We start from the raw sequence: 57671 nt of genomic DNA on the forward strand, positions 1-57671 counted from the left end.
CGCTCAGAAGAAGATCCTCCTTTTTCGTAGAGACTTATTTCACAGCCCCTTTTTTTACCCCATAACAGACCTATTTGATAAGCGGTTCTTCAAGGTTATTATATTTTGAACTAAGAATAATAATATCAATACGTCTATTCATTGTTCTTCCCTCGGCTGTTGAATTATCAGCTATTGGTTTAAATTCGCCGTATCCTACTGCAATCAGCTTATTGGGAGGATAATTGCATTTACCGATAAAGAGCTTAACAACATTTACGGCTCTTGCCGTGGAAAGCTCCCAGTTAGATGGATAAGAGCTTCGGCTGATTGGCACATTATCAGTATGACCTTCAATACGTATGAAGTTATCAACCGTGTTCAAAAGACTGGCTACTTCAATTAAAGTGTCCTCACTCTGTTTTTTAATATTTGCACTGCCTGAGTCAAAAAGAATGGCATTATTCAGTCTGATAACCAGACCTCTCATATCAATCATGGTGGATACGGACTGATCCATGCCTTCGTCATGCAACCTGGTATCAATTTCCCCCTTCAGAGTTTCCAGTTTTTTTAGTTCATATTCACCCAAAAAGCTTTCTAACTCGCTTTCCGTCTCAATATTTAAAGGCCCGCCTTGTGGAGACGCATCCGATGGTGTACTGCTTTCAGGAGGGGCAGCCCCACCAGAACCAGAGCCGGAGCCTTTACCATTATAATCTTTGTTCATCATGGAAGAGGAAAATTCCTGAGAAATCTGCTGCGCTTTTTGGGCATCAATTTTGCTGACAGCAAAAAGAACGATGAAAACTGCCAACAGCAACGTCATCAAATCTGAATACGGCAAAAGCCATGCCTCTCCAGCTTCCTCTTCCTGATGTGCCTGCTCTCTCTTTTTTGACATATGTAATCACCCTATTCCTTTTTATTCTGCTGCGCTTCAATCTTTTTCTGCTTATATTTAGGAAGACAAGCAAGTAATTTCTCCCGGAGTACAAAGGGAGAGTCCCCATGCTGCATGGATATAATACCTTTTAGGATGATCTCTTTCGCCATAACTTCCTGCTGGCTTTTCACCTTCAGTTTTTTTGCAAATGGATTCCATAAAACATATCCGGTAAAAATACCAAGTATGGTCGCGATAAACGCAGCAGCGATCGCTTCCGCCATCCGTTCTGTATCATTGATTGAGGACATGGCAGCAATCAAACCAAAAACCGCACCCAAAACACCCAGGGTAGGCGCATAGGTACCGGCAGACGAAAAGATGCTGGCATTAATTTCATGGCGTTTTTCCATGGCACTGATTTCTGTCTCCAGAATATCCTCGATAACTTCTTCCCCTGTTCCATCAACAAGTAAACGGATTCCTTTTTTTAAAAATGGATCTTCCAGTTCTTCAGCCGTTGCCTCCAGGGATAATAATCCTTCTGAACGTGCTTTCTTTGCCAGTTCATACATCAGTTCTATCATCTCAGCTTCTGACTGGCCCTTTTTCTTAGTAAACAGGACCCTGAAAAGAGATCCGATAACTTTAACATTCTCGCCTGGAAATGAATTTAAAATTGTGGCAACCGTTCCAACAATAATAACAAAAAATGCCGCAGGATTTAAAAGTACAGCAAAATCAATGTGTTTGAATATCATTGCGCCGACAACAGCTATAATACCGCTTATAACGCCCAGTATGGTGGTAATTTCCATATGTTCTCCTTTGTGTAAAAATATTAAATGAATTCCGGATTCAGCAAATCCGATGTATATGACTTTTTATAGTATAATATATTTGCAGTCACTCTTGTGTTTCATAATTGTTAAGATCTCAATACGCCAAAAGGCTGTCATGAATTTACATGACAACCTTTCATTTTATTTCTCTAATGATTTCCATTTGAAATTAGGAACCACGTCGGACCATTTCTGTATTCCAATAATAGATTTAGCAAACTCCGTGGTCTCCAAAGTACTCTTTTTCTTATCAATATCGTGGAACACCTGCCAGATCTTGCGTCGTTTCGTTGCCACAATATCATCTCCCTTATTCATATCACAAGCCCAAAGTCCGAAGGCCAGACCGCTTCTTACTTCCAGCGGAGCATCAACCTGACGGCTTAGGATGTAAGCATCAATATAAGGGTTACTGTCAACCATGTAATAAGAGTAAGCATATGCCGCAGCCTGTACCTGGGATACGTCCTGTCCAGACTGGGTTCTTGCCGTAAATCCCTGTTCTGTCAGAATAATATGTCTTACCTGTCCAGTAGGCGATTTCAGACTGTCCTGAGCCATATAATCTGTAAGAGTGGTCAAATTCTTAAAATTAATTACTGGAGAATTGAAATCATTCTTAATCAATCCGGTTTTATCATCATCCCAGAACTCCGGCTCTGTCATAGGGCATGGATATGGGTGATAAGATAATCCCCAGTCCATCTGTCCCTGTTCGTTAGCAATGGAATTAAATGTATCAACGATCTGTCTGCCGCCGTATTTCAGCTTATTATCAATCTCATTATTCCAGTTATAATCCAGAGAATAATAAACTCTGTCGTTGGCACTGGTGCTTTTAATCGCAGTGTAGAATACACGGAACGCATTCTGGTATGCCTGGACATAACTGGTTAAATCCCTTGCCCCTACATAGTTCCACTGTTGATTGTTAATTTCGTTTCCAATAATCCAGTTGGATATCTTCCCGTACTTGGGATTGGAGCCGTTATAACGTTCTGCCAGAAATGACGCGATCGCTCTTGTCTGTTCAAAGCCTTCCGGTGTCGCTGTATTAAATAAGTAATAAAATGCATTAGAGCTTTTCTTAGTACCAGGATAAATCAGATCAGGTGCTGACGGATTCCAGCCGTTTAAAATAATAGCTGTTACGGTCATGCCTTTTCCTGAAAGAGCACTGATTGTCTCGTCATAGCTCTTAATGGCATTGGTATCAAAATGATAGGTCTTGCCATCATACTGATAATCAATTCCCTGACCCAGAATCTGATGGAATGAGATATTCGTTGCAACATGCTTCACTCCAAGTTCAAATGCGTCTCCCAGCATATTAAGTTCAATGTTCAGACCCTTTTTGGTAAGGGGATCATTAAATTTGCTCTTATTTGCTGCCACTGCCTCCGGATTTGTTATGTAATGAGGCTTGCTCACAGGTATGTACCTGTTTCCATCCCAGACTGCCACTACAAATCTGCTGTAGAGTCGATCCTGTAATGTGTTGCGGTTCAATGAAAAAGTGAATGCGGCTGAATCTCCCAAAGATGCTTTTGCTGCATAATCAGTTCTTCCTTCCAGGCTGTTTTGATAGGGCTGAAGCTCTACCAGATAAAGCACACCATCCGTTCCCTGAGCCGGTGCATGATTTGAAACCTTAACTGTTACGCTGGTTAAATCAGAATTAACGAGACAAGACTGAATCACAGCCTGATCATCGGAAATCACTTCATCCGCTAACGAAACAAAAGCAGAGGCACAGCATAAAAATCCAGCTGCCAAAAGTCCGGTAAAGACTCTGCCTAATTTTATTTTTTTCATCTTCGCATTCCCTCCATGCAGTCATTTTCAGATACCCTACCATGATACCTAATTTCCCTCATTTTTACAATAACGTTTTTATTACGTATTTGTAATAAAACCTTAAGGGGGAGTAAATGCGTACATCTTCATATGGTTATTAATAAGGGAAAAAAAAGCCGAAACCCTTATAAACAAAGGGCTCGGCTTTTAAATTTAATTATTCAATGATTGTAGCAACTCTGCCTGAACCTACAGTACGTCCGCCTTCACGAATAGCGAAACGAAGACCCTGCTCCATAGCGATTGGGTGGATCAGTTCAACAGACATTTCTACGTTATCACCAGGCATACACATCTCTGTGCCAGCTGGTAAATCGCAAACACCAGTAACGTCAGTTGTTCTGAAGTAGAACTGAGGTCTGTAGTTGTTGAAGAAAGGAGTATGACGTCCACCTTCATCTTTTGTCAGAACGTAAACCTGAGCTGTAAATTTCTTATGGCATTTTACAGAACCTGGTTTAACAAGACACTGTCCTCTTTCGATTTCAGTTCTCTGAACACCACGAAGTAATGCACCGATGTTATCACCAGCCTGAGCTTCGTCAAGTAACTTACGGAACATCTCGATACCAGTTACAACAACTTTACGTGTTTCTTCATGGATACCGATGATTTCAACTTCGTCAGATACATGTAATGTACCACGCTCTACTCTACCAGTAGCAACAGTACCACGACCTGTGATTGAGAAAACGTCCTCGATAGGCATTAAGAATGGCTTATCTGTTTCACGAACTGGATCTGGAACCCACTCGTCAACTGCCTTCATTAATTCAAGAACTTTATCGCCCCAAACGCCGGAAGGATCTTCAAGAGCCTTTAAAGCAGAACCCTGGATGATTGGTGTATCATCGCCTGGGAATTCATACTCGTTTAACAGCTCACGGATTTCCATGTCTACTAACTCAAGTAACTCAGCATCGTCAACCATATCGCACTTGTTCATGAATACAACGATGTAAGGAACGCCTACCTGACGAGAAAGCAGGATGTGCTCTCTTGTCTGAGCCATAACACCATCGGTAGCAGCTACAACTAAGATAGCGCCGTCCATCTGAGCAGCACCAGTGATCATGTTCTTAACGTAGTCAGCATGTCCTGGGCAGTCAACGTGTGCATAATGTCTTTTCTCTGTCTCATACTCAACGTGAGAAGTAGAGATAGTGATTCCACGCTCTCTCTCTTCTGGAGCCTTATCGATGTTCTCGAAAGCCACTGCCTGTCCAGTACCTAATCTCTCATGAAGTGTCTTTGTGATAGCAGCTGTTAAAGTTGTTTTACCGTGGTCAACGTGACCAATGGTACCGATGTTACAATGGATTTTGTTTCTTTCAAACTTAGCTTTAGCCATTTTATAACGTCCTCCTTAATTTATGCTCATTTCGAGCTATCATTTTATGTTAGGCTGTTTTTTATTATATGCTATTTGTGCACTATTTTCAAGCCTATTTAAGGGATTCCGGGCGGACTTCACAGCCCGGAATCCATTGGAACCTGTTAGGAATTATTTGTCCTTTTTCTCTGAAAGAACTTTTTCCTGAATACTCTTCGGTACCTGCTCATATTTCTCAAAGAACATAGAGAAGTTACCGCGGCCCTGAGTTCTGGACCGTAAATCTGTAGAATAACCAAACATCTCGGAAAGCGGAACGTATGCTTTGATCATCTTACCGCCGCCGATGTCTTCCATACCTTCAATACGACCACGACGGGAGTTGATATCACCGATAACGTCGCCCATGTAATCTTCCGGCATAGTTACTTCTACTTTCATGATCGGCTCAAGAAGAATGGAACCGCCCTTGTGCATCGCATCCTTAAACGCCATAGAACCGGCAATGTGGAATGCCATTTCACTGGAATCGACTTCATGGTAAGAACCATCGTATACAGTAGCTTTAACGCCTACTACAGGGAATCCACCAAGTATACCAGCCTTGGTTGCTTCCTCAATACCTTCCCCAACTGCAGGAATGTACTCTTTTGGAATAGAACCGCCGACAACAGCTGACTCGAACTTGAACAGTTCTTCGCCATTGGCATCCATCGGTTCAAAGCGAACCTTACAGTGTCCGTACTGACCACGTCCACCAGACTGTTTTGCATACTTACTGTCAACCTCAACGGTCTTAGTAAAGGATTCCTTGTAAGCAACCTGAGGTGCACCTACGTTTGCTTCTACGTTAAACTCACGAAGCAGACGGTCAACGATGATCTCAAGGTGAAGCTCACCCATACCGGAAATGATAACCTGACCAGTTTCCTGGTTGGTCTTTGCACGGAATGTAGGATCTTCTTCAGCAAGCTTAGCTAACGCTTCACCCATCTTGCCCTGACCAGCTTTGGTCTTTGGCTCGATAGCGATATCGATAACTGGCTCTGGGAATTCCATGGATTCAAGAATTACCGGATGCTGTTCATCACAGATGGTATCACCAGTTGTGGTAACTTTAAAACCAACAGCTGCTGCGATATCACCAGAATATACTTTGTCTAACTCACTTCTCTTGTTAGCATGCATCTGAAGGATACGTCCAACACGCTCTTTTTTGCCTTTTGTTGCATTCAGTACATAAGAACCGGAATTCATAATACCGGAATATACACGGAAGAACGCAAGCTTTCCAACAAACGGGTCAGTCATGATCTTAAATGCAAGTGCTGAGAACGGTTCTTCATCAGAAGAATGACGTTCAATTTCATTGCCATCCATATCAACACCCTTAATAGAAGGAATGTCTGTAGGAGCTGGCATAAATTCAAGAATTGCATCGAGAAGTCTCTGAACGCCTTTGTTTCTGTATGCGCTTCCGCAGCATACAGGAATGGCTGTACAGTTACAGGTTGCAGTTCTTAAACCTTTCTTTAATTCTTCAGTAGAAGGCTCTTCACCCTCTAAGAACTGCATCATCAGATCATCGTCTAATTCGCAGATCTTCTCTACTAACTCTGCATGGTAAAGTTCAGCATCGTCTTTCATATCCTCAGGGATATCAGTAACAGTGATATCATCACCCTTGTCATCGTTGTAGATATATGCTTTCATCTCAAACAGATCGATAATTCCCTTGAATTCATCTTCTGCTCCGATTGGAAGCTGGATGCAGATCGCATTCTTACCAAGACGAGTCTTGATCTGCTCTACTGCACCGAAAAAGTTTGCACCCATGATATCCATCTTGTTGATGAATGCCATACGGGGTACGTTGTAGGTATCAGCCTGACGCCATACGTTCTCGGACTGTGGTTCAACACCGCCCTTAGCGCAGAATACGCCAACTGCACCGTCAAGCACTCGAAGGGAGCGCTCTACTTCAACAGTAAAGTCAACGTGTCCTGGAGTATCAATGATATTGATACGATGCTCTAACGCACCTGGTTTAACCTTGGTGTTCTCGTGCATGGTCCAGTGGCATGTTGTAGCCGCTGAAGTAATTGTGATACCTCTTTCCTGTTCCTGCTCCATCCAGTCCATGGTTGCAGTACCTTCATGAGTATCACCGATTTTGTAGTTTACACCAGTATAATAGAGGATACGCTCGGTTAATGTAGTCTTACCTGCATCAATATGGGCCATAATACCAATATTTCTGGTTCTTTCCAATGGATATTCTCTTCCAGCCAAAGCTTTTTCCTCCTATTAGAATCTGTAGTGAGCAAATGCCTTGTTTGCTTCAGCCATCTTGTGCATATCTTCTTTCTTCTTTACAGCTGCACCGGTGTTGTTAGCAGCATCAAGGAGCTCATTTGCCAGTCTCTCTTCCTGAGTCTTCTCTCCTCTTTTACGAGAGTAAAGAGTAAGCCATCTCAGGGCCAATGCCTGTCTTCTTTCTGGTTTAACTTCGATCGGTACCTGATAAGTAGCTCCACCGATACGTTTTGCCTTTACTTCAAGTACAGGCATAATGTTGTTCATTGCTTCTTCGAAGACTTCTACGGCTGGTTTGCCAGCTTTTGTTTCGATACGGCCGAATGCGCCGTATACGATCTTCTGAGCAACGCCTCTTTTACCATCCAACATAATGTTGTTAATTAACTTAGTAACAACCTTGTTGTTGTAAAGCGGGTCTGCTAATACGTCTCTTTTTTGAGTATGTCCTTTACGTGGCACGTTACTTCCCTCCTTAATATCGCCGTCTTTTCATACGAATAAACAGCTATTCATTAGATCCTCGGTACTCACAAACATTGAAGTTGCGTTCGCGCTCGGTTTCTATCTATATAATCCTGCAACCTACAGGTTCAATATCTAAAGTCCGGCACTAGAAATTCAAATGTGTGGTATTAATTACTTTTTGTCTTTAGGTCTCTTAGCACCGTATTTGGAACGAGCCTGTCTTCTGTTCGCTACTCCTGCAGTATCCAGTGTACCTCTAACGATATGATATCTGGTACCTGGTAAATCTTTTACTCTACCGCCGCGAATTAAAACAACGCTATGCTCCTGAAGGTTGTGACCCTCACCTGGGATGTAGCTTGTTACTTCGATTCCGTTTGAAAGACGAACTCTGGCGATCTTTCTGAGAGCAGAGTTAGGTTTCTTAGGGGTTGCAGTTTTTACCGCTGTACAAACGCCTCTCTTCTGAGGAGCAGAAATGTCAGTCGCCTTCTTCTGTAAAGAGTTGTAACCCTTCTGCAGAGCTGGTGCTGTGGATTTCTTAACGCCTGTTTGTCTGCCTTTTCTTACTAACTGATTAAATGTTGGCATTCCATTCACCTCCTGTGATATTGTCTGTGGTTGCTGTCATCTTCAGCTTAATTTACGCACAAAAACGTGACGCGTTTATGCACGCCTAATTATTATATACATATTGTTTTTTTTTGTCAAGGTTTTCTTTTTTAGATATAATTGCAAAAAAATGGACCGCTGTTGTGATATTTTACAGCGGTCCGAATTTTTTTATATCGTTATTGTTTCAGTTCTTTCAGCTTTTCGTTAATCAGACCCTCCATTTCTTCCGTATACTGATCAACAGACAGTTTTCCCGCAAGAACCTCCACCAGCTTGTCCCGAAGATCACCCTGAACTGCTCCGGTCAAAGCCTGATACCCCCACTCTGATCCGGGACGTGATGAGGTTGCAGCCAGTTCCTTTGAAAATATATTAAAATATTCTTTTCCAAAGGCATAGTTTAAACTCTCATTTCCTTTTACCTGAGATAAGTAGCTGTTTTCTTCACAGTACTTTGCATTGTTCTCAGCTTTAGAGATCCATTCAATGAATTCTGCGGCTTCCTTTTCCACTCCGGTGTTCTGGAATGCAGCCAGATACTTTCCACCCGGTACGGAAGAACGCATTGCTTCTTTGGGAAGATAGGTCACACCCCAATCAAAGTCAGTGATCTGATCTTTGTAATTGGCAATCATCCAGCTTCCGGAAAAATGCATTGCCACCTGACCGGTACGGAATAAGTTGTTTGGATTTTCTGAACCAAGCCATACGGAGGAGGGAACGATTTCCTCGTCATGAAGATCTTTAAAAAATTGTATGGCACGTTTATTTTCTTCTGTATTGAAATCGGAAGCATTGAGATCCTTATTTAAAAGACCGCCTCCTGCCTGGTAAAGAAGGGTTGTGAACCGCTGGGGAGATTTATCATAGACCAGACCGTATTTGCAGCCGCCTTTTTCCATTACGGTTTTCATGGCTGTCTTCCACTCATCCCATGTCCAGACCTCATCCTCAGACTGGGGTACAGCAACACCGGCCTTCTCAAAAGCAGTTTTATTATAAATGAGTCCGTTCGCAGTTACATCCATAGGCGCTGCCAGCACCTTATCATCAAATACAAATTTTAAGCCTTCTCCAAAACTGTTTACAAATTCGTCTTTGTTTGATACGTATTGCCCCAGATCAACCAGCTGGTTCTGAAACGGTCCTAAATTGGTGAGTCTGGCAATCGCCGGAGATTCCTTTCCATTAATCATGTTCTTAATCTTGCTTTCCAAATCTGAGTAAGGAACCTCAATCAGCTCGATTTTGATGTCTGGATGCTCTTTCATATACGCATCTGCCAGCTTCATGAAAGATTCGCCTTCCTTGTTGTCGCTGAACCAGACTACTTCAAGCTTTTTCTCCTTGCTCTCCGCTTTTCCCCCACCAGAACAGCCTGTTAAGGTTCCAAGCGCCAATGCCCCCATAAGCAGCCACGATACCATTTTTTTCATAAAATACCTCTCCTTTGTGATTTAGTACATTCATTTTAACATTTGCAGCAATACAAAAACCTCATATTTCAGACATGAAATCATTCTTTTTTGCTCTCTTTTGACTGCGCGTACTTTTTCGGTGTAATTCCAGTCATTTTCTTAAATACAGAGATGAAATGGCTGTCACTGTTATAGGAAAGTGCCAGCGCAACATCGGTAACAGAGTGTCCTTCCTTTAGCAGAGCCTTTGCCGCAATAATCTTCTGGTTTGCCACATACTGAGTCAGGGAAAAGCCCGTCTCCTTTTTAAAATAGTGGCTCAAATAATAACGGTTCATATAAAACCGGCTGGAAATTTCATTTAAATCCAGTCGTTCTTCCACATGAGATGCAATATACTTCTTTAGCTGTTCAATTCTCTCCCGGTAAAGAACGGGATCTTTAAATTCCTCTTCCTGTTTTTCTACAAATTCCTGAGCCGGTTTATTTTTCTCTCTTTCCATAAAAAACTGGTACATCTCATTAATGGATGCAATCAGCTCCAGTATGGAAAGCTTGATTCTCACCGTTGATTCAGCCCTGTCTCTGTTCTGGGAATGAATGCTCTGCTCTATTTTTTCAAACAGTTTTTCTACTTTCTGAAGATTCTCCCCGCACAAATGAAGACGATGCAGAAAAGGATCAGGACGGTTCTCAAAAAAGCGGGAGAAGTCGTAATGAAACACCTCTGCCATCAGGTTTAACAGCTCCGGCTCAAACATGAGGACATACCTGTAATAGGTTTTTCCCGCAGCACCGCTGGTGCGGTGATACTCCTTGTTGTTAATGAGAAATAAGTCTCCCGATCTTACATGATACGTGCGGTTTCCAACTTCCATCAAAGCTCCGTCTGTAAGAAACAGAATAATTTCATACTGGTTGTGAAAGTGAAACCCCTGCATTGCCCAGTTTTCAGAGCCTCCATGAAAATAATACAATGAGTCAAATTCTTCAAAAAAAACCCGTTCTTTCATCTCCACAACCAGTCCCTTCTAATGCCAAGCAGTATTCATAGCCTCTTGCAGCACCAGTATTACAAGTGCCTGTCCATAGGTCATCGGGCAGCACGGGATTGTCTTATAAAATTCTCCGTTAAGCCCGATAGGAGTTCCATAGGAAACATTTTTAACAGTACCATCTTCATCAATATAATTTAAAAGATTTTTCATTCCCACCTGGATCAGCTCATGATAATCTTCTTTCTTTAATATTCCAAGGCGCACCCCTTTCATAATTCCATACAGGAATGCAGCGCTGCAGGATATCTCTATATAGGAAGAATCGTCATCTATAATGGTATGCCATAAACCGGTCTTTGGATCTGCATACTGTTTCAGCGCATCTACCTGATTTTTATAAACACTTAAGAAATACCGCTTCAGGCCTTCATCCATAGGAATGTCCTCCAAAAGCTCCATAATGACTATGGTGTACCAGCAGTTTCCTCTTCCCCATAGAACTTTACCGTAGTTATCGTTTCTTTTAAAGTTAAAACCGTGGTAAAACAGCCCCTCTTCTTTATTTAATAAGTATTTAACATGAGAAAGGATCTGATAATTTGCCTCATCATAATAATCCTTTCGGTCAAGAAGCTTACCGGCTCTTGCCAGAAACAGCACTGCCATAAACAATGTATCAATGAGAATCTCATCATCATTGGCACTTCCCGTTATCATATGCTGAAAGCAGCCATCTCCAGTCCGGATCAGCTTTTGATCTTTCATAATCCAGTCGGCCCAGTCTTTGATAAACTCCAGATATTCTGGTTTGCCCGTTCTTTCATATAGATAAGTAAGGGTGAGCATGGGAGAAGTCGTATTCACATTCCGTTCCAGTATTCCCTCCCTGATCCGGTTATCATACCAGTCAGTGATGGAGTCAAGAATCTCCTGCCTGCCGCTAACCTCATAATACTTATAAAGGCCGAATATCCCCACTCCCTGGGGCCACTCCCAACAATTAAAGTCAATCAGGCTGATGGGGTATATTTCTTTCATGCCGTTATTTTTTAAAACCATCATTTTCTCTGATACCAGATTTAATTTTTCTTCTAATGTCTTTAAATCTATCACGTCGTCCTCTTCCTCCATCTGATTGTGCCTTCTACTGTCTGCGGATAATGGTATACAGTTTCCCTGTTGACCTTTAATATGGTTTCTTTCTCAAGAAGATACTCTGTCCCATTTTCATCTGTTACAGAAGTGCAGGTTCCATCCATGGTGATGACAAGTTTTTTGAAAGCTGAAAAAACATCATCAAGACTTTGGCCTTCTCCAAAGCTACCTACCCGCACGACCCATACATTATCTCTTCCCTGGCTGATAAATTCCCTAAACTGATTGGGCCCGTGTTCCTGTATGGTAAGTCCCTGAAGGGCTTTTACTGCAATATAGGCCCCATCCTTTTCCAGCACCAGAACGCCATCTTCTCCCTTATAACGGGAAAATGCACTGATTGGAATGTAAGCATGAGTGTACCCAATTCTCTCTTCTTCCTCAATATGAAATCTCAAAACTGCAGTATTTTCAAATTGAACCCCAAGGGGAAGTACACCGTTGCCTGCCCAGAAATTTGGTCTGCCGCTTCCATATGGAAACGCTTCTCCCGGGTGGTTGATGAAGACCTGAGCCGTCTCATCGATTGTCGCCTGTAAGATATGCTCCTGATATCCTTTCTCAAATGGCTTAAAGCCCACTGCGGTGGATAAAAGAGCACGGTTATTTTTGTAGAGATAGAGATTGACGTGATTTTCAAATCCCTGTGTATTTTCAAAGATCAGTTCTTCCTCTTCGTCTATCACCGCATACTTTTTATACTCCATTGGAGGTTCATAATTTCCAAGAATGAGAGAAATGTATCCAATACAGGCTCTGTTTAAATATCCAGCATTATAAGCCACATAAAGCAGGGAGGTGGTACCCGCATTGTAATTCCCCTTCATCTCCTTTTCATAACTCCGGCCAAAGCTGGTCATTACAGCCCCCTTATGAGTGTTGACTGCCAGAGAATAGAATATCATATCCAGTGCCTTTTGCGCTTTTTTATGGAGTGGATTGCCTTCCTCAGTCAGATTATAAAGGGTGCCGATTCCAAGCACGTCCACAGGAATATAGGCGTTGGAATTCCATTCTGTAATAAATTCCCGGAAAAAGTCGTCAAACCATTGATGCAGAAGTTCTTCTCCTCTTGCCTTTACCTCTGCCCCAGTTCTGCCACTGTTGGTGAAAATCCGTTCAGGCAGGTAGGTTCCTGTCAGATACTGGCAGCAGTGAAAAAGGAGCGCATGATTTTCGCTGAAAAACCACATCACATCGTCCCCAGGTTCATCAATCCAGTATCTGTACTGAACCATGGTTTCTTCCAGAGCTTTTTTTAATGTGTCAGAAATACGGCTTTGGAACATCCGGTAAATGTAAATCATGATGATAAAGTGAAAATCGGAACAGTCCTTTCTGCTTCTCACTCCTTCCATCTCTTCCATCAGAATCGCTTCTGCCCGCTGGCAATCCTGATTCATATAAAGCAAGGCTGCTGCTTTATATGTATTGTCAGGAGCAAAACGGATTACTGCGTCCATCGCCAGTTTTCTGCGGATGCTGCTGTCCTCATTCCCGCTTAAGAGGAATTCTTCCCGCACCAGCTGATTCCCGATTTTTCTCTTTATGGAGATTCCCTGATAGGTAAGTACAACAGTAAAATAATAATATCCTGGTGAAATGTCAGCCGTATAGAACAGCTCCAGCCCTTTTTGTAAAGGTTCCATGGAATATTTTCTGGTTTTTATAAGCTTCCATGATTGTTCCATTTTTTCTATAAATTCGCCCGGAGTTACGATAACCTCCAGGTCAAGGTTTGTATCAAACGGATTGCTAAGATTCATTTTTATAGGTTCGCTGATATAAGCCTCTTTATCAAAGCTCATTGCGTTTAACATCTGCTCCATTTTTGTTAAAACGCCTTCATTTACCTCATCTTTCACCGGAATCAGTATTTTTAAATCGGCTCCTCCCAGCCGCTTCATTCGGAAATAGTAATCCGTATCCCGCTCTGCCAGATCATCAAGACACACCACCAGTGAATTTTCCCCTTTTAAAAGAGGAATGGAAACTGTTGTTTTTTTTACAAGATTTCTGGTAAATGGTGTGAAGTCACAGATCAGCTGTTCATTTGCCCAGACTGTTAACCCACCGCAGGTCTCCAGCTCAAAATCTATGGTGTTTGCTACATCAGACCAGAGCGTGGTAAAACCATACATTCTTAAATAAGTTGGACGGTAATAAAAGCCTGAGGCATCGATTCCCGGATTTCCAAATGGGAAATATTGTTTTAGCTTATTGCCGTCTGACAGTTCTGTAAAATCAGGATAATCGGGAATTTCCCGTCTCCGTTCCTCTAAAAATTCTTTCCTGCAGGGATTCTCATGAATGGCAAACCCCTTCTTCAGCCATTCATTGACTCTTCCGCTTAAGGTAGATCTGGTAAATTCCCGAACCTGGGTATGAACCTCGCTTATGAGGAAGCGGTTTACAAATCCTTCCGCAAACAGCGGATATTCCAAGTACTTCATGCTCTCTTTCCTCCCATTTACTCTTTTACTCCTCCGGCTGTCATGCCGCCTATGATATGACTTTGCAGTGTCACGAACACTAAAATTACCGGAATCATGGATATAACCGACATGGCCAGAAGGCTGTTCCAGTCAACCGAATATTCACCGGAGTAATTTGCAAGCGCAAGCTGTATGGTGTAACGTTCTTTGCTGTTAATCACCAGCTTGGGCCAAAGGTAATCATTCCATCTCCACATAAAGGAGAAGATACAAAGCACAGAGATAACCGGTTTTGCCAGAGGAAGCATGATCCGCATTAAAATACTGGTTTCCGACGCTCCGTCAATTCTGGCCGCTTCCATATAGGCATCCGGAATCCCTACGTAATACTGTCTTACCAAAAATACGGCAGTGGGGGATGCCACAGCTGGAATAATCAATCCCCATAAGCTGTTGTAAAGACCGGTTGCCACGATAACCTTAAAAATGGGAATCATGATGACCTCCAGTGGAATCATCAGCGTTGCCAGTACAATACCAAATAAAATCTTATCCCCTTTAAACCGGTATTTGGCAAAGGCGTAGCCTGACATTACATTTACCACTATGGTAAGGAACGTGGCTGTAACACTGATAAACACGGTATTGAAAAAATAAATTCCGAAATGCCCTTCTTCCAATGCCTTCTGGTAATTGGAGAAGGAAGGGTTTTTCCCAATAAGGCTTGGCGGCCAGGAAAACAGCTCTCCTGTACTTTTAAAGGAGGAACCAATCACCCAGAGAATCGGGATCAGGAATAAAAAGGTCAGAATCAGCAAAATTGCCCATGTCACTCCGTTTAAGAAATATTTCCTGCCTTTAGTCTGCATCCTGCTCACCTCCTCTATTTACCTTAAACTGTACCACTGTAAACATTGCCAGCAGCACGAACAGGATCATGGTCATCGCACTGGCATAACCCATCTGATTTTTTTCGAATCCGGTTTCCTGAATCGTCTGAACCATAAACTTAGTAGCACCTGCAGGTCCACCCTGGGTCAGAGCATATACCAGCGGATATGTTTTTATGATAGTAACAGTGGATAAAACCAGAACCAGTAGGCTGGTTGGTTTTAGAAGCGGCAGCGTGATGTAGCGAAACTGATGGTAGAAACCTGCACCATCGATGCGTGCCGCCTCATAATAAGTTTCAGAGATAGCCTTAATTCCTGATATGAACATGACCATATAATAACCGGACATACTCCATGCAGTCACAAAGATTACCACCCCCATGGAATAATTCTGATCCGTCAGCCATTTAACAGGGGAGTGTCCCATTACAGTGAGAAGATAATTAATAACGCCAAATTCTTCTCCCAAAAGGAACCTCCAGGTCAGTCCTACTATAATACTGGAAATCATGGTAGGCCAGTAAAAAACAGCCCGGAAGAAATCATTTCCTTTTCTGGCTCCCGACAATAACAAGGCCAGACCCATGGCCGATACATAGACAAGGGGAACCGAGACCCCGGTAAAGAAAATGGTACGGAGAAACGAATTCCAGAATCCCCGGTCCGAAAACAGCTTGATATAATTTTGAATCCCCACAAATACCTGAGGATTTATCCCATCCCACTTTGTCAGTGATATCCACAACCCATTTACTGCCGGAAAGAACAAAAACAGGCCGAATATAATTAAAGTAGGAGCAAGCAGCAGATAAGGGAATACATTCCGCTCAAACTTCCTCATTGTTTTTACCTCCTTTTTTTATGATTATAGCATTAAAAAAAAGAGAAAAATCAAGTTTAATTATGCAAATATTATAGAATATTGTCATTTCCATAAAAAAACGCCCTGACAGAAAAATCTGTCAGGGCATCTTCATTCTTATTCTTCTATTTCACCTTCACTAATGGCTAAAATCTCTTCTGCATCATCAAAATTGTCATCAGATAACAGAATCTCATCATCATCAGTTAAAAGAATCTCATCACTTTCCTCACAAGCAGCATCTGTGCTTAAGTTAATGGTGCGGTAACGTTTCATACCTGTACCGGCAGGAATCGGCTTACCGATGATAACATTCTCTTTTAATCCGATTAAATGATCCACTTTACCGTTAATGGCAGCTTCAGTCAGAACCTTAGTGGTCTCCTGGAAGGAAGCAGCTGACAGGAATGAATCGGTAGCCAGAGATGCCTTGGTGATACCAAGCATTACCTGCTTTCCGTCTGCCGGCTCTTTGCCTTCGGCAAGAAGGGCATCATTTAAATCATTATAGTCAAGAACGTCCATAGAAGTTCCTGGAAGGACATCGCTGTCTCCGCTTTCTTCTATTTTGATCTTCTTAAGCATCTGTCTTACGATCATCTCAACGTGCTTATCATTAATCTCAACACCCTGCAGACGGTATACACGCTGTACTTCCTGGATCATATAATCCTGAACTGCACGAACACCCTTAATCTTTAAGATGTCATGAGGATTTACACTACCTTCTGTCAGCTCATCGCCGGCTTCCAGTACCTGACCATCCTGCACCTTGATTCTGGAACCATAAGGAATTAAATAAGTCTTTGAATTTCCCGTTTCGTTCTCAGTAATGATAATTTCACGTTTCTTTTTCGTATCTTTAATGGCAACTACACCAGGGAATTCTGCAATAATAGCAAGACCCTTCGGCTTACGTGCCTCAAAAAGCTCCTCAACACGGGGAAGACCCTGTGTGATATCGCCACCGGCAACACCGCCGGTATGGAACGTACGCATGGTCAGCTGTGTACCAGGTTCTCCGATTGACTGAGCTGCAATAATACCAACTGCCTCACCAACCTGAACCGGCTGTCCGGTTGCCATGTTGGCTCCGTAACATTTTGCACACACACCCTGATGGGATTTGCAGGTAAGAACGTTGCGGATCTTGATAGAATCACGCCCCATCTTATTGAGCACTTTCATAACGGCTCCCGCACGTTTAGGAGTACACATGTGGTTTGCTTTTACAATTACTTCTCCTGTATCCGGATCTGTAATGGTTTCTGCAATAAATCTTCCTGTGATACGCTCTTCCAGGCCTTCAATGGTTTCCTGTCCGTCTGTGAATGCCTTGATCTCCATAAACGGAATATCTTTCCCTTCACAACAGTCGATCTCTCTGATAATCATATCCTGGGATACGTCTACCAGACGTCTGGTCAGATAACCAGAGTCGGCTGTTCGAAGCGCTGTATCGGAAAGTCCCTTACGGGCTCCATGAGCAGAGATAAAGTACTCCAATACGTCAAGACCTTCACGGAAGTTTGACTTAATAGGAAGTTCGATGGTATGACCGGTTGTATCTGCCATAAGTCCACGCATACCTGCCAGCTGTTTGATCTGCTTATCAGAACCACGGGCTCCGGAATCTGCCATCATGTAGATGTTATTGTACTTATCAAGTCCTGTCAGCAGGTCATGGGTCAACTGATCATCGGTTGTTTTCCATGTGTCAATTACTTCTTTATAACGCTCTTCCTCTGTGATAAGACCACGGCGGAAGTTCTTTGCAATCTGGTCAACCGTTGCCTGGGCATCTGCGATCAGCTTCGGTTTGCTCTCCGGCACAGTCATGTCGGAAATGGATACTGTCATGGCTGCCTTTGTTGAGTACCGGTAACCAATGGCCTTAATGTCATCCAGAGTTTCTGCGGTCTGTACAGCTCCGTGAACGTTAATAACTTTTTCAAGGATCTGTTTACACTGCTTCTTGCCTACGTGGAAATCGACTTCCATTAAAAGCTCATTGCCTGGAATGGAACGATCTACGAAACCAAGATCCTGAGGAACAATCTCATTGAATATGAAACGTCCTACTGTGGATTCTACAACTCCGCTTAATACGGTACCATCAGGCATCTTCTTGCTGACTCTTGCCTTAATTCTGGAATGAAGGGTAACTGCCTGGTTTTCATAAGCAAGAATTGCTTCATTAATGCTCTTGAATACCATTCCCTCTCCCTTGGCACCAGGTCTTTCCTGTGTCAGGTAATAGATACCAAGGACCATATCCTGAGATGGTACTGCTACAGGACCACCGTCGGAAGGCTTTAATAAGTTGTTTGGAGAGAGCAGAAGGAAACGGCACTCTGCCTGGGCTTCTACGGAAAGAGGCAGATGAACCGCCATCTGGTCACCATCGAAGTCGGCATTAAATGCGGTACAAACAAGAGGATGAAGCTTAATTGCCTTACCTTCTACCAGAATCGGCTCGAATGCCTGGATTCCCAGTCTGTGAAGGGTAGGCGCACGGTTTAACATAACCGGATGCTCTTTGATTACGTCCTCTAAGACATCCCATACCTCTGTCTGAAGACGTTCTACCATCTTCTTTGCATTTTTAATGTTGTGTGCTGTACCATTGGCCACAAGCTCTTTCATAACGAAAGGTTTGAATAACTCAATGGCCATCTCTTTTGGAAGACCGCACTGATAAATCTTAAGTTCTGGTCCTACTACGATAACGGAACGGCCGGAGTAGTCAACACGTTTTCCTAAAAGGTTCTGACGGAAACGTCCCTGTTTACCCTTTAACATATCAGATAAGGACTTTAAGGCACGGTTTCCAGGTCCGGTAACTGGTCTGCCACGTCTGCCGTTGTCGATTAATGCATCAACTGCTTCCTGAAGCATACGTTTTTCATTGCGGACAATGATATCCGGTGCACCCAGCTCTAAAAGACGAGCCAGACGGTTGTTACGGTTAATAATTCTTCTGTATAAATCATTTAAGTCGGAAGTAGCGAAACGGCCGCCGTCCAGCTGTACCATAGGACGGATATCCGGAGGGATTACAGGAACTACTGTCATGATCATCCACTCTGGTAAGTTACCGGAGTTGCGGAATGCTTCCACAACTTCCAGTCTCTTGATAATTCTTGCACGCTTCTGTCCGGTTGCGTCCTTTAAGCCTTTCTTTAAATCCGCAGAATCTTTTTCAAGATCTATGGAATGAAGGAGCTCTAAAATAGCTTCAGCACCCATTCCCACACGGAAGGAACCGTAACCGTACTTATCCACTTCTTCTCTGTATTCTTTTTCTGATAAAACCTGCTTATACTGAAGACCTGTATTTCCAGCATCCAAAACAACATAAGAAGCAAAATACAGCACCTTCTCCAGTGTTCTGGGTGAAATATCAAGGATCAGACCCATACGGCTTGGTATTCCCTTGAAATACCAGATATGGGAAACAGGAGCAGCGAGCTGGATATGACCCATACGCTCTCTTCTGACACTGGCCTTTGTTACTTCAACGCCGCATCGGTCACAGATAACGCCTTTATACCGGATCTTTTTATATTTACCGCAATGACATTCCCAGTCCTTGCTTGGTCCGAAAATCCGTTCACAGAACAAACCATCTTTTTCTGGCTTTAAGGTTCTGTAGTTAATTGTCTCAGGCTTTTTCACCTCGCCGTGGGACCAATCCAGAATTTTCTCCGGGGATGCCAGACCGATCTTTATGGCATCAAATGTCATCGGGTGGTAAGTTTCATTATTTTCAGGCATGAGCGGTTCTCCCTTCTATTATTCTTCGTCTGAATCGTCAAATTCTACGTCATCGAAATCCTCAAAAGAATCGTCGACACCGTCCGCATCCTCTTCTTCATCAACATTTACCAGTTCATCATCCTTGAATTCCTGTTTCTGATAACCTAATTCACTAAAGGATTCCTCGTCGCGGTAATGCTTATCGCCTTCAATGATGGATCTTAAATCTGTTTCCTCATAATCGGTGGTCTCAGCAATCTGAACCTCTGTATTGTCATCACGCAGCACTCTTACATCGAGAGCCAGTGACTGAAGTTCCTTTAACAATACCTTAAAGGATTCCGGAATTCCAGGCTCAGGAATATTCTCTCCCTTAATGATGGCTTCATAGGTTTTTACACGTCCTACCACATCATCGGATTTCACTGTCATGATCTCCTGCAGTGTATAGGAAGCACCATAAGCCTCCAGAGCCCAAACCTCCATCTCTCCGAAACGCTGGCCGCCGAACTGAGCTTTACCACCCAGAGGCTGCTGTGTAACCAGGGAGTATGGTCCGGTAGAACGGGCATGGATCTTATCATCAACCAGATGGTGCAGTTTCAGATAATGCATGTGTCCAATGGTAACCGCACTGTCAAAGTATTCTCCGGTTCGTCCGTCACGAAGGCGAACTTTTCCGTCTCTGCTCAGCGGAACACCTTTCCACAAGCCTCTGTGCTCTAAATGTTCTCCCAGATATTCAATTACATCAGGTCTTAACGTATCTTTATATTTTTCCTGGAAGTCTTCCCACTCCATATTTACATAGTCGTTGGCTACGTCCAGGGTATCCATAATATCAATCTCGTTTGCTCCATCAAATACCGGTGTGGATATGTTAAACCCAAGTGCTCTTGCAGCAAGGCTTAAATGGATCTCAAGTACCTGACCGATGTTCATACGGGAAGGAACGCCCAGTGGGTTTAATACAATATCGAGAGGACGGCCGTTTGGAAGGAATGGCATATCTTCTACCGGAAGCACACGGGAAACAACACCCTTGTTACCATGACGTCCAGCCATCTTATCACCAACAGAAATCTTTCTCTTCTGTGCGATGTAAATGCGGACAGTCTGGTTCACACCCGGTGAAAGCTCGTCACCATTTTCTCTGGTAAATACTTTCGCATCAACGATGATACCGTAAGCACCGTGAGGTACTTTTAAGGAAGTATCACGTACTTCTCTAGCCTTTTCACCGAAGATTGCACGTAACAGTCTCTCTTCTGCTGTCAGTTCGGTCTCACCCTTTGGAGTTACCTTACCAACAAGGATATCTCCTGCACGGACTTCCGCACCAATACGGATAATACCTCTTTCATCAAGATCCTTTAATGCATCCTCGCCGACGCCAGGAACATCACGGGTAATCTCTTCCGGTCCTAACTTGGTATCACGGGCTTCTGCCTCGTATTCCTCAATATGGACAGAAGTATAGACATCTTCCTGTACCAGTCTCTCACTTAAGAGAACCGCATCCTCGTAGTTATAACCTTCCCAGGTCATGAATCCGATCAGCGGATTCTTACCAAGAGCGATCTCACCCTTCTGTGTAGAAGGACCGTCAGCGATAACGTCTCCCTTTGCCACATGGTTATTCTTAAATACGATTGGCTTCTGGTTGTAGCAGTTGGACTGGTTGCTTCTCTTAAACTTGGTTAAACGGTAAACATCTTTTCCACCATCGGAATCACGTTTGATAATGATTTCATTGGAGGCAGAACGCTCTACCACACCAGAGTTTCTTGCAACAACGCACACACCGGAGTCAACGGCAGCTTTTGCTTCCATACCGGTTCCTACAACAGGCGCATCGGTTGTCAGCAACGGAACGGCCTGACGCTGCATGTTTGATCCCATGAGCGCACGGTTCGCATCATCGTTTTCCAGGAAGGGGATCATGGCTGTCGCTACGGAGAATACCATCTTCGGAGAAACGTCCATTAAATCAATATTTTTTCTCTGGAACTCGGATGTCTCCTCACGGAAACGTCCGGAAATATTCTTATGGATGAAGTGTCCTTCTTCATCAAGAGGCTCATTCGCCTGAGCAACAACAAAGTTATCTTCTTCATCTGCAGTTAAGTAAACAACCTCATCAGTAACGATCGGATTGTTCACATTGGTTTTATCTACCACGCGGTAAGGCGCCTCTACAAAACCGTACTGATTGACTCTCGCATAGGTAGCAAGGGAGTTAATCAGACCGATGTTAGGACCTTCTGGTGTCTCAATCGGGCACATACGGCCGTAATGAGTATAATGAACGTCTCGAACCTCGAATCCGGCACGGTCTCTGGAAAGACCTCCAGGTCCCAAGGCAGATAAACGTCTCTTATGGGTAAGCTCAGCAAGCGGGTTATTCTGATCCATGAACTGGGACAGCTGGGAACTGCCGAAGAATTCCTTAACAGCCGCAGTAACCGGCTTGATATTAATCAGAGACTGTGGCGTAATGCCATCCATATCCTGTGTTGTCATACGTTCACGGACAACACGTTCCATTCTGGACAAACCAATCCGGTACTGATTCTGGAGCAGTTCTCCTACCGCACGGATTCTTCTGTTGCCCAGATGATCGATGTCATCTGCGTTACCTACTTCTTCTTCCAGATGCATATTATAGTTGATGGAAGCTAAAATATCTTCCTTTGTAACATGCTTGGGAATCAGTTCATTCACGTGTCTGTGAATTGCTTTCTTTAATGCTTCTTCGTCGTCGCTTCCAACTTCTGACAGAATTTTTTCAAGAGCTGGGTAGAATACTAATTCTGTAATCCCGGCTTCCTTTGGATCAAACTTCACATGGGCTGACAAGTCAACCATTAAGTTGGAAAGGACTTTCTGTTTGTGCTCCACACCTTCCAGCCATACGAACGGAACAGCTGCATTCTGAATATCAATCGCAAGCTGCTTGTCTACAGTCGTTCCAGCCTCAGCTAAGATTTCGCCGGTTGTAGTATCCACCACATTCTCAGCCAGAATATGACCAGTGATGCGGTTTTTAAAGTGAAGCTTTTTATTGAATTTATATCGTCCGACTTTGGCCAGATCGTACCGTCTCGGGTCGAAGAACATACTATTTAACAAACTTTCAGCACTATCAACAGATAAAGGCTCACCTGGGCGGATCTTCTTATATAACTCCAATAAGCCATCCTGGTAATTATCAGAAGTATCTTTACCAAAACTGGCCAGTAATTTTGGCTCCTCACCAAACAGATCAATAATCTCTGCATTGGTACCATAACCAAGAGCACGAATCAGGACGGTGACTGGAACCTTTCTGGTTCTGTCCACACGCACGTAGAAAATGTCGTTGGAGTCAGTCTCATACTCCAGCCATGCACCACGGTTTGGAATCACCGTACATGCATATAATTCCTTACCTACCTTATCGTGTTCGATACCATAATATATACCTGGGGAACGTACCAGCTGGCTTACAATAACACGTTCGGCACCGTTAATCACGAAGGAACCGGTATCTGTCATAAGCGGAAGATCGCCCATGAAGATCTCATGTTCATTAATTTCATCTTTATCTTTATTGCAAAGTCTTACTTTTACCTTTAAAGGAGCTGCGAAAGTTGCATCTCGTTCTTTGCATTCTTCTATTGTGTACTTGATGTCATCCTTACATAATGTAAAATCGACAAACTCAAGACTTAAGTGTCCAGCAAAGTCTGCAATTGGAGAGATGTCTTCAAAGACTTCCTTCAATCCTTCATCAAGGAACCACTGATAGGAATTCTTCTGAATCTCAATCAGGTTTGGCATCTCAAGCACTTCTTTTTGTCTTGAGAAACTCATTCTCAGGCTCTTACCGGCCGGGACCGGACGCATTCTGCTTTTCTCCATTGACGTTTCACCCCTGTTTTCTTTCTATTCATTTCTGTTTTGGGCATAAATGTCCCAATAAGGCACACAAAGCCACAATAGTGCACATTCCATAATATCATAGTGCTGTCAAGGTGTCAAGCATTTTTTGCTTGTATTTCCCAGAAAAATGTGTTATACTATTGCAGATAGGCCCAATTTACAATATGAACTATTGGAGGTATTCCCGGTGAGCACATTTTTAAACGTATTATTAGTGATTCTTTTCATCGTAGTGATAGCTCTGGCAGTCCTTTACTTTCTTGGAAGAAAGCTGGAAAAGCGTCAGGTAGAACAGCAGCAGGCATTGGAAGCTGCGGCACAGACCGTTTCCATGCTTGTGATCGATAAGAAAAAGATGAGGCTAAAGGATGCCGGGCTCCCAAAAATCGTGTATGAACAAACACCAAAGTACATGCGCCGTACTAAGTTGCCGATCGTAAAAGCAAAGGTCGGACCAAAGGTTATGACATTGATTGCAGACGCAAAGGTTTTCGATGTGCTTCCTGTTAAGACAGAAGCAAAGGTTGTGATTAGCGGTATCTACATAACCGAAATCAAAAGCCTCCGTGGCAAAGCAGTTCCTCCGGCGCCAAAGAAGAAATCTTTTTGGGACAGGTTTAAAAAGAAAAATCATTAGACCAGGTTACGATTCCTATCACCGGAACGTCTGTGATAGATGCCGATGAGCGATTAAACTCGTTCATCGGCATTTTTGTTTGTCTTTTGTTAAATAAATTTTAAAATGTCAGATAAGTCTATTGACATACCGGAAATATGTGATATAATTAAGTTACAAGGTAGTTAGTAATGACTAACCAATAATTAAAAAATTAAACTTGACAATAAATGAGAACCCGAAAGGAGAACCACTATGTTTGAACAAATTATTTTACCTTATAAATATGAAGCTTTAGAACCCCATATCGATGCTCTTACAATGGAAACACACTATTCCAAACATCACGCAGCCTATACAAAGAATTTAAATGATGCAGCGAAAATAGCCGGAGTCGAGAATATGGATATTGTTTCCCTTCTCTCCTCTCTCAATCAGATTCCGGATGAGGCACTTAGAAAAACAATCAGAAACAATGGAGGCGGCTTTTATAATCATAACCTGTACTTCTCCACAATGAGCCCTGATGGAGGCGGAGAACCGGAAGGTCCGCTTAAGGCGGCTCTTGACGATGCTTTTGGAAGCTTCTCACAGTTTAAGGTTCAGTTAAGTGCACTGGCAGCCGGACAGTTTGGATCTGGCTGGGGATGGCTCTCAGCTGACAAGGCTGGTAAGCTGCATCTCTCATCAAGCCCCAACCAGGATAATCCGCTGATGGAAGGAGGCGGTAAAGTTCCAATTCTTGGAATTGATGTCTGGGAACATGCTTATTATCTTAAGTATAAGAACCTAAGGGCTGATTATATCAAAGCTTTCTTCGATGTAGTGAACTGGAAGGAAGTATCGAATAATTATAATAAAGTAATGAATGATTAGGAACATAATTTTGAGGAGAGAAAACATATTTGTTTTCTCTCCTCTGTTTTAGATCAGTCACATACCAGCTCACCCTCACCCCCTATTTTCTTACGCCCCATTTTATAAACAAAGCGATAGAAGGTGGGAAGCAAGAGAAGTGTTAAGGCTGTGGATGCAAGTAATCCCCCCACATTAACCAGGGCAAGTCCCTGCATCATCTTACCCGATTTACCATATGCAAGGGCATTGGGAACCATGGATATCACTGTGGTTAAGGTTGTCATAAAGATTGGTCTCATACGGATTGCACCTGCTTCTACCAATGCTTTATCTAACGGCAACTCTCCTAACATCTGGTTAACCGTCTCCACATAAAGAATACCATTATTTACAACCGTACCAATTAACATTAAAAATCCCAGCATAGATACCATATCAATTGGTGCATCTGCTGCAAATAATAGGCCAAAGGAACCAATCAAACTAAATGGTATGGAAGTCATTACCATTGCGGAATATTTAGGTGACTCAAACTGAATGGCCATAACAATGAATACCAGGAAAATACCAGTAAACAAAGCTCCTCCCAATGCACCAAGTTCATCATTCATAATCTTATCCAGATCATTGGTCATTGGTTTTACTCCAGCAGGCAGTTTCCAGTCCTTAACAAATTTATTCACATCATTCTTGGCAGTTTTTAAATACTCAGACTGAGGCTGCATGGTAATTGCGACTTTGTATTGTTTATTTTTACGTTCAATCTGCTGCGGACTGTCTTTATAATAGATATCAGCCAGATCGTTTAACGGAAGCGCTGTTCCCGAAGCCGTTGCAATCATCATTCCCTGCAGTTCTTCTATTGCGTCATATTGATCCGGAGCATACTCAACTCTTACATCAATATCCTCACCATCTACACGAATGGTTGACGATTTAATTCCACTTAACGCAGAATAGACATTGGAACCGATGACAGCAGGAGTCAGTCCCTCTGCCTGTGCTTTTACCGGATCAACACGTACTTTTACAACAGGTGCTGCATTCTCTACACTGGAATGAACCTGCATGACATCTTTTCTTTTCTGCAATTCTGATACCAATTCTGTACTTGCCTTTTTTAAAGTTTCATAATTGGTACTTTGGAGATCGACCTCGATCTGATCACCGGAAAGCATAGTACTGGACATTGTGCTGCTTCCTTCTTTTAGGGTTACAGAACAGTCTTTAAAGTCCCCCAGCTGACCTCTCCACTTATTAATCACCTGATCGGTGGTCTGTTTTCTGTCATCTTTCAAATAGGCATTCAGCGTTATAGTACTTGATGAGTCTATACTAAGTCCTCCGGCACCATAGGTCACAAGATAATGATCCACATCCTCATCTTTTGTAACATATTCTTCCAGACCAGCCATTGACTGGTTTAGTGAATCAATAGACAGGCCTGGCCTCATCTTAATTGACATACTGACAATACCTTCATCTACGGATGTCATCAGATCGACTTTCAGCTTTGATGCCATTCCAAAAGCAACTGCCAAAAGCACTATACTGACAGCAAAAACCAGCTTCGTCTTTGTTAAAAGGTAAGGAATATTCTTTCTATACCAATTCTGTAAGAACTTAATAAGTCCGTTTACAGGTGCCTTTTCTTTCTCTACCGGATGCCATTGTACAAAACTTAAAGGAACAATGGTCACGGCAGAAAATAATGATGCAACCATACAAAATACAATTGTATACCCCAGCTGTATGAATAACTGCCCTGACATGCCACTTAAAAAAACAAGCGGAAAAAATACCACACAGGTTGTTATTGTACCGCCTGTTATGGACCCAATCATGATCCGGCTGCCTTCTATTGCAGCATCGTAGTAATTTCTCGTTTCTTTTGCACGGAAACAGCCATCCAAAACATTGATGGAGTTATCGACCATCATACCCACTCCCAGCACGAGAGAGGTAAGTGAAATAACATTTAAGGAAAAACCCATGGCACTCATGCAGATTAATGACAGCACCACTGAAATCGGAATCGAAGTACCTACAATGACAGATGCACGCAGGTCCCCATAAAATAACCACAAAATTATCATTGATAGAATAATTGCCATTACCATGGTCTGCACTACATTTGAAATGGATTCCTTAATAACATCGCTGGAATCATTGACCACTGTGATATGAATGCCCGGATTGTCTGCCAGTATACTGGCTACTTGTTCCGATACCTGCTTGGAAACTTCTATGGCAGTGGAGTCCGACTGCTTCTTTATATCCAGTGAAATAATATTTTCTCCGTTGTATCGTCCAATAGAATCCTCATCTTTCAAAGCGTTATATACATCTGCAATATCTGATAAATGAATGGTATCTCCATTGACCAGCGGAATTGCAATTTTTTTCAGGCTGTCAGTATTATCGTAGTCATTTCCAACACTTACATTCAGTTTTTGCCTTCCCACATCAATATCCCCAGCTGGAATTGTAAAATCAGCAGCGCCAACAATCTGGGCAACAGCTGGCATACTTAAATGATATTGTTTCATTTTTTCCGGATCAAGCTGAACACTTACATAACTTTTCTGCCCACCGGAAACAGATACTTCACTGACTGAGCTGAGTTTTTCAAACTCCGGAACAATTTTATTATCCACATATGTATAAAGGTTCTGACCAACATTTCCACTAACCGCGAGTGTTACGGCAGCTCCTGATGTCAGATTCAGCTCCATTATTCTGGGTTCTTCGATATCATCTGGCATATCATTGCGGATTCCATCAATTGCTTTTTTCAGATTTATATAAGCTGTATCTATATTTGTTCCATATTTATATTGTACCAGTACAATGGATACATTATCTTTTGAGTAAGAATTAATTGAATCAACACTATCAAGAGATGATATGGCATCTTCCTCTTTGGTTGTAATTAAGTCATTAATGTCCTCAGGGCTGGCTCCTGCATAGACAGTACCAATCACCAGCATGGGAAGATCCATTTCGGGAGTAAGCTCTACTTTTGTCCCTAACAAAGACTGAACTCCGAAATATGCAATTGTAATCAGACAAAGTATGATTGTGACCGGCCTTTTTACCGCAAATTTTGTTAAATTAACCATTTTATTCACCTGCCTTTGGATCTGCAACGGCAGGTGATTCTGTCTCTGTTTCCTGTGATATATTACTATCTTCCAGCAAAACCTCTGCTCCATCCATCAATTCATTGCTCCAGCTGGTAATTACAACGCTGTCATATGTAATTCCTGACTTTATCTCCATTTTATTTTTGTCATATATTCCTGCAGAGATCTCAGTTTTTTTGGCTATGCCATTTTCGTAGCAGTAAACAAAGGGGACACTGGCATTATAGCTTACTGCATCCACTGGAATTGTCATGACACCTGCTGCCTTGCTCATAACTGCAGTAATCTTAACTCTTGTTCCTGTTGTCAGACCTTTTGAATCTGCAAGAACCGCTTTTACATCGTAAAGACCGGTCTGGGAATTAACAACAGAACTGATTTCAGTAACAGTACCATCATATTGAACTCCGTTTTTTTCCACTGATATGGAATCATTCACTGCCATATTCTGCAACGTTTTTTCTGTAATGCCAAACGTTATCTGTATCTGGTTTGTGCCTGAAATTTTACAGATCTCTGTGCCTACCGCAATATTATCATGTAGTTCAACTGTACGGGATTCCACTACACCGCTTATTGGTGCTGTCACAGTGGTATACTTTAGCTGGAGGTCATACTGGTTTTTTGCCGCTTCGTATGCCAGTCTGGCATTGTTTGCCCCGTTCTGCGCCTGTTCCAGAGACTGTTGGGATACCGCACCAGTAGAATAAAGCGCCTCAGTTCTGGCAAGTGTATTCTGACTATCGTTTACTGCTATTGCAGCGGAATCCATATTTATTTTTAAAGTAGTCAGGGCATCTGAATCAATTTTGCAAAGAGGCTGGCCTGCCTCAACCATATCTCCCGCCCGAAAATAGACTTCCAGCACTTCTCCGTTCATTTTAGGCATTACATTGGCTTTTAACTCAGGCTCTACCGTACCCGTTAAATCTGTATATAGGGTGATATCCCCTGTCTGAGGCTTCTCGGCAGATATAAGCGGTCGGGTTTCAAACGGAATCTCTTCTTTTTTCTTTCCAAAAACACCAAATCCTATAATGCCGGCAGCGACTAAAACAACCGCAGCAATAACCAGTCTTTTCTTACTCTTCATCTCGTTTTCCTTTCTCAAATCCCTTGATGTAAAATTCAAGCCTATGTCTGAGTTTTAGATATCCAGTAATCCTTCTGTAGCCCAGTAATACAGCTCCATCGCCTGGCGCAGCGACAAATCTGCATTTGTTTTTTCTCCTTCTGCCTGATAGTAAGACAGCATCTGTCCCAGATATTCAATCTGACTGATGGAACCATTTTTAAACTGAATGTCAGCCGCATTTTTTACGACAACTGCCTGATCATATGCGGTGCAGGCAGCTTCATAGTTTTTTTTCTTTTCTATAATTTCCTGATAAAGCTGCTCCATTTGAATGGACAGGTTCTGTTCCATCTGTTCCTCACTGCGAAACTTTGATTTTACTCTGGTAGAACTTCTATCCGTTTTTCTATGGCGCTCATCAATCAGTGTATAATTATTGCGGATAGCGGAGGCTGTATCCTCCTGTAAGTTTAATTCCTCTAATTTACTTAGATCTGCTGATGGAACAGACTGAATCTGTGGTTTGCTTTCCCACGTCCAGCCTGTCAGAAGCTTTACTGTTGAACCCAGACTTTCTACCGTATTGTCAAGACCAGCAAGTGCGCTTTCTGCATTGAGAAGGTTTTTTTTAGCGGCAGTCACATCTGCATCCGTTGCCATTCCCAAACCTTGCATGGAAACAGTGGCATGATAAAGCTTTTCATACATTTCTTTCATTGTCTGCAATGTTTTTTGCTGGGCGGCTGCCATATTGTAGCCAATCATTGCCTGCTGGGCTCCGCTGGTCAGCTGTTTTACTCCTTTTCTGACTGGTTCGTAAGAGGACTCGTTGGTTTTTGTGTTATAACGATAGGCTCTGCTGATCTTGTCTCCGGCACTTTTCATTGCTTTTTCATAAGCACGCAAAGTGGCATACAGAATCTGCCCATCCGTAGTGGATAAACCGCCTGCATCTTTTAAATCATCTGCATCTTCCCCATAATCCCTCGCATCCTCATAAGCCGCCATGTACTGGTCTTTTACATCATCCATGGCAGACCAGTACATCTCATTTGCAGAGATCATATTGGGATTAAATAACTGAATCCGGTCTCCCAGTTCTTCATACTCTAATACATTATCCTGAAGTAATTCCCACTGCCTTTGGTCATACCCTTCTGGAATGGCATTTTTTACTTTACCAGGTTCTGCCATTTCCGTTGCATACGCCGGAAGCACCAGGGCATTTCCTGTTATGGATACAATAACTGTTGTAAGCAGCATAACCTGCCATATTTTTTTTGTATTCTTATGCATGGTTATCCCCTCTCTTACTGTACCGATGCCATCCCATTTACCCCCCAGTTATACAGTTCTGTTGTCCAAAACCAGTCCATATCTGCAGTCTTTAACGCATTTTGTTTTGTCAGATAATCTGTCTGCTGCTGTAAATATTCCAGTTTCCCCATAGTACCAAGCTGCATTTTCTGAGAAGCAATTTCCATTTTTCTTGCTGATTCCTCCAATGCACTCTGAGCTTCGTTATAAGCTACCTGTGCCTGTAAAACATCCCGGTATTTCTTATCCAGATCCGCACCAATTTTATCTTTGTTATCCCTGATTTTGATCCGATAAGAGTCTTTTACCACTTCTGATACTGCATTTTCCAGCTTTCTCTGATTCATTTTAAGTTCATAATTATTATCAACGGCTTTTGAATAATCCAATTCAGGATGAAATCCGGACACTCTGGCTGAGTCAGCGGCTGGAATCGGTCTCATATCCGGTGACGCCTGATAGCCCCAGCCCAGCATGACACAAAGTGACTTCTTAAGCTTATCAATAGAAGCTTCTGTCTGAATAATGTCAGCTTCTGTCTTCTGCAGATTGTTTTTTGCATTTAATACCTCTACATTTGTGGATGACCCGATACCTCTTTGAACTTCAGTCACCCGAAGCATTTCAGTAAGCAGCTTTTGATTCTGTTTTAATACTTCCAGATTAAGAATGGACTTATAGTAGGAAATCATATTTGACTGAGCCATGATAGCAAGATTCTTTTCAGTCTGAATATCGGAATAGCGCATTACCTCTAAATCAAACACATTATCGTCTGCTTTTTTTTCCAATGACCTGGCCTGTGCTTCTGCCATGGCATCAGCAAGGTCATTATCTCCGGTTATTGTTGAGCGTAAGTCTGCTGCATCATCCCGGTAAGACCTGGCCACATCATCTGCAGTTGGATCATCTCTCTGTTTGGAATATTCCACCTGGTTATTTAAAACAGTCGCATTGTATTCATGAATTAAATCCTCAATTTCTTCGTATTCCATGACATCATCACGTAATTTTTCCCATTCTGCATCGGATCTGGAAAATGCCGGGCTTGCATATACTTCATTTGCATGAAACAGCAAGACTGCCGATAAAAGAATTGGTACGAATTGTTTGCTTTTTTTATTTACCATTGCAATTACTCCTATCCTGTCTTTTGCTGTGTGTTTAGACGTAATCCTTCTTCCACAATATGAAACTGAAATTTGATCCCATGGAGAATTTCATCAATATCTGCCGATTCCATAAAATACATTGCCATGGATTTTGCCACAAGAAAAAGCAAGAGTTCCAATAAATCCGAAAGTTCAGACACATTGGCAACCGGACAGATGTTACGATCCAGTTTCTCAAAGCAGTCACGGATCAGTTCCCGCTCTTCCCTGCTTTTATAAAAAATTTTTTTGAATCCTATCATTCTTGTTTCCGTCATCAGCTTTTCATCTAAAAATATATTCTTATAAAATACAAAATCCTGTTTTTCCCGTCCGTAGTGAATTAACTCCAGGATTGAATTCCAAAATACCTGATAAATATTACCTTCACATAATTTCATATTTTCATTAAACCATAGTTTACAGGATTCCTGAAAATCATGAAGCAAATAAGCCAGCAAATCTTCCTTATCTTCAAAATATGTATAAAAACTCCCTCTGGAGATATCTGCCTCTTTTATAATCTGATTGATAGAGACGTCGGAAAAGGAGAATCTGGAAAACTCTTGAATTGCAGCCCGTTTAATTTTTTCACGTTTTATATCAGGCAAATGTAAAAAACGCTGTGTTGGCATAGATTCCTCCATCTTCTTAATTATAAAAAAATTATTAACTTTATTAAATAAATGACAACTTGTCATCTTGTAATCAAAACATATGGCGGAAAATTTCCGCCATATGTTTTTTATTATACTTTTGTCAGCATTAGCTTTCTACGTAAAGGGAAGTAATATCATTGCCCTTCTGATCGTAGCAACGGTCATCACCATCTTTTGCTTTATGCTTATTCTTCTGAACAGTACCAGAAGTATTTACAAGCTTATAGGTAATTCCAGCCTTTCTGGCTGCTTCATAGTTAACGTTGTAGTACTCGTCATATTTGTCTTTGGTTGCCAGCATATCATCATTTTTTACAAGCCAGCTTTTGCCATCGGCACTTGCCAAGCCTTCTGTCCCAAGATCGTCCATAAATTCATCTGTATCAAGTATGCTATATGTTGTCTTTGTTACTGCGCCATCTTTTGTCTCTTTAATCTTAACTACAGAATATTTATCTTCCTTATCAGCCTTTAAAAGCATGCCAGCCATGTAATACTTGTCATCATCAACACCAGTCTTGCCTGCTCCCTTAAAGGTTCCGGACTTGTTAAAGAAGAAGCTGAAGGTTTCTCCGTCAATTTCAACATTCTGTTTATTTGTCTTCATGGAACCGTCACTACCGCTACCGAAGTTATATAAGTAATAGCCTTTATCCATCCAGTAATTTGCGTTATCTTTGAAACGGTCTTCTGTATCGAATGGGTAATCATCATCATCATCATCTATAATATCAATGATGTCCCCATTTGGGTTATCCCCTTCAAATTTATAGAATTTCAAACCGCTCTTCATTCTTCCTCGTGAGTCAAACGCATATTTTTTGCCATTAATAGTCTTGATTTCACCGGCAACAAGCTGTCCTTCATTGTCTGAATAATACCAGAAATCTTCATCATCATTATATTTTTCTAAGTGCAGATTCTCATCCGGAACAACTTTGAACCAGCCCTTGGTGATTCTCGCGCCATCTTCAGGAGAACCGAAATATCTCCATTCTCTTGTATACGCATTTGCGCCCTGGCCGGAAGAAGCTGTGGCAGCGGTTGCTTTTGAAGTTGTTGCAGTTCCATCCCAAAGAATCCACTCTGCATTCATGCGGCCCCACTCATCAAAGCTGTACTTCTTGCCATTGATAGTTTTTCCGTCTTTACTTGTCTGTTTCTTACCATTGCTCTTAAACCAGAACCAACGCTCCTGCTCTTCATCGTCAAAGGTATTATGGCTGGAAACTCTTGCGTTTCCATCTTTTGCAGCATCGTCGTAATCGTCGTCTTTGATTTCGATACCTGACCAGCCTATGGTCTTTGCACCATCATCTTCTTTGCCGCAATAATAAATTCCTTCTTTCCATGCGTCATCGCCGGTTTCTCTTTCCCCGTCGTCGTTGATCCAGCCATAAAGCATCTTGCCTTCGTCATCAAAAACGTACTCTTTGCCGTTAATATTTTTAAAGGATGCGGTATCACTGCTGGTAGAGCTCTTATAAGCTTTACCATTGGATCCAAAATAGTACCAGTGATTTACAGGCTCTTCATCATCATCACCGCCGTCATAATCCTCGTTCTCCATGGATACCCACTGATTGGTTACCATTGCGCCGTTGTCATCTACATAATAGTAGTCATCATTGTATTCCACAATAACATCAGTGGACATCTCACCGCTGTCATTTAAGTAGAACCAGTTGTCACCGGATTTTGCCCACTTCTCTGTTTCTTTGTCTCCGCTTCTGTTGTAATAAACCCATGTACCATTTTCTTCCTGCCAGCCAGTAGCTGCGAAAGAAGACATGGAAGCACCTAATGCCAGCAGTGCTGCTGTTGATAAAACAGCAACTAATTTAGTCTGCTTTCTCATAATTAATGCACTCTCCTTTTTTTCTTTTTGAAATTTTTCAGATGAAATTCCTAATTGCATCACATGGCTATTATACTTCTAATATTGGAAATTATCGAAAGCAAAAGCCATTTTATCCATTATTTATGCTTTATTTTTACTATTTTTTCGAATATTTCTTGATTTTTTAATGAACAGTTTATATACTTGTGTTAAACTGTTCTTGTTTGATTCTAAAAGGGAGATGGAACGATATGACGAAAGGAAATGTAATAAACGAAATTGCAACCGGGAGCAAAAGCGTCGTCGAGCAAAGCCTTGATGATTTCCAGGAATATTTAAAAATCAACAATATGTCTGCAAATACCATTCACGTATATCAGTTTGCAGTCAGACAGTTTCTTGGCCTCTATCATGTAGTCAGCCATGATAATCTCATGCTCTATAAGTGCTATTTAATGGAACATTACAAGCCACAGACAGTAAATTTAAGGATTCGTGCCCTGAATTGTTATATGGAATCTTTAAAGCTTACTTCTTCGAAAATGCTGATGATACGCATACAGCAGAAAACTTTTTTGGAGAATATTATTAGTCAGGCGGACTATGAGTATCTGAAAAACTGTCTCATCCGGGATGGAAACATGCTTTATTATTTTGTTGTGCGATTTATGGCTGCTACCGGGGTTCGTGTCAGTGAGCTTGTAATGGTGAAAGTAGAACATGTGAAACGGGGATACATGGATATTTACTCCAAAGATAATAAAATAAGGAGAGTCTACTTTCCAAAAAACCTGCGCACAGAAGCCCTTAAATGGCTGAATCAGATCAATCGTGTCAGTGGATACGTTTTCTTGAATCGTTACGGCGAACCAATTACTCCTGCTGGAATACGGGGACAGCTGAAAAAATTTACAGCATTATACGGACTGGATTCAAAGGTGGTCTACCCTCACTCCTTCCGTCATCGTTTTGCTAAAAATTTCATTGAAAAATGCGGAGATATTTCCATGCTTTCTGATATCCTGGGTCATGAGAGTATTGAAACCACCAGAATTTATCTGCATAGAAGCAGTACGGAACAAAAACAGATTGTAAATCAGATTGTGAATTGGTAGAAGATTATGGTGAATGATGAATTATTAAATGAATTTAGAAAATATCTGAAGAAACGGAATTTGTCAGCCAACTCCATGACCGCATATGCCGGCAGTGTGCGCCTTTTTTTCACACTATATGATGAGGTTACCCTGGAAAATCTTCAACAGTATAAGAGCTATTTAATCCCACGTTACAGACCGGCTACTGTGAACCAGCGCATTTATGCCATTAACCATTTTTCCCGTTTTTTGGCAGAGACCAATGAAGCAGACTCCATCCTATTGTCTTCCTACCGTCTTCCTTCTGTGAAAGTACAGCAGAAAACATTTCTGGATACTATTATTTCCAATGAGGATTATGAAATATTTAAAAAGAAACTAAAAGAAGAAAAAAATTACTTCTGGTATTTTATCGTACGATTCCTTGCTGCCACAGGTGCCCGGGTCAGCGAACTGATTCAGATAAAAGAGGAACATTTAAAACTTGGTTATTTAGATCTCTATTCCAAGGGAGGAAAGATACGCCGGATTTATTTCCCTGATTCCCTCTGTGAAGAGGCACTTGCCTGGTGCCAGGAGCGTGGAGTAGAAAGCGGCTTTCTGTTTTTAAATAAAGGAGGACATTTAATTACTCCCCGTGGCATTAATTACCAGCTAAAGCATCTGGCCAGCCGTTATGGAATAAATCCGGATACAGTCTACCCTCATTCGTTCCGGCATCGTTTTGCTAAGAATTTTTTAGCCCGTAACAACGACATATCGCTTCTTGCAGATTTAATGGGGCACGAGAGCATTGAAACGACCAGAATTTACCTCACCCGCTCCAGCCAGGAGCAACAACAGCTACTTGACGAAATTATCACATGGTAAGCGTATTTTTTTATTATTTTATGTTTCTTTTTTCTGCTTTCTGAGATATAATTTCAAAAAGGAGGATAATATGCGATGCTAATCTCTTTTCGATTTAAGAACTTTCGTTCCTTTTTGGACGAGACATTTGTTACTATGAAAGCGGTCACCTACAAAGAGCTTCCTGACCACCTGGTCTCATTTGACAACCAGAAGCTGATAAAGACACTGGCTGTCTATGGGCCCAATTCAAGTGGGAAAACCAATATTTTTCTTGCCTTTGCCAGTTTTCACTCTCTGATTTTCTGGCAGCTGTTTCCTTCCCAGGCATCTCAGAAAAACCGGTTTATTAACCTGTTGCAGCTAAATTCCATGAACAAAATTGTTCCCTTTGAACAGGAAGATCCAGACTCTTCCCCAACTGAAATGGAGATGTCTTTTTTAAGCGGAAACAAACTTTACGAATATGGCTTTACCATCCACTCTCAAAATATCCTTACAGAGCACTTAACCGTTGATCATCATCTTGTATTTTCACGGACTTCAACCGAACTTTCCTACGGACGATTCTATGAAAAATGTATGCGATCAAAATCAGGAATCCGCCCTCATGACAACCGGTTATTCAGTTCCATTTTGTCATCTCTTGATGTTCCGGAGATGATTGCAATTATGAAGCCTTTTGAGAACTTTTTCTCCAATAAAATTCATTATTACTTTGATGACCTGGAGATGCTTCAGATTCTTGGCAATACATTGATGGATGGGAAGTTGTTTAAAATACTGGAGAATTCGGAAGCAATCCAATTCAGTCTGCACCAGCTACGTAAGCTTGGGATCCCTGTAGAAAATGTTATTATTGACAAGGGCATTCCAAAGCTAGGATATCTCTTAAAATCCCGGTCAACCGGTCAGTCTTTTGTCAAATATATGGACATTACTGAAATTTCCTCCGGTACACTGAAAAATCTGTTTATGTTTTTGAGAATTTATGAACTGATTCAAAACGGAGGCATCCTGATGGTCGACAGTATTTCCAGTGAATTCCACCCGACTGTCACCAAATTTATCGTTGATTCCTTTCAGAAGGAAACAAACAAAAATGTACAGCTTCTTTTTTCCACTCATGACATTTCAATTTTAAATAACCAGCAGTTTCGCCGTGATGAGGTGGCTTTTGTAGATATGAACGAATATGGTGAATCCAGACTCTACACCCTTGCCGATATCAAAGTCCGGTCTGATGCCAGCTTTTCCAAGGATTATCTTATGGGAAAATACGGGGCAATTCCCCTGGTTAAGGATACAATCTTCTGAACTAAAAAAAGACATATTATATGTCTTTTTTTAGCTCAGAAGATGGATACTGGCAATGTCCTTGGAACAGACTTCCAGTACAATGTTACATTCTGAAACATGCTGGTAATTAATATCCAGAGAATAATCCACCTGAACCTTTAATCGGTCCTCTTCCTCCGCAATCCTGATATCATTGGTTCTGATCCCAATCATCAGCTCTCCAAATGGTGTTGCATAACAGGAAATATTTTTCTTTTCCTTTTCAAAGGTCATATGAACACTGGTGCTTCCTCTTTTTATGATATCCATTCCTGCCGGATGGATCTTAATGGTGTTTCTGGTCACACCATCTACCCCTTCCTGAACTTCATCATAAAGAATATAATGACTGCCGTTTTTCAAAAAATAATCTCCTCTTGTGATCATTTCCACAGCCTGATTATCATCTTCCACGATTTGTGCACCGATGATACTGATCAGAACATCTCTCGTCATAGTTTATAACTCCTCTAGTACTCTTCTATATTTATTTGTCTCGTCTCTTTCACCTGACCTGGAAGAATGGAGGCAGCAAAGCTTGTGAACTTTTCCGCCAGATCACTGACATAGAAATGATATTTATCAATGCTGCTGCCGTCTTGATCACAGATCAGTCCCTTTTCCTCCAGAACCTGCTTTAATTCCAGTGCTGTCTCATAAGCGGGATTGACCAGGGTCACTTCCGGCCCCATCAGCCTGCCTACTGTGGAGCGCAGAAGCGGGTAATGGGTGCAGCCTAATATCAGTGTATCAATGTATTTGCCTTTTAATTCGCTTAAATACCGGGATGCGATTTCATCTGTTACGGAATCGTGAAGCAGCCCTTCCTCAACCAGGGGCACCAGGAGGGGACAGGGTTTTCCAGTCACTTCTATGTCTTCCCGCATTTCTTTTATTACTCGTGTGTATACACCGCTTCTTATGGTTCCTTCGGTTCCGATAATTCCAATCTTACCATTCTTGGTTGATTCAATTGCAGTTCTTGCACCTGCGTGAATCACTCCAATGATGGGGATATCCAGATCATGCTCTACTGTCTCCAGCGCACAGGCTGTGGCCGTATTGCAGGCAATCACAATTGCTTTTACATCCTGAGTCATAAGAAAACGAATGATCTGTCTGGTAAAACGGATGACTGTGTTGCAGGATTTATTTCCATAAGGAACCCGTGCTGTATCACCAAAATATACAATTCTTTCATCCGGCATCTGCCTCATGATTTCTCTTGCAACCGTAAGTCCGCCTACGCCGGAATCAAACACTCCAATGGGAGAATTTCTATCTGCCATAATATCTGCTCCTTAATCGTCAAACCGGCTCAAAGCGTCTTCCATGAGACAATTAACGAGCTGATCCTTGCTGATTCCCGCTGCTTCCCAAAGCATGGGATACATACTGATTGCCGTAAATCCCGGCATGGTATTAATCTCATTAAATACAACTGTTCCATCGCTCTTGACAAAGAAATCCACTCTTGCAAGACCCCGGCCATCCACTGCCTGGAATACCGCCTTTGCTGCTTCTCTCACGCGTTCAGCAGCACCATCGGGCAATTGGGGATCGATTACTGTTTTTGAATCTGCATTGTTATACTTTGCATCAAAGTCATAAAATTCAGCCGCTGCAAGGATCTCTCCTACGCCAGAAGCCTTAACCGGCTGATTGCCGCCGCCTAAAACGGCACATTCAATCTCTCTGCCCACAATCATCTCTTCTACCAGAATCTTACGGTCATGTCTGGCTGCCTCAAGTAATGCTGTCTCAAGTTCCTTTTTATCTTCCGCCCGGCTCACGCCCTTGGAAGACCCGGCATTGGATGGCTTTACAAATACGGGATAATCAAACCGCTCTTCTACTCTGGCGATTACCTGCTCCATATTCTTTAACTGATGGCGCATGACTGGTACATAGGCCGCCTGACGTACACCAAGGTCATCAACAATAATCTTTGTATACAATTTATCCATGGAAACAGCAGAAGAAAGTACGCCGCATCCCACATATGGAATTCTGGAAAGCTCCAGCAGCCCCTGGACGGTTCCATCTTCGCCCAGCAGACCATGGAGTACAGGGAATACCACATCTGCCTTAGCAAGTTCCGTCTTCGTTCCATCAAGTAATATGACAGCCCCCATGCCAGCATCAGGAGAAAGAATTGCACGAACACGTCCCTCTCTCCAGGTTCCATCTTTGATTTCCTTTACAGACTCTGTTTTAATCCAGTGTCCTTCTTCCGTAATTCCAATCAAAAGCAGATCATATTTATCTTTATTTATATGGTCTATCACATTGACAACTGACATACAGGAAACAACGTGCTCCGATGACTGTCCGCCAAATAATACAACCGCAGTTTTCTTACTCATTCCAATCTCCTTAATAAATTCTTGATTTACAGCGTTTATATTATAGCACATATGGTTACAATTACAAATAGATTCCAGAAAAAAGGAGGTACCCTATGAAACAGAAACGTGATTTATTCTTATGTATTACCTGTCTGCTCATTGCTTTTTTACTGACACTGGCAAATGACAGATCAAGCGACGAGGCCCTTGCCGCCAGGATCGCCCCCGAAATCCTGCGGTTTCATGTTCTTGCAAACAGCAACAGCACTGAGGACCAGAATTTAAAATTAAAAGTACGCACCATGCTTCTCAATTCAATATATGAAGACCTTGGTGAAAATGCATCCCTGGAAGACACAAAAACCTATATCCGCTCCCACGAATCCATTCTGGAGAAAAAAGCAGAAACCTACATGAAGAACCTGGGATATGATTATCCTGCACATATGGAACTGACCGATTGCTACTTTCCCACCAAAACCTACGGAGATATGGTATTCCCCTGCGGAACTTACGAAGCAGTAAGGGTAAAAATTGGCGAAGGAAAAGGACGCAACTGGTGGTGCGTCCTCTATCCTCCGCTATGCTTTACCGATTCTTCCTATGCAGTCGTGCCGGATACCTCAAAAGAGATCCTGCGCCACTCCATCGATGAATCCGATTATTTAAAATTAAGAAAAGAACCTGTAAAAATCCATGTAAAGCTTAAAGTTCTGGATCTGCTGCCTGTTCATAAAAAGGTGACTACTTCGCAGAATCCATGATAATTCCCTGAATGGCCCACTGGTATGTGGTATATGCCTGATAGTAAGTATTATACGCACTGTCTTTTTCGCCCTGTGCCTTTAAGTAGGCCATCTGTGCCTGAAGATATTGGATCTTACTCAGCATATTTAACTGATAAGAGCGGTCTGCCTTATCCTTTTCCAGAGTGGCCTTCTGGAATGCAGTACTTGCAGCTTCATAAGCAGACTTTGACTGCAGGATCCCCTGATAATAGGTCTGCATTGTGACTATTACATTCTGCTCTGCCTCAGATACGCTTTGATCCTTATTTTTCATTCCAGTAGTCGTTTTACCGGAAGAAGCATGGCGTTCAGAAATTAAATCGTAATTATTGGAGACCGCTTTCTTTGTATCTTCCTCCAGATTCAGAGCTGCTATCGTTTCATCCGTAAGCTGTGGTAACTCTCCGATCGAAGGTGCTGCATCGGCAGCGTATCCAGTCATCATACAGAGAGAACGGCTTAAATTGTCAATCGTGCTGTTTATTTTAATTAACGATCCTTTTGCAAGAAGCAGATCCTTTTGTGCTGATAACACATTAGCGTCAGTCGCAAGCCCCAGCTGTTTGCTTAAGACCTGGGCTTCATAAGCTGCATTGCTTAACTCCACAATCTTTTCTATCATTCCTTTATTGGATAATGCACTGTTATATCCAATCATTATTTGATCTGCGTAATAATTATAATTCTTTGCAGCAAATGTAATGTTTGATTTCACAGAGGAATCTGCCCGGTTCATGTAATTATAGGATTTTATCAAAGAGTCTGCAGTAATTTTTAACACTTTCAGATCTATATTCAATTGAACATACTGGTCCATTCCCTCTTTTGTGCCAATCCCACCGGAATCTTTTAGTTTATCCGCATCATCCTGTAAGTCAATAATCTGACGTCTAACTTGATCATTGATATACTTCATATCATCCAAAGACACATCAATGTTTTGTGTGATATTTTGGATATTTGGATTGAAATATCTCACCAGATCTGGCAATTCATCGAATTCGATTGCCTGATCATTCAAACGGTTCCACTGCTCCTGTGTCACTTCTTCTGGCTTAGGATTTTCAGTCTGCCCTGGTCCTGCGGCAAAAACTGGAAACGCTGTATAAACGGTTAACGCGGCAGCAATGAAAGCCGATGAAATCCATCTTTTTCTCATATTATCAGCCCCCTGTCGAAGCCAGACCATTCACTGCATCCGTATATGTCTGAATTGACTGAAATAGTGTGAGCTCTGCCGTTTTTACTCCATTGGTCTTTGTAACCAGTGAATTTTTCTGTTTTCTATAATCCAGTCCGCTCATTTTGCCAACCTGGGTTTTTCGCTCGGCAGCTTCCATGTTTTTGCTCTCCAGATTAAATTCTGTAACCGCCTGTTCATAGGCTGCCTTCGCCTGCAGAACTTCCTGATAGTTCTTTACCACATCCGTGCCAATATTCTGCTCGTTACTGGAAATTGTCCGCTTAAGGGTATCCTTTGTAATATCTGCAGTTGCATTTTGCAGCTTCCGCTTGTTAACTTTCAATGTATAATTGTTGTTTAACGCAGTCTCAGTATCAGAATCAGGATTCATGGAATCAATTCGTGCCATATCTACCTGGGGAATATCTTTGATATCAGGCGTATCATTGTATTTCCACCCCAGCATGATACATAGTTTTTGTCTTGTCTGTTCTATGGTAGCCGCCGTTTTATCCACTGACGTCTGGGTGTTCTGTATGTTCTGCAATGCATCAAGCACATCTGTCTGGGTTGCCATTCCTGCACTTTGTTTTACCAGTACAGACTGGTAAACTGACTGTAAAAGCTCCAGATTATCTTTTAAATTTTCCAATTCATATTTCTGCTGAAAATAGTTAATCATCGAGGTTTGAGCGGAAGCCACAAGCGCCGCCTCTTCCTGGTCATAGGTTAGCTGATCAACCGTTAAATCTTCTACATTTTTATCGGCCTGTTCGTCTGCTTTTCTTGCAGCTACAGCATTCTGTGCATCGTTTAAAGCATTATCCCCGCTAATTGAACTGCGGGCAGTATCCGCTGCATCCCGGTAATACCTGGCATACTCATCACTGGTAACACGATCATCTTTTTTCTTGTCATTGATATCAAGCTGGTTTTTCTGCACCTTCACATTATATTCATGTATCAGGTCTTTCAGCTCATCATATTCCATTGTATTATCTCTAAGCTTTGCCCACTCCTCAGCAGTCCTTGAAAACTCCGGACTTCCGGCCCAGACAGTCGATGCCGGTCCGGAGAAGGTCATCACTGCTGCAAGAGTAAACGCGCCAATCTGTTTCCACTTTCTCATCCTAAATCCTCCTTAACTGGGATTTTTATACTTCGTTCTTATATTATCATATCACATGCTGTCAAAAAGAGCCAAGCCACATTCTTCCATATCAGATCAATAATATATTTTTTGATTGCTGCCGGTATTAATCCGGCAGCTGGGTTTTATCTATTTTTCCACTCATCAGAGAATAGTAGACAGGCAGCATAAGCATTGATAATACGGTGGAGGCAGTAAGACCGCCCACATTAACCAGCGCGAGTCCCTGCATGGTCTCAGTATTGGAGCCAATCCCCAACGCCAGAGGAATCATGGATACAATCGTAGTCAGTGTTGTCATGAGGATCGGTCGAAGTCTGGTTGCACCGGCTTCAATCAATGCGGTCCGTTTATCCATGGAGGCTCGATACTGGTTAACTGTATCAATATAAAGAATTCCCGAGTTAACCACCGTACCGATTAACATCAGAAAGCCCAGCATGGAAGGCATGCTGATTGCAACACCTGCTGCCAGCAAACATCCAAAAGATCCAATTAAGCTGAATGGAATGGTGGTCATAACCATAAGGGAAAATTTGAACGATTCAAACTGAGCCGCCATTACTACAAACACCAGGAATGTAGCAATTAAAATGGCTTTCATAAGATTTCCCAACTCTTCCTGCATGGAGGCATCTTCACTGTTTTTTGCCCTTGTTACACTATCATTTAAGTATTTACCCGTAACGTTACTGTCAAGTTCCTTTACCGCTGCCGCTTTCTCTTTCTTATTCTTTACGGCATCTGTGAAAGAACCTGTTATGGTAACCAGATACTGCTTATTCTTTCTATTGATGGCTGTAGGGCTATCTTCATAACCAATTTTAGCAATATTAGTCAGTGCCACAGATCCACCCATGTTATTAGGTACCAGAACACCTTCCACCTTTTCCAGTGTATTATAGGTGTCATCCGGATATTGTACTTTAACATCCACGTTCTGACCATTCACATCCATAGTCATCGCTTTCACACCGCTTAACATTCCGTTCAGCATTCCTCCAACTGCCGCAGGACTGACGCCCTCTGCCGCTGCCTGGATGGGATCTACACGCACTTTGATTACTGGTGCTGCATTTTCCAGATCGGAATGTACTTTAATCATCTCCGGACGGGCACTTAATTCATTTACCATCTGGTCGGAGACCTGTTTTAACTGATCTAATTGAGCACTTTGAAGAATAACTTCATAATCGTACTTATTACCTCCGCTCATATCACTGACACTGGAAGTTGATTTCACAGTCACATTACAATCAGGAACCTGGTTCATTAACTTTTTCCATTTATTAACCACCTGATCCGTTGTGAGCTTTCTGTCTTTTTTCAGATATGCTGTTAAAGTTCCGTTGGTTCCTCCGGAAAAGCTCAGACCCTGCCCGCCATAACTAGCCATATAAGATTTTAAATCTTCTTCACTGGTGACAATTCCCTCCAGTTTTTTTAATATCTTATCGGCTTCTTCAACTTTAATTCCTGGTTTCATCTGAGCCGTGATAGAGATGGTTCCCTGATCAACGGAAGGCATCAGTTCAAATCCCAGTTTTGATGCAAATCCAAAGGATGCCAATAACAACAGCACTGATATTACCATAACCAGAGCACGCTTATTTAAAAGTTTATCGACAATCTTTCTGTAAACACTCTGAAGACTCCTTACGAATCCTCCCATGGGAGAATGCTGCCTTTCCACCGGGCGGAACCTGGAGTAACATAATGGTACAATGGTAATAGCAGAGAAAAAGGAAGCCATCATACAGAATACAATTGTAAATCCGAGAGGCTTAAATAACTGGCCAGTCAGACCTGCTAAAAACGCCAGAGGGATAAACACGACGCACGTTGTCAGAGTACCGCCAAGAACGGACTGCATTACAACGCCGGTTCCCTCTAATGCCGCACTCATATATTCCCTGAAACCAGTACCCTTCTGGGACCGGAAGCAACTTTCCAGTACTACGATGGAGTTATCCACCATCATTCCGACACCTAATACTATACTGCTCATGGTAATAACATTTAAAGAAAATCCCATGGCTGCCATCATAATAAGAGATACCAGAATGGAAACCGGGATAGAGGTTCCTACGATCAGGGAAGCTTTAATATCTCCAAAGAAGAGGAAAATAATAATCATGGAAATAATAACTGCTGCGATCATGGTATCTTTTACACTGCCAAGAGCAGTGGTAATCTGGTCACTGTTATCATCCACAATTACTACCTGCAGATTCGGATAATCCTTTTCCAGAGAATCAATAGTTTTCTTAACTGCTCTTGAAACATCAACTGCACTGTTTTTCTGCTGTTTACTAAGGGATACGGTGATCGTGTCATCTCCGTTATACCGCCCTATGGCAGTCTGCTTCTGATTGGTTTCTGAAATATCCGCAATATCTTCCATGTAGATGGTCTTTCCCTGACTGGCCACAATTGGAACCTTTTTTAAGGCTTCCACCGTCTTTACGTCTACACCGGTACTAACGGATAATTCCCGTTTCCCCACTTCTGTTTTGCCAGCGGGATATGTAAAATCAGCTGCTTTAATCGCCTGACTGATGGAGTCCATATTAAGATGATACTGCTTCATCTTCTCAGGTATCAGATTAACTCTTACATAACCTTCCTGGCCGCCGCTGATATTGACACTGGCAACGGAAGTGATTTTCTCAAATTCAGGAACAATCTTATCATTTACATAATTGTAAAGATTGTTTTGAGATGGATCTTTGATGGAAAGTGTCATGGAAGGCATATCATTAATGTTAAATTCCATAATGGAGGGCTTTTCAACTTCATCGGGGAGATCCAGACTGTCCATTTTCTTTTTTAAATCATTGTATGCCTTATTCATATCGGTACCGTAATTATATTCCATGTACACGATAGAAATATTCTGCTGAGAGCTGGACTGAATATTTTTAACGCCGGAAAGAGTACCTACGGACTCTTCGATTGGCTTGGTGACCAGATCATTAATATCCTCCGGGCTTGCTCCTACATAGGTAGTTGTTACTAAAAGCATGGGGAAATTCATCTCCGGTGTCAATTCCAGTTTGGAAGAAAAAACGGAGGATAAACCAAATACAAGTAGGCATAAAACTGCTAATATGGCAGTTATGGGCCGCTTTAATACAAATTTTGTCATTCCCATTTTACCGCCCCCTTATTGTGCAGAAGCAGAAGTCTCTACCTCGGGTCCATTATCCTGTGTCGTCTCGGTTTCCGTAATGGTTTCCGCAGCGGTCTCCGCCAGAGTTACTTTTGAACCGTCGTATAATTCGCTGGTCCATGTGGTGACTACCTGATCATCTGCGCCTATTCCAGACTGAACCTCTGCAAATTCATTATTTGCAAGTCCGATGGTAACTGCATTCTTTTTCAATGTTCCACTGGAATATGTATAGATAAATGGATTTCCTGCCTCATAATAAACACTATCAACAGGAACTGTGAGTACATTTTCTGCTTTCTGTGCCGTTACATAAAGCTTCACAGAGGTTCCTGTAGCAAGTGAATCTCCGGAAGGAACAGACGCTTTCACTTTAAATAATCCGCTTCCACTGTCAACCATGGTACTTACTTCCGTTATGGTTGCTTCATGATCTGTACCGTTTTTCTCTACCCGGATAACATCGCCGGCTTTCAATCCGCTTATAATCCGCTCAGAAACATAGAAGGTAAGTGACTTTCCGCCATCGCCTGATATAACACAGATTGCTGTCTGGGGAGAAATCATGTCGTGAAGACTGATATTAAAGCTTTCCACTTTACCTGAAATTGGGGCAGTCACCTGGCTGCTCTCCAACTGGATATTATAGGCAATTTTTGCATTCTCATATTGAAGTCTGGTCATTTCCACCTGACCTGCCGTATTCTGATAGTCGGCATCCGCTACATCTCCTGCTGCATGAAGTACGGTTAAACGGTCCAGATTCTTCTTTGCATCCCCGTATGTAATTTTGGCAGTTTCCATGGCGATCCGTGTACTTTCTACCTGTTTTGTATCAATCACACAAAGCAGCTGCCCTGCTGTCACGGTGTCTCCGGTTTTCACAGCTACATTGGTTACTTCTCCTGAGCCAAGAGGAGTCACATGAACGATGCTGTCCGGTTCAATGGTACCAATCAGTTCATTGTTAATTTCTATTGTCCGGATCTCCGGCTTCTGGGCGGTTACTACCGGCGGCGCTTCAGCTACCAGCTCTTCCTTGCTCCTATTAAGAATCTTAGGAAGCATAAGCCCTGCGAGAACAGCCACAACTACAACAGTCCCTGCAATTATAAATACTTTTTTCTTTGTCATATCAAGCTCCTTATTATCTTCTCAGTCATAATATGATTCTAATTATTATTTTCGAATTCCATACTGTAAAATATCTAATTTTTCCTGAAAAATTTTCTTAATTTTTTCTTCATCTTCTGGATGATGGTAATACCAGCCCATACATCGGGCCAGTTCAAAAAGGATCATGGAAACAAGTCTGCCAAAGGTATCAATATCCGTATACCTGTAATTTGACAGATCAGTACAACGATACATTACCTCACGCAATTCAGTCTGCTTATCCTTTTTCTCATGGCACAAATTATGAACGACTCCAAATAGTTTTTCACTATCCAGAATATTTTCAACCAGCCTTAAGACCTTTTCTTCCGTATTATTAATGGAATATTGTAAAAATGTCTCTGCTGTCTTCCATAAATCACCATTACTTTTCTGTGCACATCTGACCCAGGACTCCTGAAAATTATCTCCAGCGTCTTCAAAAATATATCCCAGCACATCCCGCTTATCAACAAAATAAGTGTAAAAACTTCCTCTTGAAATTCCTGCGCTCTGTATTATTTTATTAATTGAAGCCTTTTCAAAGGGCACTCTGATAAACTCCTCGGTTGCAGCATCCCGTATTATTTTCTTTTTCTCCGCCGGAAGATTATAAAACCGCTCCGTAGGCATCCTTACACCTCATTTCTATTGTTTTTTCCGCATGACTTTGTATAAAATCAAAAGGTGACAACATGTCATTTATTATAATGACACCCTGTCACCTTGTCAACTAAGGTTATATTTATTTAATAAATTTCCAGATTTGTTTATTTATTCCTGTCCAGATATTCTTTTAACGCTTCATCACTTTCCTCAATCCACAAGTCCTCTTCCTCTTCATTGAGTCCCAGGAAAGTAGCAAGCGTGTCTGATGTTGTGCCGTTGTTCCATTCGTCAATATAATCATCGATCGTTTCAAAATCAATTTCACCAGCCAGATATTTTTCTTTAAATGTCATATCAATCCTCTTTCTATTCCTGTCCCTTAATGTTTTTGGATACTGTAATTTCCTGATTGTCGATATGTTCCCGCATAGCTACCTTAGCTTCATCCACTCTGCGCTGTCTTACTGCTTTTAATATGTTGTCATGCTCCAAAAGAAGTACCTGACGTTTATCTTCATCTTTAATATATTCCAGGCGATACCGGTACATCTGCTCTCTTAAATTATTGATCATCTGTATCAGTCTGTCGTTACAGGTACCTTTGTAGATCACATCATGATAAGCCTCATCTGTTTCAGCAATATCCATAGGTCTTCCTTTCAGCACTGCATTCCGAAACTGATCCTGCTTCATCTCCAGTTCTGCAACAGCCTCTGGTGTCATACGCTGACAGGCAAGTTCAATCGCTAACTCTTCCAATGAACGGCGTACTTCCAACACATCTCTTAAGCTTTTCTCAGAAATTTTAGCCACTTCGGCACCTTTTCTGGGAATCATGAGAACCAGGCCTTCCAGTTCCAGCTTACGGATTGCTTCCCTGATAGGGGTACGGCTGACCCCCAGACGCTCTGCCAGCTGAATCTCCATCAGACGTTCCCCTGGTGCCAGCTCTCCTTTTAGTATAGCCTGCCTTAAGGTATTAAATACCACATCACGAAGCGGCAGATATTCATTCATATTGACTTTTAAATCATTACCCATTGGGTACCTCCTTGGTATTATAAAAATTCGTTAAATAAACTTGTTTCGCCAGATTCCTGCATTCTCCATACCGCAGTTCTTCATATGCTCTGCCTGCGGCGATAGGATTGGTAAAGATGCCAAAAACCGTAGGGCCGCTTCCGCTCATCAGTGCATTAACCGCACCCAGCTCCTTCAGTTTTTCTTTTATGTCCGCTATCACGGGATATTCCGGGATAGTTACAGTCTCTAATACATTACCAAGGCGCTCTGACACCTTGTAAATGTCATGGCTTTTAATCGCCTCTATCATTCCGTCAATATCCGGATGATCTTCCTTTTTCAGTTCAGCCAGATTCAGATGGTCATAAACGAACTTGGTAGAAACGCTTACGGAAGGTTTTGCAATCAGTACCTGACACTGGGGCATGTCTGTCAGAGGGGTTAGTATTTCTCCAATTCCTTCCGATAAAGCGGTTCCTCTCATAATACAATAAGGAACATCTGCTCCAATCTTTACCCCCCGGTTCATCAGTTCTTCCCTGGTAAGACCAAGCTGAAACATCTTATTTACCCCAAACAGCACTGCGGCAGCATCGCTGCTTCCTCCCGCCATGCCTGCGGAAACCGGGATAAACTTTTTTAAATGAATCCGGATCCCATGAGGAACATGAAATTCATCCATAAGTAGCTTTGCTGCTTTGTAAACAAGATTATTTTCATTCACCGGCAGATAGTATAAATTTGTAACGACTTCAATCCCAGGTGTCTCTTTTAAATATATATCAATCTTATCATATAGACCTACAGTCTGCATGATCATCCGAACTTCATGGTAACCATCATCCCGCTTTCTTAACACGTCTAAACCCAGATTAATCTTTCCATAGGCCTTTAATCCCAGATGTCTTATCATAAGCAAACATCCCTCACTTTTCGGTTTTCGGATTGTATTTTTCTATTTTTTTGTATACAGTATTTATTATATACCCAAGTACATAAAAGCACAAGTGTTTTATATTCTTTTGTCCATCCTTTCTTTCATTAAAGTTTTGTTAACTTTTCATAAATATCCATAGTGTTGTTGTTAAAATTTTATATTTGACATTCTTCAGGATCCATGTATAATGTTGTTATAACGAACGAGGGCGTTCCATAAGCGGAACTGCTCTTTTTTGTGTTATCAACTTAAGGAGGTAGTGCTGTATGAAAAAATTGGAAATTATTATCAAGCCGGAAAAGCTTGAAGACCTGAAAGCAGTACTGGAAGGCTGTAAAGTTAACGGGCTTATGATCAGCAATGTCATGGGTTATGGAAATCAGAAAGGCTATACTCAGATGTACCGTGGTACCAAGTATAATGTAAATCTGCTCCCTAAAGTTAAAGTTGAGACAGTCGTACCAAAAGAGCTGGCTGATCCAATTATTGACGCAGTCGTGGAAGAAATTAATACCGGTACATTTGGAGACGGTAAAATATTCGTCTACGATGTTCAGGATGCAGTACGAATCCGAACTGGTGAACACGGCCGGGAGGCTTTGTAGAAAAAACGGAAAGATATCAACTGAATATGGAATGAAAATAAATTATCGACGAGGATAATTGCCTTTACAAAGGCAGTTATCCTCTTTTATTTTACATTCCGTGCTAATCCATTATAAAATTCAGGAGGAGTTATAATTATGGAAGACACAACTTTATTACTAAACATTATATGGACTATGCTGGGTGCAATTTTAGTCTACTTTATGCAGGCAGGTTTCGCTTTGGTTGAGACTGGTTTTACAAGGGCTAAAAACGCAGGAAATATTTGTATGAAGAACATGATGGACTTTGTCCTTGGCTCCCTATTCTTCTTCATTTTAGGTTTTCCCCTTATGTTCGGAAACAACATCGGAGGAATCCTGGGTGGATCCGGATTTTTTAATCCTTATTCTCTTGCAGATTCCGACGGACTATTCAATGGTCTTCCCATTGCCGTATTTATGATCTTTCACACGGTTTTCTGCGCCACATCTGCAACAATCGTTTCCGGTGCAATGGCAGAACGGACTAAATTTTCTTCCTATTTAATCTATTCCGCATGTATCAGCGTTTTCATCTATCCAATTACGGGTCACTGGATCTGGGGCGGCGGCTGGCTGTCAAGTATCGGTTTCCATGATTTCGCAGGTTCTACAGCTGTTCATATGGTAGGCGGTATCTGTGCGCTGGTAGGAGCAAAGATTGTTGGTCCCCGTATCGGAAAATATAATGAGGACGGAACTCCCAATGCAATTCCGGGACACAATATTCCTTTGGGCGTACTTGGTGTATTTATTCTCTGGTTCTGTTGGTTCGGTTTTAACTGCGGTTCAACGACTGCAGCCACCACAACTCTTGGGGATATTGCCATGACCACTAACCTGGCTGCTGCTGCTTCTACTCTGGTTACTCTTTTATTTACCTGGAAACGTTACGGCAAGCCAGATGTATCCATGACTCTTAACGGTTCCCTGGCTGGTCTGGTAGCGATTACAGCGGGCTGTGACATAGTCACTCCTTATGAAGCAATCATCATTGGGGCAATTGCCGGAGCGTTTATCGTTTTAGCCATAGAATTCGTTGATAAAGTTCTCAGAGTTGATGATCCCGTTGGAGCCATAGGCGTACACGGCGGCTGCGGACTTCTCGGTACTCTGCTTACAGGTGTATTTGGAGAAGGAGCAAATTTCCTTACCCAGCTTATCGGTGTTTCAGTGGTAATAATTTATACAGGTTTCATGGCATTTATTATCTTTACTATCCTTAAGAAAACGATTGGCTTACGGGTATCTGATCAGGAACAGTTAGATGGTCTGGATCTTCACGAACACGGAATGACTGCTTATGCTGGCTTCCGCATCGACAAATAATTGCTTTCCCTCATATTTTTATATATTATACTTCCGAAAAACCCCGGCAGAGCATCGCCGGGGTTTTTTATTGCCATCAATCCGATAAAAACCCTTCCATCTCCTCCTCCATCTGTTTTAAAGCAGCACTATAGTTGATAAACTCTGCTGCTGCCTCATCCTTTTTTTCCCCCTTGTAGCAGATTCGATGCTCCATGCTGGCCCACAGATCCATGGACATGGTGCGAAGCTGAACTTCTACGGGATAATACTCCATTCCGTCTGTATGATAAACCGGAACTCCGAACACTATGTGATAACTTCTGTATCCGTTTTCTTTTGGTGTCCTGATATAATCGCTTTCCTTTATTACTACAATGTCTGTTTGCTTTCGCAGCAAATCTACAATCCCATAAATATCTCTGACAAAATAACAGATCACCCGGATTCCCCCAATATCAGTCAGACAGTTTCTGGCTGATTCCGTGGTCGTATCGTTTCCGCATTTGGTTAATTTATTTTCAATGCTCTCTTTCTGTTTTATCCGGTACTGAACATGATGGATGGGATAATTCAGCTGTTTCCTTCTGTAATCCTTATTCAGCACATCGATCCTGACCTGTATGTTATTCAGCGCATCCTCGTAGGGCTGAATGAAACTTAAGTATTCTTCTTCGGTCATATTCTGCCTCCAAAACATTTCTCGTATCAATCTCAAGTATATCGTTTTTTTGTGTCCATAGCGTGTCCAAACTTTGAACGATCATGTATACAAAAAAAGGTCCCCTTGGGATTTTAAAATCCAGGGGACCGGTGTAGTCTGTCTCTTTACTTTGTTCTGTCATGGTCTGTAAGTTTCTGGTCGTCAGTCTTCGTCTCCACTTCATCACCCTTAGCCATCAAAATACTGCTTACAGGCTCACTGTCATCGGAAAATAACGGTCTTAATCCCTCTTCCTCTACCCGCTCTTCCTTTGGCATATAAATATTAAATACCGGCGATAAGATATAGGAATTAATAAATGCCAAAAGCGGAAAACCGAACAGCATAAAAATCATCAGTACAGGAGGAATCATAAATACAAAACCGGCAGCGATCAGCACACCATCTATGACGATCATACCAATTGTCCGGAACAAATGGCGGATGGACATAAAGAATGCATTGAAAAATGTACGTTTAAGCGGATTATAAAATCTGGACTGAAGCGGGAAAATATACATGGCTACAGCCGCATAGATTAAAGCCATGGCCAGAAATACAGTAAGCATAACCGTCTTAACCGTGGAAGAACCATTAAAAAGCCGGGCAAAGAAGTATAAGTCAACGCCCAGAATGGCTCCTGCCAAAAGAAGGATCAGCCATATTATGGTAGACTGCTTGAAATTCTCTTTAAAGGATTTAAAAAAGGAGCGTATGGTGTAGCCGTCATCGTCTCTTGCAAGTTTCAGCGTCACGTAATACACTGCAGTTGTAGAAGCTCCTATGGTGAAAATTGGGAGACTGCAGACCAGCCATAAAACATTTAAAATAATTAAATCTCCGAACTTGCCGATAAAACGCCAGACCGGATTATCATAATTAAAAAAACCTGATAACATATGTCATTCCCCTTCTCTCGTTAACGTCAAAAATTATTATAGCGGATTTATTTTTAAAAAGCAAACATTCTCCCCCATTTCATCAATTTTTTATAATTATATATGGAGGAAATTTGTTAAATCTGTGATATAATCATAAAAGTATCCGGATTAAGAACAGAAAGAGGCGTATGATATGACCCCCTATGAAGACAAAACTTTAAAAGACTCACTGCAGGAAGAAAAGAATAAGTTAAAGAATATGAGCTTAAAGGACAGACTATGGTACATCTGGGAATACTATAAGATACCTATAATCGGAACTGTAGTAGCTGTTTTCCTTATTTTCTCTATTTTCTCTGCCGTACACAATAACCGGTTTGAAACTGCTCTTTCCTGCGTCATTTTAAACAGTCAGCCCGACAGTGAAAAGGACCTGGTAAGCGAATATTTTGACCTGGGCTTTCGTGAGTACCTGGGTCTGACCGATGAGACGAAGATTGACGTGGACCATTCCATGTCCATAAGTTTTGACAATTCCAATATGACTGAATTCACCTACGCAGAGCTGGCGAAACTGTCTGCCCTGATCTCCAGCAAAGAGCTGGACGTAATGATCGCAAGAAAGGACAGCATCGACCACTTTGGTGAGATGGGCGGCTTTTTAGACTTAAAGGAGGTTCTCCCCCCTGACGTCTATGACCAGGTAAAGGATCAGCTCTACGAAGTCACCAATTCAGAGACTGGTGAGACAATTGCCTGTGGTATTAAAATCGGTAATACGGATTTCTTAAAGAAGACAGGATTAACCATGAATGATCCGATTTTAGGCATTATAAGCAATTCCACTCGTACAGACACTGCGGTGAAGCTGATCCGATATGTGTACGGCCTGTAAGTTGAAATCCCAGACTTTTTAAAAGATTGACAGAGGCACGGTTTTCTTCCAGAACTCTGGCGTAGATCCTGTCGGTCAGAGAAGACGCGGCATATGTTAAAATCGCCTGGCATGCTTCTTTTGCATATCCCTGGCGCCTGTAAGGTGTAAAAATATGGTATCCCAGTTCCAGCGGGGTATCATTTTTTTTCATGAAGGAATACAATTCCTCATTTTCCCCAGGATCAAAATTAAACAGCCCTGCTTTTCCCACAATGGCCTTTTTTTCCCGGTCATAAAGAGCCCATATTCCATATTCGTAAAATTCATACTGCTGTCTGATATAGCTTTCTAATGTATTTCTGCTATAAAAAAGGACTCCGGTCTCTCCTCCGTCCGGCTCTTTTGGAATTTCATCTGCGTCAGCCATTACAAACTCCCGGATCAGAAGACGTCTGGTGTCTGTAATATTCCAGGGCATCCCTTCTTTTCTCCGGACCACGCGTTCCAACAGTTCCGTTGTAATATCCTCATAAGATTCCACCAGATAGGAAGCTGGCGAGAGACACTGGTCCGTCCGATTCCGGTCCCATAAACCAATAACAGCCCTGCCTTCTGCAAAAGCAGAGCGCAGGGCTTCATATTCGTCTGATACGGTAACCTGGAAATTCTTCCCTTCAATGATAATCTCCCGTTCCCACACCATAATTTATAAAGTCTCCGGTTCCTGATACTCTTCTCCGAAGGTATCTACTGACATAGACTGTATCTTCTGCTCAGCCATCGGACGGTCATTGTAATCGGTTTTCACGTCTGCAATCTTATTGACAATATCCATGCCTTCGATTACTTTTCCAAATGCAGCATAAGCACCATCTAAATGAGGAGCTGCCTTATGCATAATAAAGAACTGTGAGCCTGCTGAATTCGGATTCATGGCTCTTGCCATGGAAAGTACTCCTTCAGAATGCACTAAGGTGTTGGTAACTCCGTTCTGGCTGAATTCACCTTTTATGGAATATCCAGGGCCACCAGTTCCGGTTCCCTGTGGGCATCCGCCCTGAATCATAAATCCGTTGATGACTCTGTGGAAAATCAGTCCGTCATAGTAGCCTTTTTTTACAAGACTGATAAAATTATTCACTGTATTCGGTGCAATTTCGGGGTAAAGCTCAGCTTTTATCACATCACCGTTCTCCATTGTAATTGTAATAACAGGATTGTTCATGTTTTTTCCCTTTCTTGTATAAAGTTTAACATATGTGTGTATTTTATCAAATCATTAAGTTTTTGTCTAGCTGTTCATACTTTGTTTCAATTTCATTCAAAAATCTTTTACACAAACAACATGATTTCTTCATGTTTCGTGGTTATACTAAAACTGTAAATTAAATATGTTTATAAGATTTTTTTCATAATACTTGAGCTGATAATTCTGTTATCAGCTCTCCTCCCTTTTTGAAATAACTTTTAAGGAACTGCTGGTCGGCAGTTCCTTTTTTATTATTCCCTTTGAAATTTTCCGTATTCATTCCAGATAAACCGGTTGCATCATATCCATATTATTTTCATATAATCCTGCCACACAAACCTGCAGGCTATCATAGGTCTTAAAATAATACTCACATGTGGCAGTATTTAAAAATGCCGTATACTTTGTGTAATCATAAGACCCACGGCTTGTCATGACTGCTCCTTTTGGTATAGTAACGCCCTCCATGACGTGAAAACAGGATACCACAGCTTCTTTCCGATTTTGGGGAACTGGAAGAAATGATTTTAAATATACTGTCCGGACAAAACGGTCGGGTGAGGTAAAGCCTCCCGGAAGTGCTCTTGTTCCTCCTGCCTGACCGAATGGAGTAAGCTTTATGCCACTCCAGCTGGCTGCCTCCATTTGGTCAGGGCTTGCCTCCATATAATTTCTTAAATTTGTCATATGCCAGGGAAGATCCGGGCTATTTGCCAGAACACCCATGGGATTATCAAAAATAACCAATCCTTTACTGGTTAGTTCAATTACCACACAGGTACCTGTACGGTCTGTTGCAATCCAGTGAAGAGGTGCCGCTGATCCTGTAACCGGGTCTTCCATACCAATGATGGAAACCTGAATTGCCAGTGTTTTTAGTTCCTGGACTGATCTGCATTTTCCCAATATATAATGAAGAAATTCAAAGGAAGCAATGGGAAACCGATGTTCTTCCTTTCCCATTTCTTCATATCTGGCATATCCTGCAAAGTAAAGAGCTGCCGCTGCAAACCCGCTTTCATTCACTCCGTCAAAAAATCCCAAAAGTCCGTCTGTCTCCTGTCCTATTCCAATAAAGCTACAATCATCCTGCATCCTGGCACCGGTGAGAGCATTGATCCACTGATAGCCTTTAGGAACTTTAAAAAAGTGAGGATCTATTTCATAGGAAAAATCCATATTTCTTCCGAAAAAAACTTCCCCTTCTTTCGTCTGCAATGTCATAGCCGTACACATTAACATTCCTCTGGTTTTGATTATTTAATTATATATATGGCTGACTGTCCGATTTATGATGATATGGATTCAATTGCTTCTTTTAATTGCGCAATACAATCCACTGGTTTTAAACACGTTCCGTTTTTACAGAGATAAAACTGGCTTTTTGCGGAGTCTGCGGGATAATCCTTAGTAAACGGAGCGATTTGTGAAAGAACCACTTCATTTTCCGGATTTTTAAATATAATATCAATATCCGTGAAAACTTCCCTTTTTAAACCGGCAAGTTCTTTCTCTATTCCCGGCTGAGACGATACTGCAACCAGCTGTATATGAGAATAGAGAACTGTTTGTAATGCCAGGAGTGTAAAACTATGATTCGCCGGACTGGTCCGGGCTTCTCTTCCCATCCATTTTAACTGTTTTTTTAATATTTCCTGCCACGTAATTTCACCGGTTAAATGATAAAGTTTCCCTATCACATAGGCAGCCACAGAATTGCCTGAAGGCAAAGCACCGTCATACAGTTCCTTGGGGCGACTGATCAGCTTTTCTCTGTCATGTGCATACATATAAAATCCGCCATATTCCTCATCAAAGAATAAACGGATCATTTTCTCACAAATACTGACTGCTTTTTGAAGATATGATACCTCAAAGCATGCCTGATATAATTCTAACAGTCCGAATGCGTAAAAAGCATAATCATCCAATTGTCCATCATGTCCGGTTTCTCCATCCCGGTAGCGGATATATAG

At 41.9% G+C, this 57671-nt stretch carries 47 protein-coding genes (1 of these 47 running past the window's edge); 9 read left to right on the forward strand and 38 right to left on the reverse strand.

The window, feature by feature from the left end; genetic code table 11:
* Positions 1–70: 70 nt before the first annotated feature.
* The 15 genes from ABS301_RS18165 to rpoB form a co-directional block, all read right to left on the reverse strand.
* Complete coding sequence (locus ABS301_RS18165; protein ID WP_349673558.1) at positions 71–883, reverse strand: flagellar motor protein MotB; 813 nt, start codon at positions 881–883, stop codon at positions 71–73.
* An 11-nt stretch (positions 884–894) separates the two neighbouring features.
* Positions 895–1683: a flagellar motor stator protein MotA gene (motA, locus tag ABS301_RS18170; protein WP_349673559.1), complete on the reverse strand. Its 789-nt coding sequence runs from the start codon at positions 1681–1683 to the stop codon at positions 895–897.
* Positions 1684–1848: 165 nt separating this feature from the next.
* Positions 1849–3522 carry a DUF5722 domain-containing protein gene (locus ABS301_RS18175; protein WP_349673560.1) on the reverse strand — a complete coding sequence of 558 codons (1674 nt, stop codon included), beginning with the start codon at positions 3520–3522 and terminating at the stop codon, positions 1849–1851.
* Between the two features lie 199 nt (positions 3523–3721).
* Positions 3722–4915 (reverse strand): elongation factor Tu, encoded by a 1194-nt coding sequence (gene tuf / locus ABS301_RS18180; RefSeq protein WP_349673561.1) that lies wholly within the window; start codon positions 4913–4915, stop codon positions 3722–3724.
* 153 nt (positions 4916–5068) lie between these two features.
* Positions 5069–7189, reverse strand: a complete 2121-nt coding sequence (gene fusA, locus ABS301_RS18185) for an elongation factor G (RefSeq protein WP_349673562.1) — start codon at positions 7187–7189, stop codon at positions 5069–5071.
* Positions 7190–7204: 15 nt separating this feature from the next.
* A complete protein-coding gene (rpsG, locus tag ABS301_RS18190) occupies positions 7205–7675 on the reverse strand; it encodes a 30S ribosomal protein S7 (protein WP_349673563.1) in 471 nt (156 codons plus the stop codon).
* Between the two features lie 177 nt (positions 7676–7852).
* Positions 7853–8272, reverse strand: coding sequence for a 30S ribosomal protein S12 (gene rpsL / locus ABS301_RS18195; RefSeq protein WP_097002558.1), 420 nt, complete (start codon positions 8270–8272; stop codon positions 7853–7855).
* 200 nt (positions 8273–8472) lie between these two features.
* Complete coding sequence (locus ABS301_RS18200; RefSeq protein ID WP_349673564.1) at positions 8473–9732, reverse strand: ABC transporter substrate-binding protein; 1260 nt, start codon at positions 9730–9732, stop codon at positions 8473–8475.
* Positions 9733–9812: 80 nt separating this feature from the next.
* On the reverse strand, positions 9813–10727 hold the full coding sequence (locus tag ABS301_RS18205) for an AraC family transcriptional regulator (protein WP_349673738.1): 915 nt from the start codon (positions 10725–10727) through the stop codon (positions 9813–9815).
* An 18-nt stretch (positions 10728–10745) separates the two neighbouring features.
* Positions 10746–11843 (reverse strand): glycoside hydrolase family 88/105 protein, encoded by a 1098-nt coding sequence (locus ABS301_RS18210; RefSeq protein WP_349673565.1) that lies wholly within the window; start codon positions 11841–11843, stop codon positions 10746–10748.
* Entirely contained in the window at positions 11822–14320 is a 2499-nt protein-coding gene (locus tag ABS301_RS18215) for a hypothetical protein (RefSeq protein WP_349673566.1), read from the reverse strand. Before ABS301_RS18215 ends, ABS301_RS18210 begins: the two co-directional genes overlap by 22 nt.
* Before the next feature lie 17 nt (positions 14321–14337).
* Positions 14338–15171, reverse strand: coding sequence for a carbohydrate ABC transporter permease (locus tag ABS301_RS18220; protein ID WP_349673567.1), 834 nt, complete (start codon positions 15169–15171; stop codon positions 14338–14340).
* Entirely contained in the window at positions 15161–16036 is an 876-nt protein-coding gene (locus tag ABS301_RS18225; RefSeq protein WP_349673568.1) for a carbohydrate ABC transporter permease, read from the reverse strand. Before ABS301_RS18225 ends, ABS301_RS18220 begins: the two co-directional genes overlap by 11 nt.
* A 138-nt stretch (positions 16037–16174) precedes the next feature.
* A complete protein-coding gene (gene rpoC, locus ABS301_RS18230; protein WP_349673569.1) occupies positions 16175–19834 on the reverse strand; it encodes a DNA-directed RNA polymerase subunit beta' in 3660 nt (1219 codons plus the stop codon).
* 18 nt (positions 19835–19852) lie between these two features.
* On the reverse strand, positions 19853–23719 hold the full coding sequence (rpoB, locus tag ABS301_RS18235; RefSeq protein ID WP_349673570.1) for a DNA-directed RNA polymerase subunit beta: 3867 nt from the start codon (positions 23717–23719) through the stop codon (positions 19853–19855).
* A gap of 208 nt (positions 23720–23927) precedes the next feature.
* On the opposite strand from rpoB, the gene ABS301_RS18240 reads away from it, so the two are divergent.
* Together ABS301_RS18240 and ABS301_RS18245 are read left to right on the forward strand one after the other, a co-directional pair.
* On the forward strand, positions 23928–24377 hold the full coding sequence (locus ABS301_RS18240; protein WP_349673571.1) for a hypothetical protein: 450 nt from the start codon (positions 23928–23930) through the stop codon (positions 24375–24377).
* A 234-nt stretch (positions 24378–24611) separates the two neighbouring features.
* Positions 24612–25232 (forward strand): superoxide dismutase, encoded by a 621-nt coding sequence (locus ABS301_RS18245; protein WP_349673572.1) that lies wholly within the window; start codon positions 24612–24614, stop codon positions 25230–25232.
* A 53-nt stretch (positions 25233–25285) separates the two neighbouring features.
* On the opposite strand, the gene ABS301_RS18250 is transcribed toward ABS301_RS18245, so the two are convergent.
* The 6 genes from ABS301_RS18250 to ABS301_RS18275 form a co-directional block, all read right to left on the reverse strand.
* Positions 25286–28336: an efflux RND transporter permease subunit gene (locus ABS301_RS18250; protein ID WP_349673573.1), complete on the reverse strand. Its 3051-nt coding sequence runs from the start codon at positions 28334–28336 to the stop codon at positions 25286–25288.
* Between the two features lies 1 nt (position 28337).
* Positions 28338–29453, reverse strand: coding sequence for an efflux RND transporter periplasmic adaptor subunit (locus ABS301_RS18255; RefSeq protein ID WP_349673574.1), 1116 nt, complete (start codon positions 29451–29453; stop codon positions 28338–28340).
* Between the two features lie 54 nt (positions 29454–29507).
* Entirely contained in the window at positions 29508–30731 is a 1224-nt protein-coding gene (locus tag ABS301_RS18260) for a TolC family protein (protein ID WP_349673575.1), read from the reverse strand.
* A gap of 14 nt (positions 30732–30745) precedes the next feature.
* Positions 30746–31882, reverse strand: coding sequence for a TolC family protein (locus tag ABS301_RS18265; protein WP_349673576.1), 1137 nt, complete (start codon positions 31880–31882; stop codon positions 30746–30748).
* 11 nt (positions 31883–31893) lie between these two features.
* The gene (locus tag ABS301_RS18270) at positions 31894–32538 is read right to left on the reverse strand and encodes a TetR/AcrR family transcriptional regulator (protein ID WP_349673577.1); all 645 of its coding nucleotides are present in this window, start codon (positions 32536–32538) and stop codon (positions 31894–31896) included.
* 130 nt (positions 32539–32668) lie between these two features.
* The gene (locus tag ABS301_RS18275) at positions 32669–34420 is read right to left on the reverse strand and encodes a cell wall-binding protein (protein ID WP_349673578.1); all 1752 of its coding nucleotides are present in this window, start codon (positions 34418–34420) and stop codon (positions 32669–32671) included.
* Between the two features lie 233 nt (positions 34421–34653).
* On the opposite strand from ABS301_RS18275, the gene ABS301_RS18280 reads away from it, so the two are divergent.
* The 3 genes from ABS301_RS18280 (at position 34654) to ABS301_RS18290 (ending at position 37665) form a co-directional block, all read left to right on the forward strand.
* The gene (locus ABS301_RS18280; RefSeq protein WP_349673579.1) at positions 34654–35517 is read left to right on the forward strand and encodes a tyrosine-type recombinase/integrase; all 864 of its coding nucleotides are present in this window, start codon (positions 34654–34656) and stop codon (positions 35515–35517) included.
* 6 nt (positions 35518–35523) lie between these two features.
* Positions 35524–36369, forward strand: a complete 846-nt coding sequence (locus tag ABS301_RS18285) for a tyrosine-type recombinase/integrase (RefSeq protein WP_349673580.1) — start codon at positions 35524–35526, stop codon at positions 36367–36369.
* Between the two features lie 75 nt (positions 36370–36444).
* Positions 36445–37665 (forward strand): AAA family ATPase, encoded by a 1221-nt coding sequence (locus tag ABS301_RS18290; protein ID WP_349673581.1) that lies wholly within the window; start codon positions 36445–36447, stop codon positions 37663–37665.
* Positions 37666–37695: 30 nt separating this feature from the next.
* On the opposite strand, the gene ABS301_RS18295 is transcribed toward ABS301_RS18290, so the two are convergent.
* Genes ABS301_RS18295 through ABS301_RS18305 form a run of 3 tightly spaced genes read right to left on the reverse strand, consistent with a single transcriptional unit; the run spans position 37696 to position 40052 of the window.
* The gene (locus ABS301_RS18295) at positions 37696–38142 is read right to left on the reverse strand and encodes a YwiB family protein (RefSeq protein ID WP_349673582.1); all 447 of its coding nucleotides are present in this window, start codon (positions 38140–38142) and stop codon (positions 37696–37698) included.
* Between the two features lie 14 nt (positions 38143–38156).
* Positions 38157–38975, reverse strand: a complete 819-nt coding sequence (murI, locus tag ABS301_RS18300) for a glutamate racemase (protein ID WP_349673583.1) — start codon at positions 38973–38975, stop codon at positions 38157–38159.
* A gap of 12 nt (positions 38976–38987) precedes the next feature.
* Positions 38988–40052, reverse strand: a complete 1065-nt coding sequence (locus tag ABS301_RS18305) for a D-alanine--D-alanine ligase family protein (protein WP_349673584.1) — start codon at positions 40050–40052, stop codon at positions 38988–38990.
* A gap of 95 nt (positions 40053–40147) precedes the next feature.
* On the opposite strand from ABS301_RS18305, the gene spoIIR reads away from it, so the two are divergent.
* Entirely contained in the window at positions 40148–40798 is a 651-nt protein-coding gene (gene spoIIR, locus ABS301_RS18310) for a stage II sporulation protein R (protein WP_349673585.1), read from the forward strand.
* On the opposite strand, the gene ABS301_RS18315 is transcribed toward spoIIR, so the two are convergent.
* The 8 genes from ABS301_RS18315 to ispE all read right to left on the reverse strand — a co-directional run bounded on the left by ABS301_RS18315 (position 40779) and on the right by ispE (position 50027).
* Positions 40779–41981 (reverse strand): TolC family protein, encoded by a 1203-nt coding sequence (locus ABS301_RS18315; RefSeq protein ID WP_349673586.1) that lies wholly within the window; start codon positions 41979–41981, stop codon positions 40779–40781. The genes spoIIR and ABS301_RS18315 overlap by 20 nt on opposite strands.
* Before the next feature lie 4 nt (positions 41982–41985).
* On the reverse strand, positions 41986–43134 hold the full coding sequence (locus tag ABS301_RS18320) for a TolC family protein (RefSeq protein WP_349673587.1): 1149 nt from the start codon (positions 43132–43134) through the stop codon (positions 41986–41988).
* A 127-nt stretch (positions 43135–43261) separates the two neighbouring features.
* The gene (locus ABS301_RS18325) at positions 43262–46309 is read right to left on the reverse strand and encodes an efflux RND transporter permease subunit (RefSeq protein WP_349673588.1); all 3048 of its coding nucleotides are present in this window, start codon (positions 46307–46309) and stop codon (positions 43262–43264) included.
* A 12-nt stretch (positions 46310–46321) separates the two neighbouring features.
* Positions 46322–47461, reverse strand: coding sequence for an efflux RND transporter periplasmic adaptor subunit (locus tag ABS301_RS18330; protein WP_349673589.1), 1140 nt, complete (start codon positions 47459–47461; stop codon positions 46322–46324).
* 45 nt (positions 47462–47506) lie between these two features.
* Positions 47507–48115, reverse strand: a complete 609-nt coding sequence (locus tag ABS301_RS18335) for a TetR/AcrR family transcriptional regulator (protein ID WP_349673590.1) — start codon at positions 48113–48115, stop codon at positions 47507–47509.
* Between the two features lie 137 nt (positions 48116–48252).
* Positions 48253–48444, reverse strand: a complete 192-nt coding sequence (locus ABS301_RS18340; protein ID WP_349673591.1) for a hypothetical protein — start codon at positions 48442–48444, stop codon at positions 48253–48255.
* Between the two features lie 13 nt (positions 48445–48457).
* Positions 48458–49132 (reverse strand): GntR family transcriptional regulator, encoded by a 675-nt coding sequence (locus tag ABS301_RS18345; RefSeq protein ID WP_170820730.1) that lies wholly within the window; start codon positions 49130–49132, stop codon positions 48458–48460.
* Positions 49125–50027, reverse strand: a complete 903-nt coding sequence (ispE, locus tag ABS301_RS18350) for a 4-(cytidine 5'-diphospho)-2-C-methyl-D-erythritol kinase (protein ID WP_349673592.1) — start codon at positions 50025–50027, stop codon at positions 49125–49127. The genes ABS301_RS18345 and ispE overlap by 8 nt, the downstream gene beginning before the upstream one ends.
* 290 nt (positions 50028–50317) lie before the next feature.
* Between ispE and ABS301_RS18355 the strand changes: the two genes are divergently transcribed.
* Both ABS301_RS18355 and ABS301_RS18360 read left to right on the forward strand, forming a co-directional pair.
* Complete coding sequence (locus ABS301_RS18355) at positions 50318–50656, forward strand: P-II family nitrogen regulator (protein WP_349673593.1); 339 nt, start codon at positions 50318–50320, stop codon at positions 50654–50656.
* A 138-nt stretch (positions 50657–50794) separates the two neighbouring features.
* A complete protein-coding gene (locus ABS301_RS18360; RefSeq protein WP_349673594.1) occupies positions 50795–52006 on the forward strand; it encodes an ammonium transporter in 1212 nt (403 codons plus the stop codon).
* Between the two features lie 76 nt (positions 52007–52082).
* Here ABS301_RS18360 and ABS301_RS18365 read toward each other — a convergent pair whose 3' ends face one another.
* Positions 52083–52667, reverse strand: a complete 585-nt coding sequence (locus tag ABS301_RS18365; RefSeq protein WP_349673595.1) for a GTP pyrophosphokinase — start codon at positions 52665–52667, stop codon at positions 52083–52085.
* A 146-nt stretch (positions 52668–52813) separates the two neighbouring features.
* Positions 52814–53587: a YesL family protein gene (locus ABS301_RS18370; RefSeq protein WP_349673596.1), complete on the reverse strand. Its 774-nt coding sequence runs from the start codon at positions 53585–53587 to the stop codon at positions 52814–52816.
* A gap of 175 nt (positions 53588–53762) precedes the next feature.
* On the opposite strand from ABS301_RS18370, the gene ABS301_RS18375 reads away from it, so the two are divergent.
* Entirely contained in the window at positions 53763–54464 is a 702-nt protein-coding gene (locus tag ABS301_RS18375; RefSeq protein WP_349673597.1) for a hypothetical protein, read from the forward strand.
* Here ABS301_RS18375 and ABS301_RS18380 read toward each other — a convergent pair.
* From ABS301_RS18380 to ABS301_RS18395, 4 genes are all read right to left on the reverse strand, one after another.
* Positions 54400–55149: a GNAT family N-acetyltransferase gene (locus ABS301_RS18380; RefSeq protein ID WP_349673598.1), complete on the reverse strand. Its 750-nt coding sequence runs from the start codon at positions 55147–55149 to the stop codon at positions 54400–54402. The genes ABS301_RS18375 and ABS301_RS18380 overlap by 65 nt on opposite strands.
* Before the next feature lie 3 nt (positions 55150–55152).
* On the reverse strand, positions 55153–55671 hold the full coding sequence (locus ABS301_RS18385) for a peptidylprolyl isomerase (RefSeq protein ID WP_349673599.1): 519 nt from the start codon (positions 55669–55671) through the stop codon (positions 55153–55155).
* A gap of 300 nt (positions 55672–55971) precedes the next feature.
* Positions 55972–56931 (reverse strand): linear amide C-N hydrolase, encoded by a 960-nt coding sequence (locus ABS301_RS18390; protein ID WP_349673600.1) that lies wholly within the window; start codon positions 56929–56931, stop codon positions 55972–55974.
* Between the two features lie 53 nt (positions 56932–56984).
* Positions 56985–57671, reverse strand: partial view of a thioredoxin domain-containing protein gene (locus ABS301_RS18395; protein WP_349673601.1) — the final stretch only. It continues 1359 nt past the right edge of the window; only the last 687 of its 2046 coding nucleotides appear in the window; its start codon lies beyond the right edge, outside the window; its stop codon occupies positions 56985–56987.

It is taken from the genome of Lacrimispora sp., from assembly GCF_031982545.1.
Classification (GTDB): domain Bacteria; phylum Bacillota; class Clostridia; order Lachnospirales; family Lachnospiraceae; genus Lacrimispora.

Bases quoted from the DNA above. Each gene is read 5' to 3' on its own strand.
- ispE (WP_349673592.1), bottom strand. From the start codon at position 50,027: ATGATAAGACATCTGGGATTAAAGGCCTATGGAAAGATTAATCTGGGT.
- rpoC (WP_349673569.1), bottom strand. From the start codon at position 19,834: ATGCCTGAAAATAATGAAACTTACCACCCGATGACATTTGATGCCATA.
- ABS301_RS18255 (WP_349673574.1), bottom strand. From the start codon at position 29,453: ATGAAGAGTAAGAAAAGACTGGTTATTGCTGCGGTTGTTTTAGTCGCT.
- rpsL (WP_097002558.1), bottom strand. From the start codon at position 8,272: ATGCCAACATTTAATCAGTTAGTAAGAAAAGGCAGACAAACAGGCGTT.
- ABS301_RS18220 (WP_349673567.1), bottom strand. From the start codon at position 15,171: ATGCAGACTAAAGGCAGGAAATATTTCTTAAACGGAGTGACATGGGCA.
- ABS301_RS18205 (WP_349673738.1), bottom strand. From the start codon at position 10,727: ATGAAAGAACGGGTTTTTTTTGAAGAATTTGACTCATTGTATTATTTT.
- ABS301_RS18315 (WP_349673586.1), bottom strand. From the start codon at position 41,981: ATGAGAAAAAGATGGATTTCATCGGCTTTCATTGCTGCCGCGTTAACC.
- ABS301_RS18380 (WP_349673598.1), bottom strand. From the start codon at position 55,149: ATGGTGTGGGAACGGGAGATTATCATTGAAGGGAAGAATTTCCAGGTT.
- murI (WP_349673583.1), bottom strand. From the start codon at position 38,975: ATGGCAGATAGAAATTCTCCCATTGGAGTGTTTGATTCCGGCGTAGGC.
- spoIIR (WP_349673585.1), top strand. From the start codon at position 40,148: ATGAAACAGAAACGTGATTTATTCTTATGTATTACCTGTCTGCTCATT.
- ABS301_RS18285 (WP_349673580.1), top strand. From the start codon at position 35,524: ATGGTGAATGATGAATTATTAAATGAATTTAGAAAATATCTGAAGAAA.
- ABS301_RS18375 (WP_349673597.1), top strand. From the start codon at position 53,763: ATGACCCCCTATGAAGACAAAACTTTAAAAGACTCACTGCAGGAAGAA.
- ABS301_RS18355 (WP_349673593.1), top strand. From the start codon at position 50,318: ATGAAAAAATTGGAAATTATTATCAAGCCGGAAAAGCTTGAAGACCTG.
- ABS301_RS18215 (WP_349673566.1), bottom strand. From the start codon at position 14,320: ATGAAGTACTTGGAATATCCGCTGTTTGCGGAAGGATTTGTAAACCGC.
- ABS301_RS18225 (WP_349673568.1), bottom strand. From the start codon at position 16,036: ATGAGGAAGTTTGAGCGGAATGTATTCCCTTATCTGCTGCTTGCTCCT.
- ABS301_RS18200 (WP_349673564.1), bottom strand. From the start codon at position 9,732: ATGAAAAAAATGGTATCGTGGCTGCTTATGGGGGCATTGGCGCTTGGA.
- ABS301_RS18165 (WP_349673558.1), bottom strand. From the start codon at position 883: ATGTCAAAAAAGAGAGAGCAGGCACATCAGGAAGAGGAAGCTGGAGAG.
- ABS301_RS18265 (WP_349673576.1), bottom strand. From the start codon at position 31,882: ATGGTAAATAAAAAAAGCAAACAATTCGTACCAATTCTTTTATCGGCA.
- motA (WP_349673559.1), bottom strand. From the start codon at position 1,683: ATGGAAATTACCACCATACTGGGCGTTATAAGCGGTATTATAGCTGTT.
- ABS301_RS18345 (WP_170820730.1), bottom strand. From the start codon at position 49,132: ATGGGTAATGATTTAAAAGTCAATATGAATGAATATCTGCCGCTTCGT.
- ABS301_RS18385 (WP_349673599.1), bottom strand. From the start codon at position 55,671: ATGAACAATCCTGTTATTACAATTACAATGGAGAACGGTGATGTGATA.
- ABS301_RS18360 (WP_349673594.1), top strand. From the start codon at position 50,795: ATGGAAGACACAACTTTATTACTAAACATTATATGGACTATGCTGGGT.
- ABS301_RS18245 (WP_349673572.1), top strand. From the start codon at position 24,612: ATGTTTGAACAAATTATTTTACCTTATAAATATGAAGCTTTAGAACCC.
- ABS301_RS18260 (WP_349673575.1), bottom strand. From the start codon at position 30,731: ATGCATAAGAATACAAAAAAAATATGGCAGGTTATGCTGCTTACAACA.
- ABS301_RS18280 (WP_349673579.1), top strand. From the start codon at position 34,654: ATGACGAAAGGAAATGTAATAAACGAAATTGCAACCGGGAGCAAAAGC.
- ABS301_RS18210 (WP_349673565.1), bottom strand. From the start codon at position 11,843: ATGGAGGAAGAGGACGACGTGATAGATTTAAAGACATTAGAAGAAAAA.
- ABS301_RS18370 (WP_349673596.1), bottom strand. From the start codon at position 53,587: ATGTTATCAGGTTTTTTTAATTATGATAATCCGGTCTGGCGTTTTATC.
- ABS301_RS18340 (WP_349673591.1), bottom strand. From the start codon at position 48,444: ATGACATTTAAAGAAAAATATCTGGCTGGTGAAATTGATTTTGAAACG.
- ABS301_RS18330 (WP_349673589.1), bottom strand. From the start codon at position 47,461: ATGACAAAGAAAAAAGTATTTATAATTGCAGGGACTGTTGTAGTTGTG.
- tuf (WP_349673561.1), bottom strand. From the start codon at position 4,915: ATGGCTAAAGCTAAGTTTGAAAGAAACAAAATCCATTGTAACATCGGT.
- ABS301_RS18275 (WP_349673578.1), bottom strand. From the start codon at position 34,420: ATGAGAAAGCAGACTAAATTAGTTGCTGTTTTATCAACAGCAGCACTG.
- ABS301_RS18270 (WP_349673577.1), bottom strand. From the start codon at position 32,538: ATGCCAACACAGCGTTTTTTACATTTGCCTGATATAAAACGTGAAAAA.
- ABS301_RS18295 (WP_349673582.1), bottom strand. From the start codon at position 38,142: ATGACGAGAGATGTTCTGATCAGTATCATCGGTGCACAAATCGTGGAA.
- ABS301_RS18325 (WP_349673588.1), bottom strand. From the start codon at position 46,309: ATGGGAATGACAAAATTTGTATTAAAGCGGCCCATAACTGCCATATTA.
- ABS301_RS18320 (WP_349673587.1), bottom strand. From the start codon at position 43,134: ATGAGAAAGTGGAAACAGATTGGCGCGTTTACTCTTGCAGCAGTGATG.
- ABS301_RS18250 (WP_349673573.1), bottom strand. From the start codon at position 28,336: ATGGTTAATTTAACAAAATTTGCGGTAAAAAGGCCGGTCACAATCATA.
- ABS301_RS18290 (WP_349673581.1), top strand. From the start codon at position 36,445: ATGCTAATCTCTTTTCGATTTAAGAACTTTCGTTCCTTTTTGGACGAG.
- ABS301_RS18335 (WP_349673590.1), bottom strand. From the start codon at position 48,115: ATGCCTACGGAGCGGTTTTATAATCTTCCGGCGGAGAAAAAGAAAATA.
- ABS301_RS18305 (WP_349673584.1), bottom strand. From the start codon at position 40,052: ATGAGTAAGAAAACTGCGGTTGTATTATTTGGCGGACAGTCATCGGAG.
- ABS301_RS18175 (WP_349673560.1), bottom strand. From the start codon at position 3,522: ATGAAAAAAATAAAATTAGGCAGAGTCTTTACCGGACTTTTGGCAGCT.
- rpoB (WP_349673570.1), bottom strand. From the start codon at position 23,719: ATGGAGAAAAGCAGAATGCGTCCGGTCCCGGCCGGTAAGAGCCTGAGA.
- ABS301_RS18365 (WP_349673595.1), bottom strand. From the start codon at position 52,667: ATGACCGAAGAAGAATACTTAAGTTTCATTCAGCCCTACGAGGATGCG.
- ABS301_RS18390 (WP_349673600.1), bottom strand. From the start codon at position 56,931: ATGTGTACGGCTATGACATTGCAGACGAAAGAAGGGGAAGTTTTTTTC.